This window comes from Roseibium aggregatum IAM 12614 (assembly GCF_000168975.1).
GTDB classification, from domain to species: Bacteria; Pseudomonadota; Alphaproteobacteria; order Rhizobiales; family Stappiaceae; genus Roseibium; species Roseibium aggregatum.
In genome coordinates, this window is the sequence record NZ_AAUW01000017.1 from 56,869 (window position 1) to 112,793 (window position 55,925).

The window sequence follows — 55,925 nt, forward strand, 5'->3', positions numbered from 1 at the left end:
CGACGACCTTCCGGTTCTGATGGCCCTGTTCTTCATCGGCAACACCTGCCTCGGCCAGGTCATCGCCCCGGTGATGGTCATGGCCCTGGAAGAACATGGCGAACACGCCGGCATGGCCTCATCCCTCGGCGGAACCTTCCAGATGGTCGCCGGCGGCGTCATGATCCTGGTCTGCAGCCCGTTCTTCGACCGGACCGCTCTGCCTTTGGTCGGCGCTGTTGCCGCCTGCGCGCTCATCGCCCTCGTCATTGCGCTGCTGACCCTGCGCACTTCGCGCGAGGGCCGGGCCGTCGCCTGAGGCGATATTCCTGAAACTGGTTCGCCGGAGCGGCCTTACACAGGCTCTTCGGTGGCCTGTCCGATCTGATCGAGTCTCTTCTGCAGGGACAGCCGGTCGAGTGAAGACATCGGCAGGTTCACGAACACCGAGATCCGGTTGCTGAGCATCCGGAAGGCATCGTTGAATGCGACCGCCCTTTCGATGTCGCTTCCGGCAACGGCTGCCGGATCCGGCAGGCCCCAATGGGCGGACATCGGCTGGCCAGGCCAGACAGGGCAGGTTTCCTTCGCCGCATTGTCGCAAACGGTAAAAACAAAATCCATAACCGGCGCGTCCGGGACCGCAAACTCCGCCCAATCCTTCGAGCGTAGGCCGTCCGTCTTGAAATTGAGCTTGCTCAGCAGCGCCAGTGCCTCCGGGCGCACGGCCCCGGCCGGTTGCGAGCCGGCGGAAAAGGCCCTGAACCGGCCTTGCCCCTCCCGGTTCAAGATGGCTTCCGCCATGATCGACCGGGCGGAATTGCCCGTGCACAGGAACAGCACATTAAAGACATCGCCGGACATCTGGTCCTCCTTACGATGAACAGGTCTCTCCGCAGGCAATCGTCTCGATGACCTGCGCACAAAGCTCCGGATGACCGCCACAGCAGTCGGCCATCAGGAACGTCAACAACTCGCGTATTCCGTCCAGGTCCGCGAAGTACCGGATCGACCGGCCTTCGCGTTCGTTGCGCACCAGCCCGGACTGAAGCAGGACGGCCAGGTTCGCCGACATCGTGTTCTGCCGAACGTCCAGAGCCTCGCTGATCTCGCCGGCGGTCATTCCTTCTTCACCAGCCCGGATCAGCAGCCGGAAGACTTCCAGCCTGGTTTTCTGGCTAAGCGCGCCGAATGCGCTCAATGCATCTTTTATATCCATAATTCATGATATTTCGATTCTTCAGCCACTGGCAAGTCTTTTTCGCGGTCGGGCGCAACATCTCGCAGACGGCCCGGTCTGGTTCGGAACCGTCATTTTCCGCAAGACGCTTGCAACCGGCCGCCAGAGCTGCTGACCTGCTTGCAAAACCGTGCGGGGCAGACAATGAAAACGCTGAAAAACCCTTTTCTCGGCAGAGGCCTTCCCGAGCAGAGCGGACTGGCGGAGGGATCCGTCTCGCAGGATGTTGCCGGGGCCGAAAGCCTCTTTCGCAAATGCCCGTGTGCCGATGAAACCCCGCTTCTGACCTCGCCGGACCTTGCAGGCCACCTTGCCATCGGGAGCCTGACCCTGAAGGACGAACGGCAGCGCATGGGCCTTGGCAGTTTCAAGGCCCTTGGCGCGGCCTATGCGATTGCCAAGCTGGCGGACCAACGCGTCCGGGACGGACAGGCTCCTTCGCACGCCTCGGCGCTCAACGGCATGACCTTTGTCTGCGCGAGCGCCGGAAATCACGGCATGTCCCTTGCCGCAGGCGCTCCGCTCTTTGGGGCCAGGGCCGCCGTCTTCGTGGCCGAAACCGTGCCCGATGCCTTCGAGGCTCGCCTCAGGGCCAGAGGCGCCAACGTTGTCCGGGCCGGGGCCACCTATGAAGACAGCATGGCGGAAGCCCAGAGACGGGCGGAGGCCGAAGGCTGGACCTTGCTACCGGACAGCACCTGGCCGGGCATGGCCGGCCCCGGGCGCGACGTCATGGAAGGCTATCTGGTGATGGCCGCGGAAATCGCTCGCCAGATCGAAATGCCGCCCACGCATGTCTTCCTGCAGGCAGGTGTCGGCGGCCTTGCCGCCGCCTGTGCCATCGGCGCCCGCCTGACCTGGGGCAAGGATGTAACCATCGTCGTGGTGGAACCTGAAAATGCGCCCGCTCTTCTTGCCAGCATGGAAGCCGGAAGGCCCGTCACGGCTCCCGGTCCGGTGTCGAACATGGGCCGGCTCGACTGCAAGGAGCCTTCCCATCTGGCACTGAAATACCTGGCCCGGGAAGCCGATGTCTTCGTCACCATTTCCGACGGCGAGGCAGCGGAAACGGTCGAATGGCTGGGTGAAAACGGCATTGCAACAACGCCATCCGGCGCGGCTGGCATCGCCGCAGTCCGGCACGCGGCCGGTGAAGCCTCGGCCCTCGGCCTCGGACCGGAAGCGCGGGTGCTCTGTTATCTCTCCGAAGGACCGGAGGATGTCTGAACCCGATTTCCCTGAAGACGAATTTGCAGCCCGAACCCATGCCGCCCAGACGGCCATGCGCGTGCAAGATTTCGACGCGCTGTTCTTCACGACGGAAGCCGAAATGCGCTATTTCACCGGCTTCCGGACCCTGTTCTGGCAAAGCCCCACAAGGTCCTGGTTCCTTGTGGTACCGGTGGATGGCAAGCCGATTGCAGTCATTCCGCAAATCGGCGCGCATCTGATGGCCTCCACCTGGATTGACGATATCCGGACGTTCTCCGCCCCGCACCCGGTCGATGATGGCATCAACCTGTTGGCCGATACCCTCAGGGCGTTCGCGAAAATCGCCATGCCGATGGGGCGGGAAAGCGCGTTGCGTATGCCGCTTCGCGACTTTCAGCGCCTTCGAGACCTCACCAGCGGCGCTGAATATCTTGACGGAACCGAGCTGGTCCAGAGCCTCAGGATGGTGAAATCAGACCGTGAAATTGCTCTCCTGCGCGAGATTTGCGGCATTGGCTCGGCAGCATTCGCCAGGGCACCGGAGCTGTTCCACGCGGACCAACCGCTCAGCGAGGTCTTCCGGTCCTTCCGGATCGAGCTTCTAAGGCAAGGTGCGGACGATGTGCCCTATCTGGTCGGCGGCGCCGGGCAGGGCGGCTACGGCGATGTCATTTCACCGCCCTCCACCCGGCCCCTACAGGAAGGCGACGTCCTGATGCTCGATACGGGCGCGACCAGAAACGGCTACTTCTGCGATTTTGACCGCAACTTTGCCATCGGCCGGGCCAGTGAGGTTGTCAGGTCCGCCCACGAAACACTTGTCCGGGCAGTTGAGGCCGCCGCCGCCATCGCCCGTCCGGGCCGGACCTGTGCCGATCTCTTCCGGGCCATGGCCGAGGTTCTGGGCGAGGGCGAAGGCGATGTCGGCCGGCTCGGCCACGGCCTTGGCATGCAGCTCACCGAAGCGCCCAGCCTGACCGGCTTCGACGAGACCTTGCTGCGCGAAAACATGGTGCTGACACTGGAACCGAGCCTGTCGCTCGGCCCCGGCAGGATGATGGTGCACGAGGAAAACATCGTCATCCGGGATGGAGCACCTGAATTTCTGACCGTGCGTGCAGCGCCGGACATTCCTGTCATCACCTCATAAACCACCTGGAACAGCCGCATGAAACTGTCCTTCGACTGCGACAAGGGATCTGCAACCAGGGCGGCTTTCGGCCTGATCTTGCTGTCGGTGGACGAAACCATCGAAAGCGAGTTCCGGCCGCTCTTTCATCAGGAAGGCGTCTCGCTGCTTCACGCCAGGATCGAAAGCGCTACCGAAGTCACTTCCGAAAAACTCATGCAGATGAAGGCCCGGCTGACGGACACGGCCGCTCTTCTTCCAGGCACACGCCCGCTTGATGTCATTGCCTATGCCTGCACCTCCGGCGCAACGGTAATCGGCTCGGATCAAGTTGCTGGCGCGATCCAGGTGGCCCACCCGGACGCAAAGGTGACAGACCCGGCGCGTGCGGTCATCGCAGCGCTGGCACGACTTGGCGTCTCGCGGATCGCCATTGTCTCACCCTATGTGGAGGAAGTCTCCAACGCACTCTGCGGTCTTCTGGAAAACAATGGCGTGACGGCCGCAAGGGTCGGTTCCTTCGGGCAGGCGGAAGAAGCGGTGGTTGCAAGGATCAGCCTTCGGTCCGTTGAAGAGGCGATCTGTGAGGTCGGCAAAGATCAGGAGATAGAAGCCGTCTTTGCCTCCTGCACTAACCTGCGCACGCTGCCCGTCATCGAAACGTGCGAAAGACGTCTGGGCAAACCTGTCATCAGCTCCAATCTGGCGCTCGCCTGGCACATGATGCATCTGGCCGGCTTGCCGACGGCAGGACGTGGACCGGGACGGCTTTTCGCCGCGTGATCTGCACACGACCGGCTGAACCATGCCGGAATGCCCTGTTGCCATAGCGCCTCATTTGGCGGAATTGCGAAGGCGGACGCTGCCCGCCGGGCCCCACAGGACATCAATTCGTTCACTTAGCTGGCAACAGCAGCCTATTCCTTGTTGACTCGCGGGGATTTCCGGGCAAAAACACCGCCGTCTCAAGTTTTGACGATTGCGAGCCCCGATGACCCGGCTGAAAGCCGACATTCTGGATATGATGTCCCAGGCCCTTGCCAGCGCTACCTTCATGCGCGGCGAGCCCCGGACGGCTGCTGCAACCGCTCTTAAACGCACTACCAAGACCACCAAGACCACCGCTTGACGGTGCCGCTCATCCCGCCTCCCCGGGGATGGGAGGCGCCGGGAGCCGGCCACGCCCATCCAGAACCGGGCGGCTGGCGAAGCGGGGAGACGGACAAGGACTAGTCAAAGATGGGTTTCAAGATCGCAATTGCAGGCGCTACCGGCAATGTCGGACGCGAGATGCTGGACATTCTCGCAGAGCGCGGCTTTCCGGCAGACGAAGTCGTCGCCCTCGCCTCCCGCCGGTCTCAGGGCACCGAAGTTTCCTTCGGAGACAAGACGCTGAAGGTTCAGGCCATGGAGAACTATGATTTCTCCGACACCGACATCTGCCTGATGTCCGCCGGCGGCACCGTTTCCAAGGAATGGTCGCCGAAGATCGCCGCCAAGGGCTGCATTGTCATCGACAACTCCTCCGCATGGCGCTACGACGCGGATGTGCCGCTGATCGTGCCGGAAGTGAATGCCGATGCCGTTGCCGGTTTTTCCAAGAAGAACATCATTGCCAATCCGAACTGCTCCACCGCACAGCTGGTCGTGGCGCTGAAGCCGCTGCATGATCACGCCAAGATCAAGCGCGTCGTCGTTTCCACCTACCAGTCGGTTTCCGGTGGCGGCAAGGAAGCGATGGAAGAGCTGTTCAACCAGACCCGTGCGGTCTTCGTGAACGACCCGATCGAGCCGAGCAAGTTCACCAAGCGCATCGCTTTCAACGTGATCCCGCACATCGACAGCTTCATGGAAGACGGCTACACCAAGGAAGAGTGGAAGGTGCTGGCGGAAACCAAGAAGATGCTCGATCCGGCCATCAAGGTGACCTGCACCGCCGTGCGTGTTCCGGTGTTCATCGGCCACTCGGAAAGCGTCAACATCGAGTTCGAAAACGAGATCACCGCTGAAGAAGCCCGCAACATCCTGCGCGAAGCCCCGGGCTGCCTCGTCATCGACAAGCAGGAAGACGGCGGCTACATCACGCCTTACGAAAGCGCTGGCGAAGATGCGACCTATATCTCCCGCATCCGCGAAGATGCGACGGTCGAAAACGGCCTCAACATCTGGGTTGTTTCCGACAACCTGCGCAAGGGCGCGGCACTCAACGCCGTCCAGATCGCCGAGGTTCTCGTCAACCGCGGCCTGATCACCCCGAAAAAGGCAGCAGCCTGATCGAAGGTTCAAACGGGCGCCTCAGGCGCCCGTTTTCTTGTGACCGGCCTGCAACCAGCCGGACACAGCAAGACGATGATCCGGAACAGGGATGCCGACGTCCTGACAGTATCCTGAGCGCCACCCGATCCGCTGATACAAATCCCAGACGTCCCATTCCCGAGGCCGCGTAAAACGCGGTTTCGAGGGAAGCGTCAGCAACACCCAACTCAAGACGATGGCCTGGAACACATTGCCGGCCGCCAACCGGTTTTGGTGTTGACAGGCTTCGAAAACAGCATCACCTCTGTCATCTTCTATTCCCCCGGCGTTCGTAAAGGCCGCCAACGAGTTACACTCCCATGCCATCAGACTTCGACGGGTCGTTTGCCGACTTCCTTGATCGCTCACCCAGTGGGCGTTTCACCGACTGGCTGGCAGCCCGCGCCGAGCCCTATTGGAGCGAGGCGACCGGCCATCCCTTCACCGTTGCCATCGGCAACGGCGCCATGCCCGAGGCTGCCTATGCGCGTTATCTGATCGAGGATTACACCTTCGTCACCGATCTCGCCTCCACCCTGGGCTATCTCGTCGCAAAAGCCCCTGGCATGCCCGCCAAGTCCCGGCTTGCCGGTTTCCTGGCGCTGCTGACGTCGGAGGAAAACGACTACTTCCTGCGCTCCTTCGAGGCGCTGGGCGTGGAACCGCAGGTTTATGAAAGCGCGGCGCAAGGACCAGTAACCCGCGCCTTTTCTCAGCTCATGCTGGAATCGTCCGGACAAGGCAGTTACGCCCAAGGGCTTGCCTGCCTGCTCTGCGCCGAATGGTGTTACCTGACCTGGGGCGTGCGCGAAGCCAGGAAACCACGCCCGGATGCGTTTTATCTGGCCGAATGGATTGACCTTCATGCCGTGCCAGACTTCGAGGCCTTCGTGAACTGGATCCGCGCGGAAATGGACCGGATCGGCCCCGCCCTTACCGAACTCGAACAGGCCAACGTTGCGGATCTCTTCCGCCGGATGAGCAAACTGGAAGCCGCTTTCTTCGAAACCGCCTGGACCGGCAAGTTGCCTGGCTCTGAGGAAGACCTGCAACGGATCTGACCCGATGTTTCTCTATGAAGCCGCAGCCCTCGGCGCGGCAGCCCTGTGGGCACTGACCGGACTGCTGTCCACCGGCCCCGCCCAGCATCTTGGCGCCATTACCTTCAACTGTACCCGCATGGTGCTGGTGGCATTGATGCTGAGCATCTGGGTGTTCCTGACCACGGGTTGGGGTTCCATCGATGAAACGCAGATGCTGCCTCTGATCCTGTCCGGTTTCGTCGGCATCTTTTTGGGCGATACCGCCCTTTTCCTGACACTGAACCGCATGGGCCCCCGCCGGACTGCGATGCTGTTCTCGCTGAACGCGCCGATGTCGGCGATCCTCGGCTGGCTGCTCTTGAACGAGGACCTGAACGCCTCGCAGATGGTCGGCATCGGCCTGACCTTTCTGGGCGTGCTGCTGGCCATTCGCTTCGGCAAGCGCAAGTCCCAGCTTCACAAATGGGAAAACATCAAGGGCCCGGTGTGGATTGGCGTGCTTCTCGGCCTCGCCGCGGCGCTGTCCCAGTCGATCGGTTCCCTGATTGCCCGTCCGATCATGGAAACCGGCGCTGACCCGGTTGCCGCCTCCAGCATTCGTGTTGGCGTTGCAGCACTGGGGCTGCTGCTCCTGACACGCCTGCCGGTCCGCTGGGTAAAGCCGGCGGGAGACTTCACGCTGCCGGTCGTCGGCCTGATCGCCATTTCAGGCCTGCTCGGCATGGGTCTCGGCATGACGCTGATCCTGTTCGCGCTTTCCGGCGGAGAAGTCGGCATCGTTGCAACCCTGTCGGCGACGACACCGGTCCTCTTGCTACCGATGATGTGGTGGAGAACGAAGGAAGCACCGGCTCTTGGCGCCTGGGTGGGCGCTGCCGGTGTCGTTGCGGGCAGTGCGCTCCTCTTTGCCAGTTAGGCACGGAGAACAAGGCCTGTCACTATCAGGACACCATCAAGGATGGGGAATATGGGAGCCGGCTTAGAACCAGTACGTTGCAGCAAGCTGCAAGCGGGTTGTGCCGATCTCGACCGGCTCCCTAACGCCAGTATCAATGTATCATAAAAACACCCGAAACTAAGTTCGAGGACCGTCCACCCCCCGAGAAGGCAACCGGCAAAAATACTTGACTGACACCCGAGCGCTACGTTTCAGCCTAAAAAGCTTCACCACTCGGAGCAGCCAAGGTCATCTTATGCCCCTGCGTAATATCTACTATTCCCCAAATGGGGAATGCCCAGTCACTTTCTTGCAAAAAGTGCCTAGGGAGGTCTTTACAGCGGATGGGAAATGGTTCTGGGCGGATCTCGTTTCTGCAAGGCAAGGAGTACGCCGATAAAGGCAAAGCCGCCCTACGTGCTCTGTTTTTTTCAAGGTCCCCTCCCGCCGAATGAACCTTCCCGCGTGCATCAACCCTGCGTCAGGAACGCGACCTCGCAGACGTGTCGCTGCCCAGATCCAGCCGCCCAGGAAGAACGCACAAAAAGAAGAAAAAAACACATCCGCAAGAGCCGCGAGATTACAGTAAAGCCCTGAAGATGACTGCGGCAATTAGATGAAATGGCCTTCATTGTTAATTTACGAAAATCATTAAAAATAAAAGCAATGTTGACGCTGGGGGAAGCTATGAAGGATTTCTTGTCTAAGTTGAGCGTGACTTCGACGCTTGCAATTATTTCTGCGGGCGTTCTTGGAGTTTCGATGATCGTTGTGGGCTTTATCCTCTACGAGGTAGCCCTGGGCCAGGCGCAGGATCGCGCACAGGTCAAGCAGGATATCAACCTTCGTGTTGCTGCTACCCTTTTTGAGGACCGTATCGACGGAGCGAAGGTCACCTGGGACGCAAATAGCAACGTCCAGCGGATAGAACTGTCCGAAATGCCGGTGTTCGAAAGCCATGACATGATCGACGCTGTCGGGCGCATGACAGGTGAAACCGCGACTGTTTTTGCATGGGACCCTGAAACCAAGGATTTCTGGCGCAAGACCACCAACATCATCAAGGGTGATGGCAAACGGGCGGTCGGAACCCAGCTTGGCCAGAACGGCGCGGTTTATCCCGTCGTAACACAGGGCAAGACCTTCCACGGCCAGGCCACCATTCTCGGCAAGGACTATTTCACGGTCTATCAGCCGATCTTCTCCACCACAGGCGATATTCTCGGCATTCTTTATGCCGGCGTTGAAAAGGCCGCGGTCGAAGCGAACGCCTGGGAGCTGACCAGCCGCTACGCGATGCTGGTGCTGCCGGTCGTTGCCGTTTCGGTGATCCTCCTCATCCTTGCCATCCGCCGCCAGCTCCGCCCGATTACGAGACTTGCCGAAATCACCGATCAGATTGCGCAGGATAACCTTGCTGATGAAGTCCCCTTCAAGGAGCGCTCCGACCAGATCGGCACGCTGGCCCAGGCCGTCAGCACGCTGCGGGACCGGGCTGTCGAGCGGATTGAACTGACCGAGCAGCAGCGCACGTCCGAAGCCGAGGCCATTGACCGGCAAAACCGGGTTCAGCAGTTGATTGAATCCTTCCGGACCAACGTGTCCAACGTGCTCAACTCGGTCAATGAAACCGTGCAGGGCCTGGAAGGCACCGCAGGTCACCTGTCCGACCTGTCCGGCCAGAGCGCTTCAAGTGCGACCGAAACCCTGAACTCTGCCGATGAAGCGACCTCGAGCGTTCAGACCGTGGCCAGTGCCGCGGAAGAACTCTCCGCCTCCATCAGCGAAATCTCCCGTCAGGTGGCACAGACAACGGAAGTTGTTGGCCGTGCAACCGAGGGCACCCGCATGACCAACGAAAAGGTGGAAGGCCTTGCGGCTTCCGCTTCCAAGATCGGCGAAGTGGTGACCCTCATTCAGGCGATTGCGGAACAGACCAACCTGCTGGCGCTGAACGCCACCATTGAGGCGGCACGCGCTGGCGAAGCCGGCAAGGGCTTCGCGGTCGTTGCGGCCGAGGTGAAGGAACTGGCGACCCAGACCTCCAAGGCAACCGAGGAGATCAGCGCGCAGATCACCGCCATTCAGGACGCGACCAAGGACTCGGTCGGTGCGATTGCGGAAATCACCAAGATCATGGAAGAGGTGAATTCCTACACCAGCACCATCGCCGCAGCCGTAAGCCAGCAAGGCTCGGCCACCGGCGAGATTTCGCAGAACGCCCAGAACGCTGCCGAAGGCACAACGTTCGTGTCCTCCTGCATGTCGGACCTCTCCAGCGCGGTCAATCAGACGTCGCAGGCTTCCCAGTCGGTTCTGGACGCCTCGGAACTTCTGTCTTCACGCACGGAAGAACTGAAACAGGAAGTGGAAACCTTCCTGAGCGGTGTCGCGGCCGCCTGAGGCTTTCAGCAAAAGACATTTCCCCTTCAGAAGGCGCGGTTCCCCCACCGCGCCTTTTTGTGTCTGGCAGCATGTCCACCAATCCAGGCACACAAGGGAGTGGAACCATAAATGAAAGCGAATTTGGGCTTTTGCGGGAACTGAAGCAGGCTGCAGCTTCCTCCGCCGCTAACCGCTTGTGCATCGCACAAAGAAATAACCGGAGCGTCCGAAGTTTCTCAGAAAAAATGCCGCAAAGAGCGCTTAAGAAAATATTCCTTCACTCAAGTCACAACAATGCCTGCGTATTTTCACCTGCAACTTATACTCAGTTTTTTTTAGGTTTTTTTAGGTTTTTTCTACAATTCTTGACTCGACCCAAAATTGTTTCAGATGCCGACTAATCATGGTTCAAATTTTAATTGCGGCAGTAGATTTCGGAAATTTTCCATCGCGATTTGCGAAGATAGCGACTCTTTATCCAACGAAACGAATTATCTTTTCCGAAGCCAACTTTCGAAAGATCAAGCCGCGCACGCTTCTACTGGTCGATTTTCTTGATCTTGGACCTGCCCAGATCGATATTCTGCGGGCATTTTCCAGAAGCGGCCATACCGTCCCGACACTCGGCATTGTCGAGACAAAAAGCCGGCACAATGTGCTGCAGGCGCGCGAACTGGGCTTCTATAATCTTATCGACCGCGAGGAAAAATTCTCGATCCTGTTCGAAAAGATACGGGAAGTCCTCGGCGACTATTCGAAGCCAACGCTCCCCAGCCGGTTTTCCGAAAAGATCGTCAAATCGGTCGAAACCACCAGCATGGGTTTGAACCTGATGTCGGCGGCAGCTCTCACCGGAGCGCCATTGCCGATGCGGTTTCTGGCGACCAACGCTCAGGACATAACCGCCGCGATCATGACGGAAGGTCTCGACAACTGGCTGAGCGCGGTCCAGTGCCACCACAGTCACACCTTTTGCCACACGATGATGGTTGCCGGGCACACGGTGTCTTTTTCACAATCGCTCGGTCATTCCGAAACGGAGCAGACGTTGCTTGGTCTTGGTGCGCTCGCGCATGACCTCGGCAAGGTCAAGATTCCGCTTTCAATCCTGGACAAGCCAGGCAGGCTGACTCGGGAAGAACGTGAACTGGTCAACAAACACCCGCAATACAGCGAGGAAATTCTCGCATCGCGGCAGGAAGTCCCCAAACAGGTTGTCGAAATGGCCCTGTGGCATCACGAGTTTCTGGATGGAAGCGGCTATCCGAACGGCCTGAAGGGAAATCAGATCCCGGAGACGGTCAGACTTCTGACGATCAGCGACATCTACTCTGCCCTCACCGAAAAACGCGCCTACAAGGAAAGCCTGAGCCCACGACAGGCCTTTGCGGTCATGTTCGAGATGAATGGCAAACTCGATATGGATCTTCTGCGTAAATTCCGCGCCCTCGTGCTGAGCTCCGAATTCGGCCATGTCCGCCGCAGGGCCACGGCCTGAGACTGGCAAATATCAGTCAGGCGAATTCAAGCGCATTGGCAAAAACGGCCGCGAAGTCTGGATCCAGGCGACCTACAATCCGATTTTGGATTCCACCGGCCGTCCCTTCAAGGTCAAGAAATTCGCGACGGACCGCACGGCGCAGGTTGTCGAGCGGCGCCGCCGGGCTTCGGTTCAGGAGAGGATCGACCAGGACCTGTCGGAGATCGCCACTGCCATCTCCAGCACGACGGAACAGGCCAACACCTCCGCGTCTGCGTCGGAGCAGACCTATTCAAGCGTGCAGGCGGTTGCGGCCGCAGCCGAAGAGCTCGTTGCCTCGATCCGGGAAATCAGCCGTCAGGTTCAGAACGCGCTTGAGGTGTCTCAAAGCGCAGCAACCGAAGCCGAGCGGTCCAGCGGCATCATGAGCGGCCTGTCGGAAGACGCCAAAACCATCGGCTCGGTGATCGAACTGATCAACGGCATTGCAGACCAGACCAATCTTCTGGCCCTCAACGCAACCATCGAGGCCGCGAGGGCAGGCGAGGCCGGCAAGGGCTTTGCGGTGGTTGCCTCCGAAGTGAAGAGCCTCGCCGCGCAGACCAGCAGGGCGACTGAGGAAATTTCCAACCAGATCGGGTCCATGCAGGAGACCACCGGCCAGGCGGTTTCGGCAATCGAGTCCATCCTGGAGGTCATCAGAAACGTTGGCGAAATCGCTGCCAGCATCGCGTCCTCGGTCGAGGAGCAGTCGGCGGTGACGAACGACATTTCCTCCAACATACATTCGGCGGCGCAGGATGTGGAACGCATCAACACCAACATGAAGTTCATTTCCACGGCAACCGCCCAGATCGACGTGGCCACCAAGAATGTGAAACAGGCCTCTCAATCCCTGATGTAAGTCGCAGGAGCACGGCGGCTGACCGCCGGCAGATCTGAACAACAAAAAACCCGGTGCCTTGGCACCGGGTTTTCTTATGTTTTATGAACGCGGCTCTCAGCGGGCCGGAAGCGGGATCCACTCGGCAACGGACACGTCTGCATGCTGGAACTGCGGCATCTTCTGGCCCAGTTCTTCCATGTTCTTGACGTCCTGCTCATTGAGGAACTCCTGGGTGATCAGGGTCGGCGGAACGACAACCTGCTTGCCCGGGTCTTCACCGGCCAGCATCAGGGCCAGCGTACGCACGCTGACTTCACCAACCACCGCCGGGTTGGTTGCTACCGTTGCGGCCCAGGCCGAATCCGGTTCGCGCATGGCGGAGATATCGGCCGTGGAAACATCCGCGGAATAGATGTCGATATCCTGGTTGAGACCGGCCTCATCGACCGCGATCTTCACGCCCTTGGCAAATTCATCGTAAGGGGCGAAGACGACGCTGATGTTCGGGTTGGCCTGCAGCACCGAACGGGCCTGGTTGGCGACGGAGTTGGCAATCGGGTTGTCGAGCGTGCCGAACATGGCCGCTTCCTTGATGCCCGGATTGGCTTCCTTGACTTCCTTCCAGGCGACGTCGCGGCGGTCCAGCGGCGCAATGCCCGGCACATAGACATAGCCGGCGGTAAAGCTGTCGCCATTGTCCTTGATCGCCTGTTCCAGTGCCAGCTTGCCGAGCAGGTAGTCGGACTGCTCGATCTGCGGGATGGCATCGTTTTCAACGTTGACGTCGAAAGCGACGACCTTGATGCCCGCATCGACGGCGCGCTGTGCGGCAGCCTTCATGGATTCGGTCAGGCCGTGCTGGATGATGATGCCGTCGACACCAAGCGCTATGGCCTGGTCGACCATGTCGGCCTGAAGGGCGGCATCCTGACGGCTGTCGAGAACGCGCAGGTCAACGCCAAGGGCAGCGGCCTGCTTTTCAACACCCGACAGATAGGACTGGAAGAAGTCGCCGGTGGACAGATAGCGCACCAGGGCGATCTTGACGTCTTCCGGCTTGTCGAAGGGGGCCGGCATGTCGGCTGCGAAAGCCGCTCCGCCGGAAAGCCCGATCCCGGCGGCAACCGCCAGCTTCATGAATTCACGTCTCAGCATTTGTTTTCCTCCCAATGGAAACGGCGCCATTCAGGGCGTCACGCTGTTCTCCTGCCACCGCGGCGCGACGACAGGTAGAATGTGAAGACAAGGGCGGCGACGAGTACGGCGCCCTTGACGAAATCCTGCATGTAGTAAGGGGCATTCATCATGGTGAGCCCCTGAAGAAGAATGCCGACGAACAGCGCGCCTGCGGCCGTGCCGAAGGCATTCGGACGGGCAGCGCCCAGCACCGCGAAGCCGATGAGCGCAGCTGCAACGCTGTCGAGCAGAAGGTTGTTGCCGGAGGCAATGTCGCCGCGGCCAAGGCGGGCAGCCAGAAGAATACCGCCGACCGATGCCAGCATGCCGGAAATCATGTAGGCCACGATCTTGTAGCGCTGCACGTTGGTGCCGACCAGTTCGGCGGCCCGTTCGTTGGAGCCGATGGCATACATCAGGCGGCCATGCCGGGTGTAGCCCAGGAACAGCCAGATCAGCAGCGCGATCAAAAGGAAGACCACCACCGGCACCGGCAGCAGCCGGTCCAGGAACAGGTCGAACCGATGCCGGCCAAGCCACAGGAACGCCTCGGAGAACGTACCTTCCGCGACAACGCCTTCGCCCAGGCTCATCCCGGTCGCGATCGAGTTGCCCTGGGTCGGTATGCGCTGCAAGCCGATCAAGAGGAACATCATGCCGAGCGTTGCCAGGAGATCAGGCACGCGCATCTTCACGATCAGGAAGCCGTTGATCAGCCCGACAACCGCCCCCATCACCAGACAGAGCGCAACGGCCACAAAGGCGGATTGCTCCAGCACCACCATGGAATAGGCCGACAGCATCAGCGCAGATGTGGCGACCGAGCCGATGGACAGGTCGAACCCGCCCACCACAAGCGTGCAGGTGACCCCGAGAGCCAGAATGCCGGTGATGGCCACCGATTGCAGGATGAAGACCGCCGAACGCGGGCTGGCAAAGCCGCTGGCATAGAGACTGAAGAAAAGCGCCAGTCCGCCGAGGAGGACAAGGAAGCCGTAGCGGATGGCAAGTTCGAGCGGGTTCTTGTGCATTGTTCCGGTATTCATCCTGCCATTGCCTGCGTTGCCGCCTCGCGCTTCCCCTGCCCGCTTGCCGGGCCGGAGACATCCGCGACCAGACGGTTCAGGTCGACGTTCTTGTTGATGTATTCGCCGACAATCGCGGCTTCATGCATGACGACGATGCGGTCGGCGATTTCCAGGGCTTCGTCGATTTCCGCCACAAAGACCAGCGTCGTGCGCCCTTTCGCGGTCTGCCGGATATAGTGACCAATGTCCCGCCGGGCGCCGATATCGACCCCCTGGAAAGGTTCGTCCAGCAGCAGCACGCGGCTTGCTTGCAACAGCCAGCGGCCGATCATGACCTTCTGCTGATTGCCACCCGACAAGGTGTTGATGCCGTCACTGTTGCCCTGGCAGACGATGCCGATCTTGTCGATCATGTCATCGGCCGCCCGGCGCTGCCCGCGTTCGCTCAGGAAAGAGAACCGGCTGAACGCGCCGAGGAACGGCAACGTCATGTTGTTGGCGATGTCGAAGTCCGGAACCACGGCATTCACGCTGCGGTCCTTGGGCGACATGAAGACACCCTTGGAGACAGCGTCTTCAGCGCTTTTCGGCGTGTAGGCCTTGCCGTCCAGCCGCAAGCTGCCGCCCGCCGGTTTCGCAAGGCCAAAAAGCACTTCTGCCAGTTCCGTGGTACCGCTGCCGAGCAGGCCCGTCAGGGCAACCACTTCGCCTTCGCGGGCGGTCAGATCAATCTGCGGCCCATTCTCGAAAAGACGAATACCATCGACTTCCAGAATCGGATCGCCGCCGGCCACCTGATCGATATCCACCTCGGTCATCTGGTGCCCAAGCATTGCGTTGACCGCGCCGACATAGTCCAGCGGCTCCGTCTCGAACAGGCCGGAGATGGCCCCGTCGCGCATGGAAACGATCCGATCGGCCACCCGGCGGATGTCCGACATGCGGTGGGAAATATAGAGAATGGCGACCCCTTCCGCGCGCAGCCGATCGATCAGCGCAAACAGGCGATCGGCTTCGGATGCGGACAGGGAAGAAGTCGGCTCGTCCAGAATGAGCAGTTTCGGCGCCCGGGCCATGGCGCGGGCGATGGCGATCATCTGGCGGTCGGCAACCTCCAGATCCGCAACGCGGGTACGCACGTCCATCGTCAGGCCCATGCTTTCGGCAACCTTGCGGGCCTGCCGGCGCAGTTTCCTGTCGTTGACGAAAAAATCCGCGCCCGGTTCGGTCAGGAGATCAAGCGTCAGATTGGTGGCGACGTCGAGATCCGGAATGACACCGTCGTCGATGGACTGGTGCACGGTCACGACGCCCTTGGAGATGGCATCGGCCGCATCGAGCGGCTTGAAGGGGGCGCCGGCCAGTTCGATCTCGCCGGCATCGGCGAAATGATAGCCGCACAGGACCTTCACCAGCGTCGATTTGCCGGCGCCGTTGGCTCCCATCAGCGCCGTGACTTCGCCGGCGCGCAGCTCCAGATCGATCCCCCGAAGCACATGGTTGCGCCCGAAGGACTTTTCCAAGCCGCTCAATTTACAGGTGACGTCTGGCACCTTTCCTCCCGATTTTGTGCGAGTTCCTCCCCCGCTTGTCATCGTTACAACACGCTAAATAGGCATTTGTCAACTGTGTTGACTTTTGAATAATCTTGACCATTATCGGGGCAAAATAGGGAGGAACAAGACCCAAGATGAACACGCCAGACCTCTATCGGCCCCTGACACCGGAAACGCTCGGCGAGAGACTTTCCGGGATTTCCGCGGTCGCGGACAGGATCGGAGCAGACCCGTCTGACTGGACCGTTCGCGAAGTGGGCGACGGCAACCTGAACCTCGTCTTCATCGTCGAAGGCTCCAAAGGCACGGTCATCGTCAAGCAGGCACTGCCCTATGTTCGCCTGGTCGGCGATAGCTGGCCGCTGCCGCTTTACCGCGCGCTTTACGAGAACCATGCGTTGGTGCGCCAGGCTGCGCGCGATCCGGGCGCGGTGCCGGAGGTCTATCACTTCGATGAAGACCAGGCGCTGATCGTCATGGAATACCTCTCGCCCCACAAGATCCTGCGGCGCAAGCTGATCGACGGTGAAAAGGTCGCCGGGCTCGGCGCTTTCCTCGGCACCTTCTGCGCCCGCACGGCGTTTCGCGGCTCGGAACTGTCCATGAAGAGCGGCGACAAGAAGGCCGATGTCAGCCTGTTCGCCGGCAATGTTGAAATCCCTGCGATCACCGAGGCGCTGGTTTTCACCGACCCCTACTACGCTGCAAAGATGAACCACCACACGGAAGGTCTCGACCCCGTTGTGGCGGACCTGCGCGCCAACACCGCCCTGAAGGCAAAGGTGCAGCGCTTCCTGATGAAGTTTGCCTCCAACACCGAAACCATGGTGCATGGCGACCTGCACAGCGGCTCCATCATGTCCACGGACAGCGACAGCTGCGTCATCGATCCGGAATTCGTGCAATACGGCCCGCTCGGGTTCGACATCGGCATGCTGACAGCCAACTTCCTGATGGCCTATTTCAGCCAGCCCGCTCACCGCAGCGCGGAAGACGTTGACGATTTCCAGGAATGGATCCTGTCGGTCATCACCGAAACCTTCTCCGCCTTCGAGGCCGAGTTCACACACCTTTGGAACACCGAACGCACCGGCATGCTTTATCCGGCTTCCCTGTTCGAGGATCAGGGGCAGGCGTCCGATTTCGCCTGTGCCGGTCTTCTTGAGGAAATCCGCACCGAGGCCATGGGCTATTGCGGCATCGAGATGCACCGCCGCACCCTGTCGCTTGCCCATAATGCCGATTTCGAGGAAATCGAGGACCAGCAACTGAAGCGCCGTCTGGAAACACGCAACCTGCTCATGGGCGCCGACCTCATCCTGTCGCCTGAAAGTTACGGCTCGGCCGATGCGCTTGTGAAGCTTGCGCGCCAATTCAACAAGAAGGACATCCCATGAAGGTCAACGGCACTCATTACCGCTCGCTCTGGTGGGATGACGACAAGGCCGCCCTGCAGATCATCGATCAACGCTGGCTGCCGCATGAATTCCGTATCCAGCAGGTCGACACGCTCCAGGATTTTGCCGATGCCATCGTCGAAATGCGCGTGCGCGGCGCACCGCTGATCGGCGCGACCGCCGCCTACGGCATGGCACTTGCCGCAAAGATCGATCCGTCCAACGCTCACCTGGACAAGGCCTGGGAGTTTCTCGACAAGACCCGGCCGACTGCCATCAACCTGCGTTGGGCGCTCAACCGTTGCCGCGCGCATCTGCTGCCCCTGCCGGAGGCAGACCGGGCGGAAGCCGCGCTGAAGCTGGCACATGAAATTTCCGACGAAGACGTCGGCATCAACCACAACATCGGTCAGAACGGTCTTGAGATCATCCGCAAGATCGCAGCGGGCAAGAAGGACGGCGAACCTGTTCGCATCCTGACCCATTGCAACGCCGGCTGGATCGCAACCGTCGACTGGGGCACGGCGACAAGCCCGATGTACCAGGCGCATGACGCCGGCATTCCGATCCATGTCTGGGTGGACGAAACCCGCCCGCGCAACCAGGGCGCCCTCACTACCTGGGAGCTGGGCAGCCACGGCATTCCGCACACCTACATCACCGACAATGCCGGCGGCCATCTGATGCAGCACGGCCTTGTCGACATGGTCATCGTCGGCACGGACCGCACCACCCGCCGCGGCGACGTCTGCAACAAGATCGGCACCTACCTGAAGGCGCTGGCCGCAAAGGCCAACAATGTGCCCTTCTACGTCGCGCTGCCCTCACCGACCATCGACTGGACGGTGGATGACGGCGTTGCCGAAATTCCGATCGAGGAACGCCAGGAGCGCGAAGTCACGCACATTCAGGGGCTGACGGACGAGGGCAAGATCGGCGTCGTGCAGGTGACACCGGCCGGCACGCCGGGCGGCAATCCCGCCTTCGACGTTACCCCGAACCACCTGGTCACCGGCCTGATCACCGAACGCGGTGTCTGCGAGGCCAGCGCCGAAGGCCTGGCCGCTCTCTTTCCGGACCTCAGCGGGATTGCCAAAAGCGCATGAGCCCGGGCCCGACCAGCTCCCGGCCTTCCGGCACCAGGGCCGCGGCACCCGCCGCGGCCACAAGGGCACGCAGCCAGGACGATGCCATCATCGAGGTCACCTGGTGCTATTACCAGGAAGGCATGAACCAGAACGAGATCGCCGAACGCCTCGGCATCTCGCGGGCGACGGTCGTCAACTATCTGTCAGAAGCGCGAAAGCGCGACTATGTCCGCATCACGCTGGATACGGACATCTTCCGGGAACATGATCTGGCCCGCCGCCTGGTCGACCGCTTCGGCCTGCAGGACGCCATTGTCGTTCCCTCGTCGCCGGCCGGGGCAGACCAGTCGCTCGACCGGGTGACCCGGGTGGTCGCCGACTGGCTGCCGGGCCTTCTGGAACCGGGCGATCGGCTCGGCGTTGCCTGGGGCGAGACGGTGTATCGGGTTGCGGAAGCCGCCCCCCGGGTGACCGTGCCGGATCTAACCGTAGTTCAGCTCGTCGGCTCGCGCCCTGCGGCACTCGGCTTTGCCGCGGAGACCTGTTCGGCAACGCTTGCCCGCCGCTATGGCGCGCACTGCGTCAACCTTCATGTGCCGCTGCTCTTGTCCAACCGGGCTCTGGTGGAAGAGCTGAAGCAGGAACCGGTGATCCGCATGCAGCTTGACGCGGTGGCCGACTGCAACAAGACCATCTTCGCCTGCGGCACCTGCACGGCGGACAGCCACGTCGTCCATACCGGCCTGCTCGACCCCTCCGACATCGACCCTTGCGCGGAACGCGGTGCCATCGGCGTGATCTGCGGCCGCCTGATCGACCATGACGGCAACGGCCTCAACCGGGAAATCGAAGACCGGATGATCGCGGTTACCCTGGACCAGATGCGCGGCAAGGACATGGGATTGCTGGTCGGCTCCGGACCGGACCGCGCGAAACCCATGCTGGCGGCCCTGCGCGGCGGTTATGCCACCCACATCGCCACCTGCTCGGAAACGGCGACAGAAATGCTCAATCTGACGGAAGACAATGCTTAAGACGCCTTATCAGGACACACCCGACCTTCGCCAGGCCATCATCGATGCCTGCAAGGAAATGAACAGCCGCGGCATCAACCAGGGCACATCGGGCAATATTTCCGCACGCGCGGGCGACCGGATGATCATCACGCCCTCCGGCGTCCCCTATGACCGTATGACCCCGGAGATGCTGGCTTCCATTCCGCTGGATGGCGATGGCGGCTTCGATGGCCCGCTGCCGCCGTCAACCGAATGGCAGTTCCACCTTGCCTTGCTCAGAGCAAAACCGGACATGCATGCGGTCGTCCATGCGCATCCGGTCCACTGCACGGCGCTGGCGATCAACCGGATGGAAATTCCCTCCTGCCATTACATGATCGCGCTTTTTGGCGGCGACACGGTTCCCCTGGCAGGTTACGCGCTGTTCGGCAGCGACGAACTTGCGCAGGAAGTGACCGGCGCCATGAAAGACCGGCACGGCTGCCTGATGGCCAACCACGGCGCTGTGGTTGTCGGGGAAACTCTCGAGAAGGGGCTCTGGCGTCTGGAGGAACTGGAAATCCTCGCCAAGGCCTACATCCTCAGCCGCACGATCGGGTCGCCGCACATTCTTTCCAGCGCCGAAATCGATGCGGTGCTGGGCGCGGTGAAGAACTACGGCATGAAGACGGAAGTCTGAACCGGCTTGCCGATCACACAAGATCGGGCATGAACGGCAGGTCGGTGACGCCGATGTCGTGCCCGGCCTGCGTCAGCAGCGTCGACACCTGGCCGCGATGATGGGTCTGGTGGTTGAACATGTGGGTGACGAGCAACCAGCGCGGCCGGGATCGGGTGATACGATCCTGGCCGCTGGTCCATTCCTGATCCTCGGCCAGCCAGTCCATGGTCAGCCACTCGGCAAAATCGGAAATCTGCAGGCACATGTCGAAATGTGCGGCTTTCAGCTCGTCGAAACTCTCGTAGAGATCGACGCCCATGCCCTTGATGTCGTATTTGCGACCGGTGAACCGGCCCATCCAGGCTCTGTCGGCAAACAGGATGTGATTGAGTGTCGAATGCACGGACCGGAAAAAGGCTCCCCGGTCCGCCTTGCGGTCTTCATCGCTCATCTGGTCCGCGGCAGCATAGACTTTTTCGGTCATCCAGCTGTTGTATTTGGCCATTCGGCGATAGAGCGTCGGATCGATGAGCATGAATTTTCTTTCCTGGCTGCGCTTATCCCGCCGCTTCGAGAACACTCGGGGCAGTGGTGGAGAACCTCTGCGTATCGGGATCCATCACCCGCAGCTCACCGGACCCGATGTCGAACCAGGAGCCATGCAGGCTGAGCGTGCCTTCCTGCACCGCTGCCTCGATGAACGGGAAGGTCATCAGATTTTTCAGGGACTGCCGGATACCGGCATATTCCATGGCAAGCTGCGGATCGTCCGCCTTGTCCACCGGCATGCAGGCCATCGCGATGGCCGCCGGTTCCAGAAGCTTGATCCAGCGCCCGATAAACTTGCCGGTCGCCATGGGCGCGTTGGCGTTTTCCCGGAAGGCTTTCACACCGCCACACTGGCCATGCCCCATGATGACGATGTGCTTGACCCTGAGGCTGTTCACCGCGAATTCAATCGCCGCGCTGGTGCCGTGCTGCCCTTCGGTGTCCTCGTAAGGAGGCACCAGGTTGGCAACATTGCGCACCACGAACAGCTCCCCCGGCCCCACGTTGAAGATGCCTTCGGGTGTCACGCGGCTATCGCAGCAGGAAATCACCATCACGTCCGGCGTCTGGCCATAGACCGCCAACCGTTCATGGGTTTCCTTGTACCTGACGAACCCCTTGTTGAGGTAACGGCCGTAGCCTTCGAGAAGATGTGCGGGGAAAGTCAAACTCAAGTCTCCAGCTCTTGTGACCCGGACCCGGCTGCCTGCGCCGCAAACGGGCAGGCCGGCCACCCGGAACGGCGGCACCTGGTGCAGCATCTGTACCAACGCGCACCGGCAGGCAAACGATAGGGTATCTCCGTTGCCGGCCATAGATACGGGTTAATACGTAACAAGCCAAGAAACTTCAACCGATTGGGCGTGGTGTCCCTCAGGTCGCGACATTCACCTCATGCGGAGGGTCACCGGCCTCGTGATCCTCATAGGCATGACGGACATTGTCTGCCGGTATCCTGTCGACCGGTCCCTGCAAGGGATGCACGGGCCCGTGGTCGATGCCCGGCTCCATGACCTGCAGCGCGGTGGCCTTGTAGGCGGCAACGCCATCCAGCACATGATTTACGGTGTGATGATCATCAATGAGAACGGCCGGATTGTCTTCGGACAGTCCGGTTTCATTTTCGTGGCGCTCTGCGGTGTCACGCTTTTTTCTGCGGTCGTAACCGGTGCCATCACCGTCACGGTCCGCTGGATACTCTGTCGCATGCGCCACGACCTGGGCCGCTTGCGGCCTTTCGATCGTCGCCATTCCGGCCTCCTGGCCCTCAGAGAATTACCGCCTTCTGGCGGAACCCTGCGATTGTTTCAACAAAGAGTTAACAAAACTTTACGCAAGGTTAACCCCCTCCACAACCAAAGGCAACGGTATCAGGCCGGCGCGAACCGGCGTCGGGAGCCTGTCCCGGCCGGCACCTCGACGAGCCGATAGAACTCGCCCACGCCCCTGCACTGACGCCTCCCAAGCGATCTCAGCTCAGGCTGCCTTTTCCGCCCGGCTGCCGACAATCCGCACAACGTCGGCCATGATGTCGGTGAGCTGGAAGTCCTTGGGTGTATAGACCGCAGCAACCCCTTGCGCCTTGAGCTGCGCTGCGTCTTCGTCCGGGATAATGCCACCGACCACCACCGGGATATCGTCCGCCCCGGCGGCCCGCAGCCTGTCCATCACATCGCGCACCAGCGCCAGATGCGAGCCGGAGAGGATCGACAGTCCGATCACGTGAACGTCTTCTTCCACCGCCGCGTTGACGATCTGCGCCGGGGTCAGGCGGATGCCTTCATAGACCACTTCCATGCCGCAATCCCGCGCCCTGACGGCAATCTGTTCCGCTCCGTTGGAATGGCCGTCGAGGCCCGGTTTGCCGACCAGAAACTTCAGCCTGCGGCCGAGTTTCTTTGAAACCGCCTCCACGTCCGAGCGAATGTCGGCCAAGGTGCCGGCATTGTCCCTAACGGCCTGACCGACACCGGTTGGCGCGCGGTATTCGCCAAAGACCTCGCGCAGGGTCCGGCCCCACTCGCCCGTCGTCGCCCCGGCCCTGGCCGCGGCAATGGAGGGTTCCATGATGTTCCGGCCTTCCTGGGCTGCTGATTTCAAGTCCGCCAGCGCAGCTTCGACAGCAGCTTGATCGCGCGCCTCGCGCCAGGCCTTGACCTTCTCGACAGCCTCTTCCTCGACATGCTCGGAAACGGTCAGGATGCCGCCGTCTTCTCCGGCAGCCAGCGGCGAAGGCTCGCTGTCCGTCCAGCGGTTCACGCCGACCACCACCTGTTCGCCGCCCTCGATGGCAGCAAGACGTGCGGAGTTGGATTCCACAAGCTGGCGCTTCATGTAGCTGCTATCGACCGCAGCAACTGCGCCGCCCATGGCATCGATCCGGGCAAGCTCTTCTCGGGCCTGCGCCTTCAGTTCCTCCACCTTCCGGGTGATTTCAGCCGACCCGTCGAAGATATCCGCATATTCCAGAAGGTCCGTCTCATAGGCGACGATCTGCTGCATCCGCAGCGACCATTGCTGATCGAACGGCCGCGGCAGGCCCAGCGCCTCGTTCCAGGCGGGAAGCTGCACGGCACGTGCACGCGCGTTCTTGGACAAGACCACCGCCAGCATCTCGATCAGGATACGGTAGACGTTGTTTTCCGGCTGCGGCTCGGTCAGGCCAAGGCTGTTGACCTGAACCCCGTAGCGGAAGCGGCGATAGCGCTCGTCCTCGACGCCGTAACGCTCCAGGCAGATCTCGTCCCACAGTTCGGTGAAGGCGCGCATCTTGCACATCTCGGTGATGAACCGCATGCCCGCGTTGACAAAAAAGGAAATACGCCCGACCGCCTTCGGGAAATCCTCCTCGGGAATCGCGCCGCTCGCCTTGATGGAATCCAGAATGGCCACAGCCGTCGCCAGCGCGAAGGAAAGTTCCTGGACCGGCGTCGCGCCTGCTTCCTGCAAATGATAGGAGCAGACGTTCATCGGGTTCCATTTGGGCATGTTGGAATAGGTCCAGGCGATCACATCGGTCGTCAGCCTGAGCGACGGTGCCGGCGGGAACACGTAGGTGCCCCGGGACAGATATTCCTTGATGATGTCGTTCTGGGTCGTGCCGGACAGAAGGCTGCGATCAGCGCCCTGTTCGTCGGCAGCGGCAATATAGAGCGACAGCAGCCAGGGCGCGGTCGCATTGATCGTCATGGAGGTGTTCATCCGCTCCAGCGGAATGTCCTGAAACAGGGTGCGCATGTCGCCCAGATGAGCCACCGGCACTCCGACCTTGCCCACTTCGCCGCGCGCCAGGGCATCGTCCGGGTCATATCCGGTCTGAGTCGGCAGGTCGAACGCGACGGACAGGCCGGTCTGACCCTTGGCAAGATTGCCACGGTACAGCTTGTTCGATTCGGCCGCTGTGGAGTGGCCCGCATAGGTCCGGAATATCCACGGACGATCCTTCTCCGGCCGGCTCTCACCCGATGCACTCATGCCACTCATCCTCCTAAGGCGTTCTGCTGCCTGTTTTTTCTTGATTTCGCAGCACCGCGTCAGCCTGTTTCTCCCGAACAGTCGGCAGTGTGCCGGAGTTTACGCGACTGCGAAACCCCAATGTGCAATGCAAAATATGCTTGGCATCAAAACGCAAGTTAAGCAATAGTCGTATAGAACGGTGATTGTTTTTGAACAATAGTTGCGCAAAATCGGGTATTTGCCCGATTACGCCTTGTGCAAATGCGAAATTCTGAGGCCCAAAAGAAGCCCTGGGAGGGGAGAATGACAGCGACCGCGGAAGCCAATGACAACCAAACGCGAGAGGGCGCGCCGGTGAAAGATCTTTATGAAATCGGAGAGATCCCGCCGCTCGGACACGTTCCCAAAAACATGTATGCCTGGACGATCCGCCGCGAGCGACACGGCCCGCCGGAAGACGCCATGAAGCTGGAAGTCGTGCCGACCTGGGAACTGGACAGCCAAGAGGTTCTGGTCCTGGTGATGGCCGCCGGCGTCAACTACAACGGCATCTGGGCAGGCCTCGGCCAGCCGATCAGCCCGTTCGACGGGCACGGCGCCGCCTACCACATTGCCGGTTCCGATGCGTCCGGCATCGTCTGGGCTGTTGGTGACAAGGTCAAGCGCTGGAAAGTCGGCGACGAAGTCGTGGTTCATTGTAACCAGGACGACGGCGACGACGAGGAATGCAACGGCGGCGACCCGATGTTCTCGACCTCCCAGAGAATCTGGGGCTACGAGACGCCGGACGGATCTTTCTCGCAGTTCACCCGCGTTCAGGCCCAGCAGCTCATGCCCCGGCCGAAGCATCTGACCTGGGAAGAAAGCGCCTGCTACACGCTGACGCTCGCAACCGCCTACCGCATGCTGTTCGGCCACCATCCGCATGAGCTGAAGCCGGGCCAGAACGTGCTCGTCTGGGGCGCTTCCGGCGGTCTCGGTTCCTATGCCATCCAGTTGATCACCGCAGCGGGCGCCAATGCCATCGGCGTCATTTCCGACGAAGACAAGCGCCAGTTTGTCATGGACCTCGGCGCCAAGGGCGTGATCAACCGCAAGGACTTCAAGTGCTGGGGCCAGTTGCCCAAGGTCGGATCGCCCGAATATGCGGACTGGTTCGCCGAAGCGCGCAAATTCGGCAAGGCGATCTGGGACATCACCGGCAAGGGCAACAACGTCGACATCGTCTTCGAACACCCTGGCGAGGCAACCTTCCCGGTCTCGGCTCTCGTGTGCAAGAAGGGCGGCATGGTCGTCATTTGCGCCGGCACCTCCGGCTTCAACTGCACCTTCGACGTCCGTTACATGTGGATGCATCAGAAGCGTCTTCAGGGGTCGCACTTCGCCCATCTGAAGCAGGCCTCGGCCGCCAACAAGCTGATGATCGAACGGCGCATCGACCCCTATATGTCCGAGGTCTTCCCCTGGGATCAGATCCCGAAGGCCCATACCAAGATGTGGAAGAACCAGCACGCGCCGGGCAACATGTCCGTCCTGGTCTGCGCGCCGACCACCGGTCTGCGCACCTATGAGGACGTTCTGGAAGCATCCACCCGCTGAACCGGTACCGCCGCCTTCGGGTCATGCCCTCAAGGCGGCGGGCTGAACGAGCTCCCTGAAAGGCTGGGGGTTTCAAGCCTCGTAAGCCTGATACAGCCTGACCAGTCCGTGTTTCATGGACTGGTCTTTTCTTTTTTGTCACCCGGCTGTGGCAACCCAGCCCCTGAAGGTGAAGGCCGCATAGAAGGTTTCGACGTCGGCAAATCCGGCCTGCCTCAGCAAATCCGCGTCCTGCTCGGGCGTCAGCACCGGCAATCGCTCCTTCATTGCGGTCAAGCCGTTTTCCGTGAGGGAGCGGGAACCACCGGATTCGGCGGAAAATGCCGCATATCTTGCCAGCCACCTGTCCTTGCCCTCTGGGTCGGTCGGGAAGCTGTGATGAACCGCGACGAAGGCCGCGCCCGGCCTCAAGCGGCGCCGGATCCCGGAAAGCGTCTTCAACCGCTCCTCCCGTGACAGAAAATGAAGCGTCAGCAGACAGGTTGCCCCGTCGAAGAACGTGTCGGGCGCATCATCAATGTACCCCTCCAGAAAGCTCACCCGCGCCCCAAGAGGGCCAAGATGATCCCGCGCCTTTTCCAGCATGTCTGCCGACGGGTCGACGCCAAGGAAACGCCAGTCCGGCTGCATCCGGGCGAAAGTCTTCAGTTCCACGCCGCCACCGGCACCAAGCACGAGGATTGTCCCGTCCGAAGGCGCCCGCTCCGCCAGCAGCAACCCCGCCATCGTGTGCATGTCGGCAAGCCCTGGCACGAGCCTTGCCGTTCTTTCCGCATATCCGGCGGTGGATGCGGCTCCGGAAAACAGGGACATGGGCACCTTTCTCAAGCAATACACAGCCAGGCGGCCCCATCCATATCAAGAGGCCGTCAACATCATGTTACTTTATATGTAACTTGAAAATCTGCATTCAAGAAACCTGTCCGAGATTTTCCTGTCCCTCCTGCATCGCCCCTGGTTGAAGGGCTTGTGCACCGGTTTCAGAAGACCCGCGCCGCAATTCTGCTCAACTGTCGTCCCATCACCTTCCCAAGTGGGGCGAATCATGTGCCTCACTGAATTTCCTTGATCCTGAGCGGGAGCTTCAACAGCGTGGCTGACAAACCGATGGTCCATCGATCCCTCAAACTCGCCCTTGCCGGCGCGCTGCTGCTCTCGGTCGCGGCCTGCATGGGAGATCGCATGCAGACGCCGCCCTTCTACGAGGACATGGCGCGTGTCGACGGTGTGGTGGATGCGGCAACGGCCGTGCAGATGATCTCGCAGTACCGGACCAACAACGGGCTGTCGCCTGTGATTGCAGATCCGCAGCTGAACTCGATTGCCAAGTCACAGGCCGACGCCATGGCAGCAGCCGGAAACGTGCAAGCCTCGCTTGCCCCGAACCAGCAACTGGCAACCCGCATGGCATCCATCGGCGAGCCTAAGACGGCCGCCGCCGAAAACGTCAGCGCCGGATACAGAACCTTCGCCGAAGCCTTTTCCGGCTGGCGGGAAAGCCCCAAGCACAATCAGGTTCTGCTGACAAAGGACGCCACCCGGCTCGGCATCGCGACGGCTTATGCGCCCAATGCCAAGCACAAGGTGTTCTGGTCACTGGTCATGGCCGCGCCGAAACCGGCGCAATAACACCTGACCTCAATAAACGCGGTGTTCGAAATACCGCTGCGGATAGCCCGGGTAGGAATCCCAGTACGGCCGGATGATGATTGGCTGCGGCGGCGCGACCACCACAGGCGGCGCGTCATAAACCGGCCCCGGAGCATAGACGGGGCCCGGCTCCACCGGCGGCGCGTACGGAGGATCGTAGGGCGGATCACCCTTGTAGACCGGCCCGCCCCGATAGGCAGGCCCTTCCGCATAGATCGGGTAATCCCGGTAGTAGCGCTGCACACCCAGGTTGATCCCCGCGCTCGGGATCGGCCGGCCGTAATAGATGCCTTCGCCGCCATAGCTGAGATATTTGCCCGAAACCCACCCCTTGACGTTGGTAAAGGCGGCATCGCACCAGCCGAAGTCGGCCGTACACCCGAAAATGGTGACGCCGCCTCCGCGCGGCACGGTGGCAATGACCGGATAATTGGTTCCAGGTCCGGCACGCATGTTGAGATTGGCCGTCGTATAGGCAATCGCCGGCCGTGATTGCGCGCCCGCCGGCAGCGCCATCATCACGATCGCGGCAAGCGCCAGCGAAAAGCGGATCAACATGTTCGAAACTCCAAAGTTCTGCGCCCCGACGCTTTCAAGAAGCGGCTAGCATCATGGCAAAAGTATAGCGCGGCAGGCATCTCGCATCCTTCTCACGCCAAATCGTGCCCGCGCCAGCTTGTGTCCAGCTTGCGTCCGATTTGCCTTGGGCCGGCATTTCAGGCTTGATAGGCGCACAAACAGCCGGGGGGCTTTGTGAAATGAAACGAATTCGACCTGTTGGGCCTGCCGTGGTGCTGGCAGCGCTATGGCTTGGCGTAACCACGCCTCAGGCTGCGGCCTTCGACGCACATGCCGGCTATTACTACCCGCAAGTCCAGACCGAGGAGGTCTATGTCTCGGCGCTGGAGCTTGCCCCGGACACCAGCAAACGGTCGCGTGCAGCCTTCGTCAGCGGCCTCGCCTCCCAAAACGCCAAGCTGGGATATCCGCCCGGATATCATTTGTTCGCCAAGGGCACCGACCTGGAAAAGCTGATTATCGTGGCAACGGGAGACGAGCGCTACGACACGCTCTTCAGGCTGCGGGCCCTGCTTGCCTCGCTCACCTCCATGGCCCGAACGACCGAGCTGTTCGCACAGTCGAAGCAGCCGCAGGAGCTGAACTTCCTCGATCTGTGCAAGCTGATCGGTTTTACCCTGGTCACGGTCAGCAACGGCAAGGACGTGACGCACCAGATCAAGGTGCGCTGACGCAAACCCGTCCGGACGGCCGTCAGCGTTTCAGCGTGCCGTTCAGCCAGTCGCGGTATTGCGATTTCGTCCCGAAAAACGCGTTCCGGTCGACATCGCCCTTGACGCCCGGCACCCGACCCTCGGCCGTATACTGCCAGAACACCCAATCGTCGCGCTGCTCATAGATGTTGTTCGGGAAACTGGCGACCGAGCGCAGCCAGAACTGCTCGTTCTTGAGCGCGCCAACCAGCCTGTCGCGGTGGAAGTCGACGGAGGAATAGATCACCGGGCGCTTGCCGTAGTGCCTTTCCATTTCGTCGAGGAAAATCTTCATGTCCCGCAGGATTTGCGGACGTTCCGGCCGTTCCCGGCAGGTCTTGGAATGGGCGTTCCATTCCATGTCGAGCACGAGCGGCAGGGCTTGCGGATCAACGGGAACGATTTCCTTCACCCAGGAAATCTGTTCTTCGACCGGACGGCAGAAATAATAGAAGTGGTAGGCCCCGCGCGGCATGCCCGCCTGGCGCGCGGCCACCCAGTTGTCGACAAAGCGCGGGTCGACGTGGTCGCCCCCTTCCGTCGCCTTGATCCAGGCAAAGGCGACACCGCCCTGCTTGGCCGCTGCCCAGTCGATATCGCCCTGCCAGCGCGACACGTCAATGCCGTGCACGGCGTAGTCTTCTGGCGTTGGATCCGGAAAGTCGTAAGCTGCGCAGGAGCTTAAAAAGATGAACCCGAAAATGGAACAAAACGATTTCACGATTGCCAGCACAGCGTCCTCGGCAGGGTTAAGAAAGGCTTTAAGTCACCGCACAAAATGCCCGGGATTTCCTAACGGAGCGTAGACGAATTCACGATTTCTCCGCATAAACACGTATCTGTTACCGTGCAGGCAATCCGAATAGGGCGGGATTGCGGCGGATCAAAGACATCCGGCCCGCTTACCCCAATCTATGAGCATGGAAATTGCGACCACACTGATCGCCATTGGCGTCCTTCTGCTGCTCGGCATGCTGGCCGACGAAATCGGCCACAGGACGCAGATGCCCCGTGTCACCCTGCTGATTCTGTGCGGACTGGCCGCCGGCCCGGCCTTTCTGGATCTCCTTCCCGAAAACCTGACGCAGCTTTACGAGATCCTGACCGTTCTGGCCCTGTCGATGGTTGCCTTCGTACTTGGCGGCAAACTGTCCAGGGTTCATCTGCAGGACAGCGGCAGAGCCGTCACGGTCGTCTCGGCCTCCGCTGTCGTTTCCACGGCGGTCATTGTCTTGGCAGGCCTCGCCCTGCTCGGCTTTCCGCTGGAACTGGCACTGATTCTGGCTGCACTGGCCACAGCAACAGATCCCGCTGCCACCAGTGACGTCATCCGCCAGTACCGCGCCAGGGGGCCCTTCACCACCATTCTGTCCGGCATCGTCGCCCTGGATGATATCTGGGGCATTCTGGTGTTCGCGTTCTGCCTCATGGGCGCCCAGGCGCTCTTGGGCGGCGACGGCTCGGGCGCTTTGCTGCATGCCGTTTGGGAAATCGCCGGATCGCTCCTGCTTGGGGCCGTTGTCGGGCTTCCCGCAGGCTATCTGTCTGGCCGTCTGCAGCCGGGCGATCCAACCCTTGCCGAGGCGCTCGGCATCGTGTTCCTGACCGCAGGTCTGGCGCTCTGGCTCGACCTGTCGTTCCTGCTCGCGGGCATTGCCTGCGGTGCCATGGTGGTCAACACGGGGCGTCACCATACAAGGCCGTTCTATGAAATCGAACACATCGAATGGCCCTTCATGATCTTCTTTTTCGTGCTCGCCGGTGCGGCGCTTCAACCGGAACTCCTGTTGAAGCTCGGCCTTCTCGGGGCCGCCTACGTTCTGCTGCGGCTTGCCGGACGCCTTGCCGGAGGCTGGCTGGGCGGCAAGCTCACCGGCGGCGCCGGAACCGACCGAAGTTATCTCTTCGGCCTGTCCCTGCTGCCCCAGGCGGGTGTCGCGCTCGGCATGGCCCTGGTCGCCGCCGAGGTGCTGCCTCAGTTTCGGGATGAAATCCTGACCGTCGCCATCGGATCGACAATCGTGTTCGAGCTGCTCGGTCCCGCCGCGACCCAGCTCGCGCTGAAACGGGCCGGCGAAACCGGCAAGGCAGCGACGGACGATCCGGAGACCTGAAATCGTTTGCACTCGGCGGCCAAATCCGTATGACTTGGCAAATCCCGCAACAAGCCTTGGCAAATTTCCCATGACAGACCGGATCAAACTCGTCACCTGGAACATCAATTCCGTGCGCTTGCGCATGCCGATTGTGGAACAGTTGATCGATGAAGTCGCACCGGATGTAATCTGCCTGCAGGAAACCAAGTGCCCAGACGCAAATTTCCCGGAAAACGCCTTCCGCAAGGCGGGATACGAGCACATGGCCATCCACGGCCAGAAGGGCTACCACGGCGTGGCGACGCTCTCCAGGCTGCCGCTCAGCAACATCGAGAAGCGTGATTTCTGCCAGGTTGGGGACAGCCGCCATGTGGCGGTGGACGTGCCCTTCAACGGCTCCAGCATCCGGTTGCATAATTTCTATGTGCCGGCAGGCGGCGACGAGCCGGACCGCACGATCAACCCGAAATTCGGCCACAAGCTCGACTTCATGAACGAGATGCTGGGATGGCTGAAAGGCGAAGAAACCGCGAAACCCGCCATTCTGGTCGGCGACCTCAACGTCGCCCCTTACGAGCACGACGTCTGGTCGCACAAGAAGCTGCTGAAGGTCGTCTCGCACACGCCGGTCGAAACGGAGCTGTTCGAACAGGTCCGCGAGGCAGGCGGCTGGCTGGACGCTATGCGCCAGTTCACGCCTCTGGACGAAAAGCTCTACACCTGGTGGAGCTACCGGGCCAAGGACTGGTCCGCCGCCGACAAGGGCCGCCGCCTCGACCATGTCTGGGTATCCCAGCCGCTCGCCCCGCACGTCAAGGGCACCACGGTCCTGCGCGACGCACGCGGCTGGGAAAAGCCGTCCGACCACGCGCCCGTGATCGCGGAATTTGCGGTCTGAGTTCGGTTTGAGCAAGCAGCCCATCCTTCGAGACAGCGCTTCGCGCTTCCTCAGGATGAGGTCATCCTTGTTGCATATCCCCTGATTTGCCAAAACCAAAGCCTCATCCTGAGGAGGACCGCAAGGTCCGTCTCGAAGGCTGGGCCGCGTACACGAAAAACCGCACCCGGACTGCCTAAACCTGGAAAAGCCTGCGCCATCGATCAGGCGCAGTGCTCGCCTCAAGGCGTCAAAATCACCTTGCCCTGCACCCGGCGCGCAGCGATTTCCTCCAGCGCCTGGGCGGTTTCTTCCAGCTTGTAGACGCCGTGGATGTGCGGCTTCAGCTTGCCCTCGCCAACCCAGGTCAGAAGCTCCTTCATGTTGCGGCGGTGACCTTCCGGGTCTCTCTCGAGCGCCGCCCCCCAGAAGACGCCGCGAATGTCGCAACCCTTCAGCATGACGATATTGAGCGGGATCTTCGGGATATCGCCCGCGGCAAAACCGATCACCAGAAATCGCCCCTCCCAGGCTGTTGCCCGGATCGCCTGTTCCGACAGATCCCCGCCGACCGGGTCGTAAACCACGTCGACGCCCTTGCCGCCAGTCAGCTCCTTCAGGGTTTCCTTGAGCGGCTGAACCGAATAGTCGACCGTCATATGCGCGCCAAGCGAGCGGGCGAAGGCGAGTTTTTCTTTAGATGAGGCGCAGGCAATCACCTTTGCCCCCATGATCGCGGCAATTTCCACCGCCGCCTGGCCGACACCACCCGATGCGCCCAGAACGGCGACCGTTTCGCCCGGTTTCAATCCGGCGCGGTCGCGGTAGGCATGCAGCGTGGTGCCATAGGTCACCGTCAGACCCGCTGCGACTTCGAAGGAAATATCATCGGGCAGCGCGACAAGATCACTCGCGGCAACCACCACTTTTTCCCGTGCAGCGCCCCAGCGCATGTAACCCACGACCCTGTCACCAGCAGAAACCCCGGTAACGCCTTCGCCCACCGTCTCGACCACACCGGCAAATTCGGCACTTGGCGAAAACGGCATCTCCGGCTTGTACTGGTACTTGCCCCTGATGATCAGCGTATCGAAGAAATTGAGCGCGCAGGCCTTTACCCGCACCACGACTTCACCCGGTCCGGCGACCGGATCGGCAATCTCTTCGACAACCAGACTGGAGGGCGGACCGAAGGTTTTGCAAAGACAGGCTTTCACGGCATCCTCATGCGTTTGAATGGGTCAAAGCGCCGGTCGCGCTGCGTTGATCAAGACGTTAGCAAGCCATGCAAGAAGCGGGAATTGGCTTTCCGGATAAGCTCAAAACTTTCAGCTCTGGCGAAAGTCGGCTATGAGGCAGCCAAATCGAAAACGGACGAACTGATGCGCGGATATTTTGCAATCGGGGCCGAGGGCCTCTCGAAACGGATGAACCTGGGCACCTTGATGCGCTCCGCCCATGCGTTCGGCGCCAATTTCTTCTTCACGGTGGATGCCGACCAAAAGCTGCGCAAGGCACCGCCCTCCGACACCTCGAAAAGCCCCGGTCACCTGCCGGTCTTCACCTGGGACAGCGTCGACACCATGGATCTGCCAAGGGGTTGCCAGCTTGTCGGCATCGAGTTGACGGACGAATCGATCGAATTGCCGAGCTTCGGTCACCCGCTTCAGGCCGCCTACGTGCTGGGCCCCGAGCGCGGGTCGCTGTCACCGCAGATGCTGGAGCGCTGCGATCATGTGGTGAAGATCCCGACCAAATTCTGCATCAACGTTGCCATGGCCGGCGCAATCGTGATGTACGACCGTCACAGGGCCCTCGGCCGCTACGCGGATCGCTCCATCACGGCAGGCGGCCCGAAAATCGAACGGCCGAAGCATGTCAGCGGCGGTCCGGTGATGCGCACGGGCCGCAAGGTTCCGGGAACCTGAGCCGGCAGCACCCAACTATCGGGTCTTCAAAATCCCGGAAAAGCAGCCGTCCCGAACCGGATCAGTCCACATCCACGGAGGAATCGGTTTCCAGAAGCTGGCGCAACCGGCCGAAGGCAAGCCTGATGCGCGATTTGACCGTCCCGAGCGGCAAACCGGTGTATTCGGCAATTTCGCTGTGGGACTGTCCTGCAAAAAAAGCCAGACGAACGACATTCCGCTGCTCTTCGGGCAACTGCGACAAAGCGGCACGCACCCGGTTTTCCCGCAGCCTTGCATCCATCTCTTCGGCGATGTCCGGCAAGGGCGTCGGCTGCAGGGAGGGATCCTCCGGATCGAGCGCCGCGGACTTCTGGCGGCGAATCCTGTCGATCCGCCGGTTACGGGCGACACGGAACAACCAGGTGCTGGCATTTGATTTTTTCGGATCGAACAAATCCGCCTTGCGCCACAACGTCATCATGACGTCCTGGGCAACTTCCTCAGCCAGAGCCTCGTCGGCTCCCTGCTTCATGAGATAACCCTTCAGGCGCGGCGCAAAGTGATCGAACAGCTCGATAAAAGCCGCCCTGTCCCGGTCTTTCGCCACTTTGACAATGAGATCGGAAAAATACTGCACCTGCGTCAAAGACAATCAATCCCCCTGCCGATCCATCTTCTTTATCAGGTTCGACATAATTCGAAAGGGGGGTCAAGCAGGTCTGCCACACTGTTGCCGCGTTTAAACGCAAAGCGATAAGATTGGTGCACGCACCGAAAACAGAAAAACAATTGCCCGGCTTCAACCCTTTCGTAACCCGCTTTAAGTTATCATTAAAGCAAGGTTTATATGTCAGACGGCAATTGAACTAAATTTGACGGAAACTCAAATCCAACGGTGTGGAGATGATGAAAGCAAAATCGCTGGTTCTGGCCATCGCAGGTCTTGCCGTTTCGAGTGCAGCGGCTTTCGCACAAACCCCGACACTTCTGAAGCAGCACAAGGACTGGGCAGCCTATGCGCTGACCAGCGGCGGCGGCAAGGTGTGCTACGCGCTCACCAAACCGACCACGTTGCTTCCCGGAGATCGTAATCACGGGGATGTATTCTTTTTCGTGACCACCCGCCCGGCGGAAGGCGTTTCGTCCGAGCCGAGCTTGCTGGTTGGTTATCCTTTCAAGGACAAATCCTCGGTCAGCGTCGATATTGACGGTAAGGGCTTCACGCTCTTCACCAACAATGACGGGGCCTGGGTCGAAAACGCTGCAACCGAAGCGCAACTGGTCGCTGCCATGAGGGCAGGCCGGGAAATGACGGTGTCCGGCGAATCCAGCCGTGGGACCCGTACCACCTACAAGTTCTCTCTGTCCGGCGTCACTGCCGCGATCGACGATTCCACCGCTGCCTGCCGCTAACGCGTTCAGGCGTTGGCTTCTCCGGCTTTCCCCTGCAATTGCAGGGCGAAAGGCCGAAGCCGGCAGGTGGTTTCCTCTCAAATTCGACTTTACCCCGGACGGGCTCCTTGGCCTTTCCGGGCCGTTGCTGTTTGGCGTAAACACGTCTGCATAGCTCCCCTGCACGTCAGCAAACTTGATTTTCAGCGCTTTTTGTGGTGTTAGGTGCGCTTGAAATCAGACCTGCGAGACAGGCACCCGGCGACCGCGCCGTCTTGTAACAAGACGCTCAACGACCTTGCCGGACGAGATTACGGATCACGACATGGCAATTACGCTCGACATCGCTCGGGACAATCCGAACGCGCAAACCGTTTCAGCCGCAGCCGCCGCCGTTCTGCCCGGCGAAGACAAGCCGACGCTGATCGGCCTGTCGCGCGAGGAACTGGGCGAGGCACTCGGCACCATCGGCGTGCCGCAGAAACAGTGGCGCATGCGCGCCTCGCAGCTCTGGCACTGGCTTTATGTGCGCGGCGTTTCCGACTTTGCGCAGATGACGAACATCGCCAAGGATCTGCGCCAGAAACTGGACGAGGCTTTCACGATTGCCCGCCCGGAAATCGTTTCCGAGCAGATCTCCGTTGACGGCACCCGCAAATGGCTGTTCCGCTTTCCGGCGCGTGGTGCCGGCCGCCCGGTCGAGGTCGAAACCGTCTATATTCCCGAAGAAGGCCGCGGCACGCTCTGCGTTTCTTCCCAGGTCGGCTGCACGCTGACCTGCACCTTCTGCCACACGGGCACCCAGAAGATGGTTCGCAATCTGACGGCTGAAGAAATTCTGTCACAGATCCTGATTGCCCGCGACCGGCTGGGTGATTTCCCGCATGCGGACACGCCTCAGGGTGCCATCGTGCCGTCCGAAGGCAGGCTGGTGACCAACATCGTCATGATGGGCATGGGTGAGCCGCTCTACAATTTCGACAACGTCAAGAAGGCGCTGCTGATCGCGTCCGATGGCGACGGCCTGTCGCTTTCCAAGCGCCGCATCACCCTGTCGACCTCCGGTGTCGTGCCGGAAATCTTCCGCACCGGTGAAGAAATCGGCTGCATGCTGGCCATCTCCCTGCATGCGGTCCGCGACGAACTGCGCGATGTGCTGGTGCCGATCAACAAGAAATGGAACATCAAGGAACTGCTGGACGCCTGCCGGCAGTATCCGGGCCTGTCCAACGCCAAGCGCATTACGTTCGAATATGTGATGCTGAAGGGCGTCAACGACAGCAACAAGGACGCGCTTGAGCTTGTGCGCCTGCTCAAGGGCATTCCGGCCAAGATCAACCTGATCCCCTTCAACCCGTGGCCAGGCACCGACTACGAATGCTCCGACTGGGAGCGGATCGAGGAATTCGCCGACATCGTCAACCGGGCCGGCTATGCCTCTCCCATCCGTACACCGCGCGGCCGCGATATATTTGCCGCCTGCGGCCAGCTCAAATCGGCGTCCGAGCGCATGCGCAAGAAGGACCGCGAGGCCCTGGCGGCCTCCTGAGGCAACCTTCCCTCCTGAACGAAAAACGGCGGCCTTTGGAGCCGCCGTTTTTGTTTGATCAGAAATCCTCAAGGCAATCTGAAAAAAAGACCGCCCGCAGGCGGCCTTTCTCTTTTCTTTTCGCAAGGCTCAGACCAGACCGGCCTTAGCCAGCGGCAGGCTGGTTGCCCATTCGCCCTTGGCAGCGGCGATCGCGTTGGCGACGGCCGGACCGATTGGCGGCGTGCCGGGCTCGCCGATACCGGTCGGCGCTTCGTTCGAGGGAACAATATGCACCTCGATCTCCGGCATGTCGGACATCCGGATCGGCTCGTAGGTGTCGAAGTTGGTTTCTTCGACAACGCCGTCAACCAGCGTCACCTGGTTGCGCAGGATAGCGCCGAGACCGTAGCCGATGCCGCCCTCGACCTGCGCGCGGATATTGTCCGGGTTGATCGGCGTGCCGCAGTCGACTGCGGCCGTCACCTTTTCCACCTTCACCGTGCCATCTTCGCGGAAGGAGATTTCCGCCACTTCCGCCACATAGGAGCCGAAGGACTTGTGCACGGCGACGCCGCGGTGACGTCCTTCAGGCAAGGGTGTGTCCCACCCGGCCTTTTCGGCAGCCAGCTTCAACACGCCCACCTTGCGCGGATCGTCCTTGATCATCTCGAGACGATAGGCAACCGGATCCTTGCTTGCTTCCTTGGCCAGACGGTCGATCATGGTTTCCATGACATAGGCCGTATGGGTGTGCCCCACCGAGCGCCACCACAGCACCGGCACCTTCGTGTCCTGGAAGGACTGGTCCATGTTCATGAGCGGGAACGCATAGGTCGTATCATGCGCGCCTTCGGTCATGTTGTGGTCGACACCGTCCTTCATCAGCATGGCTTCGAAGGGCGTGCCCTTGACGATGGACTTGGCCGCGATGTTGTACTTGAACGCCGTCACGTTGCCTTGCTCGTCAAGACCGACCCGTAGCCGGTGAGCCGACATCGGACGGTAGTATCCGCCGGCCATGTCGTCCTCACGCGTCCAGACGATCTTCACCGGAGCCGGCGCCATGCCGGCGGCCTGCATCGCCTTGGCCAGCGTGGTGATTTCCACGACCGGATGCGCATCGGCCTGAGCCCGGCGCCCGAAGGATCCACCGGCCCACAGGGTGTTGATCTTCACCTTCTCGAACGGAATGCCGAGCACGGTGGCTGCCACGTTGTGGTCGATGGTTGGGATCTGGGAAGCAAACCAGAATTCCGCTGTTTCGCCGTCGAACATCATCGCGATATCCAGCGGCTCCATCGCACCATGGGCCAGGAACGGGAAATCGTATTCCGCTTCGATGACCCTGGCCGAAGCCTCCAGTGCCGCGTCGACGTCTCCGTCCTCGCGAACCTTCACACCCGGCCTGGTGGTCATATCCTTGAGTTCCGCGATCATCGCATCGCTGGACCGGGTTTCTGCTTCGGCATCGTCCCACTCGATCTCAAGCAGGGAACGCCCCTTGATCGCCGGCCAGGTGGAGGTTGCAATCACCGCGACCCCGTTCGGGATCTGCAGCACATTGACGACACCCGGCACCTTCTTTGATTCGGCGGCGTCGAACGACTTCACCTTGCCACCAAAACGGGGCGAGCGGGCAACAACGGCAACCAGCAGATCGTCGCGCTGGAAGTCCATTGTGTAGGTCCTCGGCGCACCGACGGTCTTGTTCTTGACGTCGAGACGCGGGAAGGACTTGCCGATGTAGACCCACTGGTCCGGTGTCTTCAGCGTCGGTTCTGCCGGAACGGCCTCGTTGGCAGCAAGACCCGCCAGCTCGCCCAGGGTCGCGGACTTGTCCGCACCATGGGAAACGACACCACCAGACACGGTTATTTCACGAGCCGGAACGCTCCATTTTTTTGCGGCAGCGGCAACAATCATTGCCTTTGCCGCGGCACCGGCCTGACGATACTGCAGGAACGAGTTTGCCATGGCCGTGGAACCGCCCGTGCCCTGCACGCCGAACAGCGAATTGGCATAGACCTGCGGATTGGACGGCGCGAATTCGACAGTGACCTGCTCCCAGGAAGCGTCGAGTTCGTCGGCGACCAGACTGCACAGACCACTGGCCGTGCCCTGTCCCATGTCGAAGTGCTTGGACAGGACCACGACCGTATTGTCCGGACGGATGTGAACGAACGGCTGGATGAACTCGCCTTCAGCGGCCGAGGCGGTGGCGCGCGGCAGGTTCATGGCAAGGACGAGGCCGCCGACGGTGCCGGCGGAAATCTTCAGGAAGCTGCGCCGGGTCGGCATTGCGGCTTTCAGCGGTTGTTGCAGGAGATGCAGCATGGCTCAGGCCTCCATCTTGTCTGAAGCAAGGTGGATGGCCTTGCGGATCCGGGCATAGGTGGCGCAGCGGCATACGTTGCCGTCCATGGCGGCGTCGATGTCCTCGTCCGTCGGCTTGGGCGTTTCTGCCAGCAAGGCCGTCGCAGCCATGATCTGGCCGGACTGGCAGTAACCGCATTGCGGCACGTCCAGCTCGTTCCAGGCGGCCTGGACAGCGGCAGCCGCCTTGCCGTCGATACCTTCGATGGTGGTGATTTCGGCGCCTTCAAGGTCACCGACGAATGTCTGGCAGGAACGGATCGGGACCCCGTCCAAGTGAACCGTGCAGGCACCGCAAGAGGCGATACCGCAACCGAACTTCGTCCCCGTCATTCCCAGCTCGTCGCGTAAAGCCCACAACAGAGGGCTTTCGGGATCCGCGTCGAGCGTGCGCGTTTCCCCGTTGATTTTTAATGTCACTGACATGAGGAGGCGTCTCCTTTGGCTGGCCAATTCTGGCTAAAGGATGTAAACTACACCGTGCAGTTTAGTTCGGAACTGCACGTCTGTAAACGCCAGAGTTTACATAGGGCGCGAATTTTGGGATTAAAGAGGCGGGGGTCCTGTCGTCTGACAGATAATGCAACGGGGTAGATATGAGTAGGTAATGTCCGTATCGGATCAGAAAAAGAAGCAGATCGTTCAGGCTGCAATCGCGGAGTTTCAGGAAAAGGGCTATGCCGGAGCCAGCATGGACCGGATTTCCGAGCGAGCCCAGGTTTCCAAGCGCACGGTCTACAATCACTTTGAAAGCAAGGACGTGCTTTTCAAGGAGATCAACCAGTGCCTTGCCGACCAGATCAACTCGGCGCTTGAAGTCGCCTACGACCCGGCGGCGCCCATTCGCGACGCCCTGGTGCGTCTCGGCTGGGCCGAAGGCGAGCTGATGATCAACCCGTGTTTCATGAGCCTGGCCCGCATGGTCATGAGCGAAACGATCCGCGATCCGGCCCTGGCAGCCGATATGGACAGCCGCATGACCAAGATCTCCGTCTTTACCGAGTTCATGGAACGCGCCACCCGCGAAGGCAAGCTCACCGCCGACGACTCCTCCCTCGCAGCAAGCCAGTTTCTCGGCCTGATCAAGGCCCGCTCATTCTATCCGAACATCCACAGCGGCCGGGTGACCACCCGCCCCGAGATGGAACGGATCATCGAGGAAAGTGTCGATATGTTCCTGGCCCGATACGGCGCCAAGGCAACCGCGCAAACGGCGGCGGCACAGTAACAGGCACCCTCCGCAAATCTCCGATATGGCAGTTCGGCCCGCGTAGAACGAAACGCGACGAAATGAGTGCATCGCAGGGCTTGCGCCGTCCAGAGAACCGGCTAAATTGCCGCAAATTTTCATCGGCGGGCAACCGCCAGGAACAGCGAACTGGATTTTTCCCAAAATGGCGCATGGTGACATCAAAAAAGTCGTGCTGGCCTATTCCGGCGGCCTCGACACCTCCATCATCCTGAAATGGCTGCAGACCGAACTGGGCTGCGAAGTGGTGACCTTCACTGCCGACCTCGGCCAGGGCGAGGAACTGGAGCCGGCGCGCAAGAAAGCCGAAATGCTCGGCATCAAGGAAATCTACATCGACGACCTGCGCGAGGAATTCATCCGCGACTTCGTCTTCCCGATGTTCCGCGCCAATGCCGTCTATGAAGGCGTTTACCTGCTCGGCACCTCCATCGCCCGGCCGCTGATTTCAAAGCGGCTGATCGAGATCGCCAAGGAAACCGGCGCCGATGCGATTGCCCATGGTGCCACAGGCAAGGGCAACGACCAGGTTCGTTTCGAACTGTCCGCCTACGCCCTGAACCCGGATATCAAGGTGATCGCCCCGTGGCGCGACTGGACCTTCAAGTCCCGGACCGATCTTCTGGAATTCGCCGAACAGCACCAGATCCCGGTTCCGAAGGACAAGCGCGGCGAAGCTCCGTTCTCCGTCGACGCCAACATGCTGCACTCCTCTTCGGAAGGCAAAGTGCTGGAAGATCCGGCCGAGGAAGCACCAAATTACGTGTTCCAGCGCACGGTTGACCCGACCGAAGCTCCGGACGAAGTCACCTATATCGAGATCGGCTTCGAAAAGGGCGACGCTGTCTCCCTCAACGGCGAGAAGATGTCTCCGGCAACGCTCTTCGCAAAGCTCAACGACTATGGCCGCGACAACGGCATCGGCCGTCTCGACATGGTCGAGAACCGTTTCGTCGGCATGAAGAGCCGCGGTATCTACGAAACGCCGGGTGGCACCATCCTCCTGACGGCGCACCGCGCCATGGAATCCATCACGCTCGACCGCGGTGCCTCGCACCTGAAGGACGAACTGATGCCGCGTTACGCCGAGCTGATCTACAACGGCTTCTGGTTCTCGCCGGAGCGCGAAATGCTGCAGGCCCTGATCGACAAGAGCCAGGAGCACGTCACCGGCTCCGTCAGGCTGAAGCTCTACAAGGGCAACGTCATCCTCGTCGGCCGGTCCTCGCCCTATTCGCTCTATTCCGAAGAGCTGGTCACCTTCGAGGACGACCAGGGTGCTTACGACCAGAAGGACGCCGCCGGCTTCATCAAGCTGAATGCCCTGCGCCTGCGTACCCTCGCCAAGCGCGACCGGATCGGCTGAGATCTCTGACATGACAAGACCGGCGGCAGCAAAGCTCGAACAGGACCTTGCTGCCGCCGGTTTTTTGTTGCTCGGCGGCTTTGCGCCGGACGACAGTGTTGCGGTTCCACCTCTTGCCAGCGGCAAGCAGGCCCGAAGCCTTCTGTTGATCGGCAGCACCGGCCCCTCGATCTGGCCGCACATGACGGCAAGTCCGGAATACAGGAGCGGCCAACCCGACCCGCTCGACCGCTACACGCGGCGCAGCCTTTTGGAACTTGCCGAGGCATCCGGCTACGAACCGGTGTTTCCCTTCGAAGGCCCGCCCTATTACCCGTTCCAGCAATGGGCGATGAAGTGCGGCGGCTTCTCCCAAAGCCCCCTCGGCGTCCTCGCCCACCGCACTTACGGCCCCTGGGCCGGTTTCCGTGCGGCTTTTCTCACCGCTGAAGCCTATGCCGGGCCGGAACCGGCCGTGATGGATGGCCCCTGCCCGACCTGCACCGACGCCCCTTGCCTCACGGTTTGCCCGGTCGGTGCCGTTACGGTGCACGAAGGCTACAAGGTCACTGACTGCCGAAACCATCTGGCGACCAGCCGCGACCTGGATTGCTGGTCGGGCTGCCTGGCAAGACAGGCCTGTCCCTTTGGCCAGGAACACCGGCAAAGCCAGGCAACGGCCGGGTTTCATATGGAGAGTTTCCTGGGGCTTTAATTGCTAGTTTTGAAGTAGCGACGTTAAATGGTGGCTTCCTCAATGCCTACATTGCTCAGTGCCAAAGAGGCCCCGATAACAGGGACGCCGGGCATTCAGCACCGAGACGGCCACGGCCAAAGCACCGCCAGCAAAGAGGTCGACAAAGTAATGACCGCCGAACACCGGGGTTGCGGCTATCATGGTCACCGCGAACAATGTCACCAACCAGAACCAGCGTGTCTTGTAGAAGCCCGCGATTAGCAAGATGCCCCCAGCAGTATGGAACGATGGAAAGGCAGCAAGCCCTTCTGCGTCGAGAAGATTGACCGTAGCGCCGGATGGTTCTCGCAAGGCAAGAAGTTGTTCCACATGAGCAATACCAGGAACGCTGCTGAAACCGTCGATATGGGCTACATCGCCAAAATAGTAGGCGACGGTGGCGACCGCAGGGAAAAACATCGCTATTGAAACCGACACCGTTGCGGTGATCAAAAATATTTCGCAAAAATAGCGCGCTCGAGCAGGCCTTCCCATCAGAATCAGTGCGAGAAAACCAAACAGACTGGCACCGTCGAACCCGATATAGGCAATATGCAAAATCTTGTTCAGCAGAAAGTTATGCTGGACGAACGTGAAATAGGCCATCCAGTCGAACCCGAGCACCTTGTCCCAGTTATCAAGGAGAGGATCCGCAAGAGGAAACACTACGCTCATGGTCAAGTGGTTGAAGATACGCAACGTTGCCAGGGCGACGAATATGAAAACAATGCCTTTGAGTAACAGCTGCATCCGTTCCCGGAAAACGTCTGGAAATGTCCCCCGGAGTTTGATGTAGCAACTCAGCAGCGCGCAGACCGTGATGATCCCCCCGAACAAAATTAGTGACTTGGGATCGACGCGCGCCGTAACAAGCGTTTGAAGAACGAGCGTTGTGCCGATGACAACACTCATGAGAACAACATTGAGAACACCTGGAAAAGGCAGACTTTGTGTTTGAAAGGGCGCAGCCTCCTCGAGAGAGGCTGTCTGCGCTTGAGCAGGCGGGTCAAAATCGCCTTCATTTTTCAATCCCAGAGCGGAAGACATGTCCGCAGCACCCCGCGCAACGCATTTACAGGTTGGCGTTTTTCTATAGCTGATAGGCTTAAGATCAGGTTTCTTTCAGTTGTTCTGTCAACCGTCCAGCCTCACCACCCCATCCTGATCCGGGCAGGTTTCCAGTGCCTCCATCGCGGTGCGGCCGTCGCCCAGCGGGGCGTCGGGCCAGATTTCGGCGAGCGGGATGAGAACGAAGGCGCGGTCGCCCATGCGCGGGTGCGGGATTTCCAGGTCGTTTTCCGCAACCCTTTGCAGGCCGTAGATCAGAACATCGATATCCAGCGTCCGCGGCCCCCAGCGCACATCGCGCACGCGCCCGAGTTCGGTCTCGATATCCAGACACCGGTTCAATAGCGCCTGCGGGCTCAAGGTGGTGTCGATCACCACGCAGCAATTGCGGAAATCATCCTGCGGCACCGGCCCCCACGGCGGCGTGCGGTAGTCGGAAGAACGCGAGACCAGCATGATGCCGGGGGTTGCCTCCAGGCGGCGGATGGCTTCGTCCAGGTTGGCCTTCGGATCTCCAAGGTTGGATCCGAGCCCCAGCGCACAGCGGGTCGGGGCATCAGCCATCGCAGTATCGGCATTCATTCGACAGGGTTCCGTTCCAGGCGGGTTGCCTCGATCATACGCACGCAATCGGCATGTGGACTTACGTCATGCGCCCGCACAATCGCGGCCCCCTTCAACATGGCTGTCATGTGAACGGCAACGGACCCGAACAGCCGGTCTTCCGTCTCCGCTTCCAGCACCGCGCCGATCATGCGCTTGCGCGACGCACCGGCCAAAAGCGGCAGGCCGTGTTTCTGCAGTGTTTCGAAACGGTTCAGGACGATGAAATTCTGGTTGATGGTCTTGCCGAAGCCGAAGCCTGGATCCAGGATCTGCTTGTCCCTTGCGATTCCGGCCTTTTCCGCCAGGTTCATCGAAGTTTCGAAGAACCGGTCGATGTCCGACAGAATGTCCAGTCCAGCGTCAGCCGCAAGACGATTATGCATCATAACCACATGGACGCCGGCCTCGGCAACGACGTCCGCCATGGCCGGGTCCTTTTGCAGGCCCCACACATCATTGACGATGAGCGCCCCTGCCGCGCAGGCCCGGCGCGCGATCTCCGCCTTGTAGGTGTCGATGGAAACCGGCGTCCCCATCGCGATCACCTGATCCAGGATCGGATCGAGCCGCGACCATTCCAGATCCAGCGGTACTGGTTCCGAACCCGGCCGCGTGCTTTCGCCGCCGACATCCAGAATGTCGGCCCCTTCCAGAATCATTTCCTGCGCGCGCCGCAAGGCGGCATCCGCATTCGCGTGGCGCCCGCCATCGGAAAAGGAATCCGGGGTCACGTTCAGGATCCCCATCACGTGGGGGCGTTGGCTTCCGGCGTCGAAACGCGGCGGCTCATAGGCTGTCGGGGTCGGCATCATGGCGTCCTTTTGACGGTCAGGCACGTGTTTGGCGCGTCTGGCACCGACGGTCAAGCGGCACTAAAACGACCTCGCCCTGCTTGACCCCACCCCAAGGCTGTGGACGATCACGATTTGGAAGCAATTTGGAGGTTCAATCGTTCCGTAGCGGTTTTCTGCAATCCGAACACACCGTCATCAAAAATTCGGGAAACGGTCTTGGAACGGACATCCGTCTGTCACGGAGCTTCAGCACCTGATGTTTCGCCAAGGGACGCGCCCCAGCGGTCCCCAGCCACGGAGCTTTAAAATGTCTTCAACTGTTTCTCGACGCAATTTCCTCAAATCATCGGTCGCCACCGGTCTCGTGCTGGCTTCGCCGCTGGCCATGCCGGGCCTGTCGCGCGCCGCCTCGCGCCCGCAGATCACCCACGGTCTGCAATCCGGCGATGTTGACGCCAATTCCGGCATGATCTGGGCCCGCTCGGACCGCCCGGCGCAAATGCTGGTGGAAGTCGACACCACCGGCACTTTCGAAACGCCGCGCCGGCTCGCCCCGATCAATGCGCTTCCCGATTCGGATTTCGCCGTCAAACGGCTGCTTGAAAACCTCCCGTCCGATCAGGACATCTTCTACCGCGTCGCCTTTGCCGACCTGAATGACGTCAATGCGGTGTCAGAGCCGATGACCGGCCGCTTCCGCACGGCTCCCGCCTCCCGCCGCAACATCCGTTTCGCCTGGTCGGGCGACACTGCCGGCCAGGGCTGGGGGATCGATACCGACCGCGGCGGCATGAAAACCTATGCCACCATGGCAAAGCATCAGCCGGACTTCTTCATCCACTCCGGCGACACGATTTATGCCGATGGCCCGGTGAAGGAGACCGTCGAGCTGAAGGACGGCACCATCTGGAAGAACATCGTCACGGAAGAAAAATCCAAAGTTGCCGAAACGCTGGAAGAATATCGCGGCCAGTGGAAATACAATCTCCTGGACGAGAACCTCAAGGCGTTCAACGCACAAGTCCCGACCTTCTTCCAGTGGGACGACCACGAGGTCGTCAACAACTGGTCGTCCTCCAAGGATCTGCTGTCCGACGACCGTTACAGCGAAAAGAACATCCACCTGCTGGCCGCCCGTGCCGGCCGGGCTTTCCACGAACTGACCCCGATCCGCTACACACCGGCCGAACCGGGCCGCGTCTACCGCAAGATCGCCTATGGTCCGCTGCTGGATGTGTTCTTCCTGGACCTGCGCTCCTATCGCGGCCCGAACGGCGCCTCGATGGAAGACAGCATGACGCCGGATTCCCGCATCCTTGGCGCCGAGCAGCTTGCCTGGCTGAAGCGTGAACTGCTGAATTCCAACGCCACCTGGAAGGTCATCGCCTGCGACATGCCGATCGGCCTGATCGTCTGGGACAACTGGAAAGACCAGGCAGGTGCCGAAGCCGTCGCCAACGGCGATCATGGCGCTCCGAAAGGCCGCGAACTGGAATTTGCCGATCTGCTGCGCTTCATCAAGACAGCCGACATCGACAACATCGTCTGGCTGACCGCCGACGTGCACTACACCGCCGCGCACTACTACAATCCGGACAAGGCCCAGTTCCAGGACTTCAAACCCTTCTGGGAATTCGTCTCCGGCCCGATCCATGCAGGCACCTTCGGCCCGAATGATCTCGACATGACCTTCGGTCCGGAACTGAAATACATCAAGGCACCGACCGCCGAACAGGGCGCCAACCTGCCGCCGTCCATGGGGCTTCAGTTCTTCGGCCTGGTCGACATCGACGGCCAGAGCGAACAGCTCACCGTTCGCCTGATGGACCGCGACGACGTCGAACTGCACACCGTCACGCTGGATCCGGTTCGCAAGGCCTGATCAAGTTTTTCAAACAAAGAGCGGGCCGGGAAACCGGCCCGTTTGTTTTTCCATTCTCCCGCCCGCGCCGCGTCTCCATTCTCCCGAAAGGTCTCGGGCGAGGCAGCGTCAGGGAATTGATTGCCGGATCAAGTCCGGCAATGACGGAGAAGTTGGCAATTTGCCGGGAAAGCAGTCTTTGCCTGCCCGGCATATGACAGCGAATTTCCCGCAATGTCGCAATCATCCATCTACCCCTCACCCGCCCGCGTCATGCCATGGCTCGACCATGGCTTCCATGCCGTTTCGCCAGCCGCAGGAAAGACCCGTCCTGAGGCAATATCACGACATCGTTTGCCGGATCAGATCCGGCAGTGACAGAAAGGGGACCGGAAGAAAGAGCGAGCGGAAGCGTTCCGAGCGCCTACTCCGCCGCCGCCGGTTGCGGGATCTGGCTGCGCAGGATCAGGTAGACAATGATGCCGACGATAGGCATGCCCGGCAGAATGTAGGCAAGGCCGAGGATCGGTTCGCCAAGCGCTGCAATCAAGAGGCTGGCGACGATACCGCCGCCGAACTGAAGGAAGCCGAGCATGGACGACGCCGAGCCTGCAATGTGCGGGAAGGGCGCCATGGATTCGGTAAAGCTTGCCGGCAAAACCAGCGCCAGCGCGAATGTGAACAGCGCCACTGGCCCCATCACAGTCAGGATCGTCGGCTCATGGGTCAGCGTCACGTAGCACATCAGCGACGAAGCCACGACCCACATGCCAAGCCCATAGGGCACCAGCTTGCGGGCTTCGATGAAGCGCAGCAGACGGCCGGTCAAGATGGTGCCTGAGATGAATGAACCCGACTGGATGATCATTGTCAGACCGAAGGCTGACGGTGTCAGGCCCACTTCATAGATCAGGATGAAGGGCAGAACGGTCGCGAGCGCATAAAGGTTGCCGAGGCCGAAACCGATGAGAAGGCTTGGCGCCAGGAACCTCGGGTCCTTCAGCAAGGTGGTGTAATTGATCGCCAGTTGCCGCGGATTGAGGTGATGCTTGCCGGGCCTGGGATTGGTTTCGACCTGAAAGACGAGCACGGCAACCATGAGCAAGGCGCCGTAGATCACCATGCACCAGAACACTTCCTGCCAGCCGAACAGTTCCAGCACGATGCCGCCGATGGTGGGCGAGATCGCCGGGCCGAGAGCCAGCATCATCGCAATCGTGTTCATGATCTTGGCGGAGGCCTGTCCGGTGAACTGATCGCGGACAATGGCACGCGAGACCGCGATGCCTACCGCTGCTCCGACACCCTGAAGCGCACGGGCAAATACCATGAATTCGACAGTCGGAGAGAAGGTCGCCAGCACGCTGGAGACCAGGTAAAGGATCAGGAAACCGATCGTGACCGGCTTGCGTCCGAAAGCGTCCGTCAGCGGCCCGCAAACGAGCTGCGTGACGGCAAAACCGGCGAAATAGGCTGTCAGCGTGAGTTTGACCGCCGAGTCGGTTGTGCCAAAGGCTTCAACGAGGGCCGGCATGGCCGGTGTGTAAAGCGCCATCGAAATGGGGCCGATGGCAACGAGCCCGGCCCCAAGCAGTGAAGTGCGTCTTGCGCTCATGATAGAGCTGTCGGCAGTCATTTCTGTTTCCCTTTGGAAACCTCCTGCAGCAGGCTGTCCTTCATCGTCTGCAGCAGCGCTTCCAGTATCTGCCGTTGATCGGCGGGGATGTCCTCGAGCGCCTTGGAGCGCACCTCTTGCAGGGCAGTCCCAATTCTTTCAAGCAAAGGATCGGCCAACGGTGTCAGCTCGATCATCTTGGCCCGGCGGTCATTCGGATCCTGGCAGCGTTTTATCAATCCGGCTTTTTCGAGTGTGTCGAGATAACCGACCAGGGTCATCGGTTCGACATACATTGCATCCGCCAAAACAGCCTGCCGTTGACCAGGAAGACGCCAGACATAAAACAACGTACGCGCCTCGCCGGCGGTCAGACCAGTATCGACCTTGGATAACTCCGCTTCGAAGTTCCGCCGCAGCAACCGTGCCAGATCAACGACCAGCATGGTGATGCCGACATTCGGAGTAGGAAGTCCCATCGCCGCCTCATTTTAGTAAGGTTACCTTACGAATATGGCGCTTCTGGAACCGCTGTCAATGCGCAGAAGTGACATTGCATTGCACAATCCCCTCGCGCCACGTATAAAGGCGCCAAATTCGGCGCAGATGCCGTTCCATAGCAAATCAACTTCCAGACAAGCTGCGGGTCCCCAAGGGCCCGTTCTGTCTTTTGGAGCCACTCATGAAACTTCGCAATATTGCCATCATAGCGCACGTTGACCATGGCAAAACAACCCTTATCGACGTTCTTCTGAAGCAATCCGGCGCCTTCCGCGACAACCAGCGCACCGAAGAACGGATGATGGACTCCAACGACATCGAACGTGAACGCGGCATCACCATTCTGGCCAAGGTCACCTCGCTGGTCTGGAAAGACACACGCATCAACATCGTCGACACCCCGGGCCACGCCGACTTCGGCGGCGAGGTCGAGCGCATCCTGCACATGGTCGACGGCGTGATCCTTCTGGTGGATGCTGCCGAAGGCCCGATGCCGCAGACCAAATTCGTGCTTGGCAAGGCTCTGAAGCTGGGCCTGAAGCCGATTGTCGCCATCAACAAGATCGACAAGCCGGAACAGCGCGCCGATGAAGTGCTGGACGAAGTGTTTGACCTGTTTGCGGCACTCGACGCCAACGAAGAACAGCTCGACTTCCCGGTCCTCTACGGTTCCGCCAAGCAGGAATGGATGGCGCTCGAACCGAACGGGCCGCAGGACAGCATGGACCCGCTCTTCGACATGGTTCTGGACAAGGTGTCCCCGCCGGAAGCCGAGCCGGGCGATTTCCGCATCCTGGCAACCACCATTGAATCCGACCCGTTCCTGGGCCGCATCCTGACCGGCCGGATCGTATCCGGCACGGCTCTGCCGAACATGCCGATCAAGGCGCTAGACCGTGACGGCAACCTGGTCGAGACCGGCCGTATCTCCAAGATCCTCGCTTTCCGCGGTCTGGAACGTCAGCCGATCGAAAAGGGTGAAGCGGGCGACATCGTCGCCATCGCGGGCCTGACCAAGGCAACCGTTGCCGACACGCTGTGTGCACCGTCGGTCACTGAATCCCTGCAGGCCCAGCCGATCGATCCGCCGACGCTTTCCATGACGTTTCGCGTCAACGACAGCCCGCTGGCCGGCACCGAAGGCTCCAAGGTTCAGTCCCGCGTTATCCGCGACCGTCTGAAGAAGGAAGCCGAGGGCAACGTTGCTCTGAAAGTGGAAGACACCGACGAGCCGGACGCATTCGTCGTCTCCGGCCGCGGCGAACTTCTGCTGGCGATCCTGATCGAGAACATGCGCCGTGAAGGCTTCGAGCTTGGCGTCGGCCGTCCGCGCGTCGTCTATCAGTATGACGATGCCGGCAACCGCCTGGAGCCGATCGAGGAAGTCATCATCGACGTTGATGAAGAACATTCCGGCGTCGTGGTTCAGAAGCTGCAGGAACGCAAGGCCGACCTTCTGGAAATGAAGCCGTCCGGCGGTGGCCGCACCCGTCTGGTGTTCCACGCCCCGACGCGCGGCCTCATCGGCTATCAGTCCGAGCTTCTGTCGGACACCCGTGGTACCGCGATCTTCAACCGCCTGTTCCATGGCTACGAGCCTCACAAGGGTCCGATCCAGGGCCGTCACACTGGCGTGCTTCTGTCCAACGGCACGGGCGAAGCTGTTGCCTATGCGCTCTTCAACCTGGAAGACCGCGGCCCGATGATGATCGATCCGGGCACCAAGGTGTATCCGGGCATGATCATCGGCGAGCACACCCGCGGCAACGACCTGGAAGTCAACGTCCTGAAGGGCAAGCAGCTCACCAACATCCGGTCTGCCGGCAAGGACGACGCGGTCAAGCTGACCACGCCGAAGAAGCTGACCCTGGAAGCAGCGCTCTCCTACATCGCAGACGACGAGCTGGTGGAAGTCACGCCGGAATCCATCCGTCTGCGCAAAGCCATCCTCGACCCGCATGAGCGCAAGCGCGCCGATCGCGCGGCGAACAAGGAATCGGCATAAGCTCGATTTGAAGAACCAGAAAAGCCCGGGCACTGTCCCGGGCTTTTTTTAGCCCGTTCGATTTTCCCCTCATGCTGAGGAGGACCGCAGGTCCGTCTCGAAGCATGGGCGGCATTTTCGGAGCAAGTGGCCCATCCTTCGAGACAGCGCTTCGCGCTTCCTCAGGATGAGGTTTGCCTATGCGCGCCCTCTTTCACTCGTCCGGATCTTTCGCCGGCAAAGCACAGGACGGGTCAACTGTCCACACGCCTCACCGCAACAAGTTGCCACGCCAAATGTCCGCTTTGGTTTAAAATGTCAGTCGCGAGACTGAATTTGAAACGCCATCCCACGCCCCGGAAACGGGAACTTCCTACAATTCGGCAAATGAATTGAAGCGCCTGGCCGCAAAGCCATCGCGCACAAGGAAGGCCGAAATCATGAAACATGTCGCTCTTGCACTGGCGATGACCGCAAGCCTCGCCACATCCGCCGCTGCCGCAACCTTCGGCCCGCTGGTGGAGGCCTCCGAGCTGTCCGCGTCGCTGGACACCGTGGAGCCGGTGCTTCTGGACATCCGCAATGCCGGATACGAGAAAGGCCATGCCGACGGCGCTCTGTTTGCTCCTTATCGCATGTTCCGCGGACCGGCGGAAAATCCGGGCGGCCTCGTGGATGTCGAAAAGCTGGAAGCCGAACTGGAAGAACTCGGCCTGGAACAGGATACGCCCATCGTGATCCTGTCCGAAGGCAAGACCGATACCGACTTCGGTTCCGCCGCCCGGGTTTACTGGACGTTGAAATCCACCGGCTTCACCGATCTGTCGATCCTGAACGGCGGCCTGGAGTCCTGGAAAGCTGCTGGCCTTCCGGTCAACGCCACGGCCGAATCCGCCTTTCCGAGCGAGCTGGATCTGACGTTTGACGACACCTGGCTCGCCACCACCGCAGACGTTGCCGCCGTGGCTGCGGGCGAGTCGAACGCGCTTCTGGTCGATGCCCGCCCGGCGGATTTCTTCAACGGCAGGAAGGCGCATGACGCGGCAGCCCGCCCGGGAACCCTGCCGACCGCCATCAACCACACCTACACGGCCTTCTTCAAGGAAGGTTCGCCGGCGATGTCGACCGCTATCGACCCGTCTGCTCTGAAAGCCTCGCTTGGTGTTGAAGACGGCAAGGATACGGTTTCCTTCTGCAACACCGGCCACTGGGCCGCCGCCCACTGGTTTGCCGTGTCGGAAGTGGCCGGAGTGGAAAACGCGAAGCTTTACGCGGGCTCCATGGTCGAATATTCCCAGTCCGGAAACGAGATGGCCAATACCCCGGGTCTCGTACAGAACCTGATCAACCAGATACTGAACTGACGTGACCACTGCCGTAGATATTCACACCACCGCTGCGACGCCAATCTGGCGCCGCGGCGGTCTTGTTTTGGCCGCCCTCGCAGCCATGCTGGCCACCGCGCTGCTCGTCGGTGGCCGCTTTGGGCTGCTGCTCGCCGTCGGCCTTGGCTTCGGCATCGTGCTGGAAGGTCTGCGCTTCGGCTTTGCCGGCCCGTGGCGTGCAATGATCCTGCGCCGCGACCCCGGCGGCCTGTGGGCGCAGCTTCTGTCGATCGCCCTTGTCTCGCTGGTGGCCTTTCCGCTGCTTGCCGCCAACCAGGGCGAATTGAGCGGCGCTCAGGGGCCGATCGGCTTTGCCATGATTGCCGGGGCGTTCGTGTTCGGTGCCGCCATGCAGGTTGTGCTCGGCTGCGGGTCCGGAACTCTGGTCAATGCCGGGTCTGGCAACGCGGTCTCTCTCGTCGCTCTGCCCTTCTTTGCCATCGGCAGCTTCGCCGGGGCCTATCACCTCATCTGGTGGACAGATCTCGGCGCACTGCCGGTTCTGACCCTGTCCGGCTGGCAGGGTGCGGCGATCACACTGTTGGGTCTTTCGGCAATTGCTGCTGTGCTGTGGAAACTGGCCGCGCCCGAACACCGCCGCCTGCCTCGCCGGTTGATTGTTGCAGCCGTCCTGCTGGCAGCCCTTGCCGTCCTCAACCTGATCGTGGCCGGTCAGCCGTGGGGCGTCGTCTACGGCCTCGGCCTGTGGGCAGCAAAAGCAGCCTCTGCCGCGGGCGCGGATTTGTCCGGCTCCACCTTCTGGAGTGCGCCCGCATCCGTCGAGCGCCTGACCCATAGCCTGCTGACGGATTACACTTCTCTGACCAATATCGGCATCATTCTGGGCGCGTTTCTCGTTGCCGGCTGGCGGACAGGTGGTTTGTCCCAGAACATCCAGTCTCTTCCGGCACAGGCCTGGCTCGCGGCAATGGTTGCGGGCTTTCTGCTGGGCTATTCCTCCCGCCTTGCTTTCGGCTGCAATGTTGGCGCGTTCTTCTCCGGCATCTCGACCGGCAGCCTGCACGGCTGGGTGTGGTTCGCGGCTGCGTTTGCCGGATCGGTCTACGGTGTGAAGCTGCGCCCCCTCCTGAAGCTGGAGGCAAGATCATGACCCGTTTGGTGACTGCATCCATAGCACTCGCAGGGCTTACCGCCATGATCGCACTCGACGCGTCCGCGACACCGCCCAATCCCTACAAGGCCCCGAAGCTTCTGGCCCTGGGGTCAGGTACCGCTCCCAGCGGCGGCTTCTGCGGTGCGCTACCCGATCCTGCAGGCAAATGACGGCTGTTTTCCCTGTCCTTTTTCGGGCCGGGAAGACAGCCTCAAGCGCCGCGAACTGTTACAAAAAGTCATCGGCAAAACGTCTGACTTGCTTGTGTGCAGCGCAGCGGGCTTAATCCTCTCCGACAAATCGGAATCGGGAGGCACAGGTGAGCAAGACCAATCGCGGCAATTTTTTCGAGGACTTCGAGGTCGGTCAGGTGATCCGCCACGCAACGCCGCGCACCATCACCAGTGGTGACCAGGCGCTCTACACAGCGCTTTACGGCTCCCGCTTTGCGGTTCAGTCGTCGGACGCTTTCGCAAAATCCCTGGGCTACTCTCAAGCCCCCGTCGATGACCTGCTGACCTTTCACATCGTTTTCGGCAAGACCGTGCCGGACATCTCGCTGAATGCCGTCGCCAACCTCGGCTATGCGGGTGGCCGTTTTCTGGCACCGGTTTTCCCCGGTGACACGATCTCCACCGTTTCCGAGGTGATCGGCAAGAAGGAAAATTCCAACGGCAAGACCGGCGTCGTCTATGTGCGCTCAACCGGATACACAGCCAATGGCACCGAGGTACTGGACTATGTCCGCTGGGTGATGGTCAACAAACGTGTTGCCGCCAACCCCGCCCCGGAACCGGTGGTGCCGGAACTTCCCGCGGCACTCGACCCGCAGTCTCTCGGCACCGCTGTACCGCTGCTCGACACCGCAAACTGGGACAACGATCTGGCGGGTTCCGAATACCGTGTCGCCGATTACGAAGTTGGCGAGAAGATTGACCATGTTGACGGCATGACGGTGGAGGAAGCCGAGCACCAGCTCGCGACCCGGCTCTACCAGAACACGGCCAAGGTGCATTTCAACCAGCATACGGAAGCTCATAGCCGCTTCGGCCACCGGCTGGTCTACGGGGGGCATGTGATCTCCATTGCCCGCGCGCTGTCGTTCAACGGGCTGGCCAACGCCTTTCACATTGCCGGTATCAACGGCGGCCGCCACGTCGGCCCGCTGGGGGCAGGCGACACGGTGTATGCCTGGTCGGAAGTGCTGGACAAGGCGGACATCGACGGCCGCTCGGACGTTGGCGCACTGCGCCTTCGCCTGGTCGCGACCAAGAACCGGACCTGCCATGATTTTCCGGGCAAGGACCATGAGGGCAACTACCTGCCCGAAGTGGTGCTCGACTTCGATTACTGGGCCCTGATGCCGAAATAGGCTACCGGATCAGCCTGATTCTTCTGGATGACGGATCTCCTCTTCCCGGCTACCATGCTGCCGGAGGAGGTCTGTCATGCTGACAACGCTTTCGGGCCGGGAAACGAAGCTGATATTCGCGATCATGCAGGACATGACCGCCATTCAGGACGCGCGGCAACTCAGGCTGCAGCTTGGGGCACACCTGCTCGACCTTCTGGAGGCCGATTATTTCGCTTCCTTCGTCTGGACAAGGACGGAAGGCGACACGGACGCTGTGTTCCTGAACATGGACGAGCGCAATCTCGCCGCCTATCAGCATCATTTCCAGCACTGCGACCCGATCACGCCGCGGTTCCGCATGTGCCGGCGCGCCACCCATCTGGACCAGATCATTTCCCGGGAAGACTTCCTGCGCACCGAGTTCTACAACGACTTCCTTGCGCGGGACGGCTTGCATCAGGGAATGAACTTCCACGCCTATGCGGCGACCGGCCATCTGGGCGACCTGCGCATCTGGCGCGGCGCCGGCAAGGACACCTTCCAGCAGCGCGATCTGGACATTCTGAACGCAATCGGCACCGCCTTCGGCCAGGCTCTGGCCAACATGCGAACCAACGAGCAGAAACAGCGGGAAGCCGACCCCCGATTGCGGTTGGCGGCCTGGGCGGCGCGCCACCAACTGACGGGCCGTGAACAGGACGTGCTTTGCCTGGTGAGCGAAGGCAAGCGCGACCGCGAGATTGCCTTGGACCTCAACATCTCCGTCACCACTGTTCGCTCGCACCTGAAGGCCGTGTTTCAAAAGTCCGGGGTCACCAGCAGGGCCGAATTGCTCGCCAGCATCAACGCGCGGCTTTCCCTTCAATAATTCCCCTTGCCTCCTCATTTTGGAGGATGCGCAGCACAAGGCGCAGGCGTTTGCTGTTTCTCTCATGCACAAGAAGGGGAACCAGATGAAAGTGCATCTCACAGCCGGACTGGCCGCTCTTGCGGCCACCCTGTCCTGCCCGGCCCAGGCCGCAGAAGACATCACCACCATGAGTGCGGCGGAAATGGCGGACGCCATTGCCGGACAAACGCTGAGCGCCACGGATCTCGTCA

Annotated in this window: 56 protein-coding genes (2 of these 56 only partly in view); 34 read left to right on the forward strand and 22 right to left on the reverse strand. The window is 60.8% G+C overall.

What is annotated here, in order from left to right; translation table 11 throughout:
• Positions 1-298: the 3' portion of a multidrug effflux MFS transporter gene (locus SIAM614_RS21270; RefSeq protein WP_006937768.1), read on the forward strand. 902 nt of this gene lie to the left of the window's left edge; the window shows 298 of its 1,200 coding nt (coding positions 903-1,200); its start codon lies off the left edge, out of view; the stop codon is at positions 296-298.
• 35 nt (positions 299-333) lie between these two features.
• Here SIAM614_RS21270 and SIAM614_RS21275 read toward each other — a convergent pair whose 3' ends face one another.
• Both SIAM614_RS21275 and SIAM614_RS21280 read right to left on the reverse strand, forming a co-directional pair.
• Entirely contained in the window at positions 334-843 is a 510-nt protein-coding gene (locus SIAM614_RS21275) for an arsenate reductase ArsC (RefSeq protein WP_006937769.1), read from the reverse strand.
• Positions 844-853: 10 nt separating this feature from the next.
• Positions 854-1,198 (reverse strand): ArsR/SmtB family transcription factor, encoded by a 345-nt coding sequence (locus tag SIAM614_RS21280; RefSeq protein WP_006937773.1) that lies wholly within the window; start codon positions 1,196-1,198, stop codon positions 854-856.
• A gap of 165 nt (positions 1,199-1,363) precedes the next feature.
• Here SIAM614_RS21280 and SIAM614_RS21285 point away from each other — a divergent pair, with 165 nt between their 5' ends.
• The 5 genes from SIAM614_RS21285 (at position 1,364) to SIAM614_RS21300 (ending at position 5,834) form a co-directional block, all read left to right on the forward strand.
• Positions 1,364-2,446, forward strand: a complete 1,083-nt coding sequence (locus SIAM614_RS21285; RefSeq protein WP_040440761.1) for a pyridoxal-phosphate dependent enzyme — start codon at positions 1,364-1,366, stop codon at positions 2,444-2,446.
• Positions 2,439-3,581 carry a M24 family metallopeptidase gene (locus SIAM614_RS21290; RefSeq protein WP_006937780.1) on the forward strand — a complete coding sequence of 381 codons (1,143 nt, stop codon included), beginning with the start codon at positions 2,439-2,441 and terminating at the stop codon, positions 3,579-3,581. The genes SIAM614_RS21285 and SIAM614_RS21290 overlap by 8 nt, the downstream gene beginning before the upstream one ends.
• Before the next feature lie 18 nt (positions 3,582-3,599).
• Complete coding sequence (locus SIAM614_RS21295) at positions 3,600-4,343, forward strand: maleate cis-trans isomerase family protein (protein WP_006937782.1); 744 nt, start codon at positions 3,600-3,602, stop codon at positions 4,341-4,343.
• A 208-nt stretch (positions 4,344-4,551) separates the two neighbouring features.
• Positions 4,552-4,689: a hypothetical protein gene (locus SIAM614_RS32110; RefSeq protein ID WP_006937785.1), complete on the forward strand. Its 138-nt coding sequence runs from the start codon at positions 4,552-4,554 to the stop codon at positions 4,687-4,689.
• Between the two features lie 110 nt (positions 4,690-4,799).
• The gene (locus tag SIAM614_RS21300; RefSeq protein ID WP_006937787.1) at positions 4,800-5,834 is read left to right on the forward strand and encodes an aspartate-semialdehyde dehydrogenase; all 1,035 of its coding nucleotides are present in this window, start codon (positions 4,800-4,802) and stop codon (positions 5,832-5,834) included.
• 21 nt (positions 5,835-5,855) lie between these two features.
• Here SIAM614_RS21300 and SIAM614_RS21305 read toward each other — a convergent pair whose 3' ends face one another.
• Positions 5,856-6,161, reverse strand: coding sequence for a hypothetical protein (locus tag SIAM614_RS21305; RefSeq protein WP_157140002.1), 306 nt, complete (start codon positions 6,159-6,161; stop codon positions 5,856-5,858).
• 14 nt (positions 6,162-6,175) lie between these two features.
• Here SIAM614_RS21305 and SIAM614_RS21310 point away from each other — a divergent pair, with 14 nt between their 5' ends.
• From SIAM614_RS21310 to SIAM614_RS33335, 5 genes are all read left to right on the forward strand, one after another.
• On the forward strand, positions 6,176-6,916 hold the full coding sequence (locus tag SIAM614_RS21310; protein ID WP_006937791.1) for a TenA family protein: 741 nt from the start codon (positions 6,176-6,178) through the stop codon (positions 6,914-6,916).
• A 4-nt stretch (positions 6,917-6,920) separates the two neighbouring features.
• A complete protein-coding gene (locus SIAM614_RS21315) occupies positions 6,921-7,814 on the forward strand; it encodes a DMT family transporter (RefSeq protein ID WP_006937793.1) in 894 nt (297 codons plus the stop codon).
• Positions 7,815-8,597: 783 nt separating this feature from the next.
• Positions 8,598-10,238 carry a methyl-accepting chemotaxis protein gene (locus tag SIAM614_RS21320; RefSeq protein WP_208984064.1) on the forward strand — a complete coding sequence of 547 codons (1,641 nt, stop codon included), beginning with the start codon at positions 8,598-8,600 and terminating at the stop codon, positions 10,236-10,238.
• Between the two features lie 385 nt (positions 10,239-10,623).
• Entirely contained in the window at positions 10,624-11,718 is a 1,095-nt protein-coding gene (locus SIAM614_RS30755; protein WP_006937796.1) for an HD-GYP domain-containing protein, read from the forward strand.
• Positions 11,693-12,604 (forward strand): methyl-accepting chemotaxis protein, encoded by a 912-nt coding sequence (locus tag SIAM614_RS33335; RefSeq protein WP_006937798.1) that lies wholly within the window; start codon positions 11,693-11,695, stop codon positions 12,602-12,604. Before SIAM614_RS30755 ends, SIAM614_RS33335 begins: the two co-directional genes overlap by 26 nt.
• A gap of 96 nt (positions 12,605-12,700) precedes the next feature.
• On the opposite strand, the gene SIAM614_RS21335 is transcribed toward SIAM614_RS33335, so the two are convergent.
• The 3 genes from SIAM614_RS21335 to SIAM614_RS21345 are packed head-to-tail and all read right to left on the reverse strand — an operon-like array spanning position 12,701 to position 16,343.
• Entirely contained in the window at positions 12,701-13,723 is a 1,023-nt protein-coding gene (locus SIAM614_RS21335) for a substrate-binding domain-containing protein (protein ID WP_229597990.1), read from the reverse strand.
• A gap of 56 nt (positions 13,724-13,779) precedes the next feature.
• Positions 13,780-14,808, reverse strand: a complete 1,029-nt coding sequence (locus SIAM614_RS21340) for an ABC transporter permease (protein ID WP_006937802.1) — start codon at positions 14,806-14,808, stop codon at positions 13,780-13,782.
• Positions 14,805-16,343 (reverse strand): sugar ABC transporter ATP-binding protein, encoded by a 1,539-nt coding sequence (locus SIAM614_RS21345; RefSeq protein WP_040440765.1) that lies wholly within the window; start codon positions 16,341-16,343, stop codon positions 14,805-14,807. Before SIAM614_RS21345 ends, SIAM614_RS21340 begins: the two co-directional genes overlap by 4 nt.
• Positions 16,344-16,480: 137 nt before the next feature.
• Here SIAM614_RS21345 and mtnK point away from each other — a divergent pair, with 137 nt between their 5' ends.
• The 4 genes from mtnK to SIAM614_RS21365 are packed head-to-tail and all read left to right on the forward strand — an operon-like array spanning position 16,481 to position 20,526.
• Positions 16,481-17,743, forward strand: a complete 1,263-nt coding sequence (mtnK, locus tag SIAM614_RS21350) for an S-methyl-5-thioribose kinase (RefSeq protein WP_006937817.1) — start codon at positions 16,481-16,483, stop codon at positions 17,741-17,743.
• Positions 17,740-18,849 (forward strand): S-methyl-5-thioribose-1-phosphate isomerase, encoded by a 1,110-nt coding sequence (mtnA, locus tag SIAM614_RS21355; protein ID WP_006937818.1) that lies wholly within the window; start codon positions 17,740-17,742, stop codon positions 18,847-18,849. The genes mtnK and mtnA overlap by 4 nt, the downstream gene beginning before the upstream one ends.
• Positions 18,846-19,865, forward strand: coding sequence for a sugar-binding transcriptional regulator (locus tag SIAM614_RS21360; protein ID WP_006937819.1), 1,020 nt, complete (start codon positions 18,846-18,848; stop codon positions 19,863-19,865). Before mtnA ends, SIAM614_RS21360 begins: the two co-directional genes overlap by 4 nt.
• Positions 19,858-20,526, forward strand: a complete 669-nt coding sequence (locus SIAM614_RS21365; RefSeq protein WP_006937820.1) for a class II aldolase/adducin family protein — start codon at positions 19,858-19,860, stop codon at positions 20,524-20,526. Before SIAM614_RS21360 ends, SIAM614_RS21365 begins: the two co-directional genes overlap by 8 nt.
• 13 nt (positions 20,527-20,539) lie before the next feature.
• On the opposite strand, the gene SIAM614_RS21370 is transcribed toward SIAM614_RS21365, so the two are convergent.
• The 4 genes from SIAM614_RS21370 to SIAM614_RS21385 form a co-directional block, all read right to left on the reverse strand.
• Positions 20,540-21,043, reverse strand: coding sequence for a DinB family protein (locus SIAM614_RS21370; protein WP_040440766.1), 504 nt, complete (start codon positions 21,041-21,043; stop codon positions 20,540-20,542).
• A gap of 22 nt (positions 21,044-21,065) precedes the next feature.
• Positions 21,066-21,725 carry a carbonic anhydrase gene (locus SIAM614_RS21375; RefSeq protein ID WP_040440793.1) on the reverse strand — a complete coding sequence of 220 codons (660 nt, stop codon included), beginning with the start codon at positions 21,723-21,725 and terminating at the stop codon, positions 21,066-21,068.
• Positions 21,726-21,930: 205 nt separating this feature from the next.
• Positions 21,931-22,308, reverse strand: coding sequence for a hypothetical protein (locus SIAM614_RS21380; RefSeq protein ID WP_006937827.1), 378 nt, complete (start codon positions 22,306-22,308; stop codon positions 21,931-21,933).
• A gap of 225 nt (positions 22,309-22,533) precedes the next feature.
• Entirely contained in the window at positions 22,534-24,540 is a 2,007-nt protein-coding gene (locus SIAM614_RS21385) for a methylmalonyl-CoA mutase family protein (protein ID WP_407636311.1), read from the reverse strand.
• A gap of 276 nt (positions 24,541-24,816) precedes the next feature.
• On the opposite strand from SIAM614_RS21385, the gene ccrA reads away from it, so the two are divergent.
• Complete coding sequence (gene ccrA / locus SIAM614_RS21390) at positions 24,817-26,112, forward strand: crotonyl-CoA carboxylase/reductase (protein WP_006937831.1); 1,296 nt, start codon at positions 24,817-24,819, stop codon at positions 26,110-26,112.
• Between the two features lie 138 nt (positions 26,113-26,250).
• Here the strand turns inward: ccrA and SIAM614_RS21395 are convergent, their stop codons facing one another.
• The gene (locus SIAM614_RS21395; protein ID WP_006937833.1) at positions 26,251-26,925 is read right to left on the reverse strand and encodes a class I SAM-dependent methyltransferase; all 675 of its coding nucleotides are present in this window, start codon (positions 26,923-26,925) and stop codon (positions 26,251-26,253) included.
• 279 nt (positions 26,926-27,204) lie between these two features.
• Between SIAM614_RS21395 and SIAM614_RS21400 the strand changes: the two genes are divergently transcribed.
• Complete coding sequence (locus SIAM614_RS21400) at positions 27,205-27,741, forward strand: CAP domain-containing protein (RefSeq protein WP_324294003.1); 537 nt, start codon at positions 27,205-27,207, stop codon at positions 27,739-27,741.
• A gap of 9 nt (positions 27,742-27,750) precedes the next feature.
• On the opposite strand, the gene SIAM614_RS21405 is transcribed toward SIAM614_RS21400, so the two are convergent.
• Positions 27,751-28,320: an SH3 domain-containing protein gene (locus tag SIAM614_RS21405; protein ID WP_006937837.1), complete on the reverse strand. Its 570-nt coding sequence runs from the start codon at positions 28,318-28,320 to the stop codon at positions 27,751-27,753.
• A 200-nt stretch (positions 28,321-28,520) separates the two neighbouring features.
• Between SIAM614_RS21405 and SIAM614_RS21410 the strand changes: the two genes are divergently transcribed.
• Positions 28,521-29,012: a hypothetical protein gene (locus SIAM614_RS21410; RefSeq protein ID WP_050789448.1), complete on the forward strand. Its 492-nt coding sequence runs from the start codon at positions 28,521-28,523 to the stop codon at positions 29,010-29,012.
• A 22-nt stretch (positions 29,013-29,034) separates the two neighbouring features.
• On the opposite strand, the gene SIAM614_RS21415 is transcribed toward SIAM614_RS21410, so the two are convergent.
• Positions 29,035-29,766, reverse strand: coding sequence for a glycoside hydrolase family 25 protein (locus SIAM614_RS21415; protein ID WP_006937842.1), 732 nt, complete (start codon positions 29,764-29,766; stop codon positions 29,035-29,037).
• Positions 29,767-29,953: 187 nt separating this feature from the next.
• Between SIAM614_RS21415 and SIAM614_RS21420 the strand changes: the two genes are divergently transcribed.
• Both SIAM614_RS21420 and xth read left to right on the forward strand, forming a co-directional pair.
• Positions 29,954-31,147, forward strand: a complete 1,194-nt coding sequence (locus SIAM614_RS21420) for a cation:proton antiporter (RefSeq protein WP_040440799.1) — start codon at positions 29,954-29,956, stop codon at positions 31,145-31,147.
• A gap of 70 nt (positions 31,148-31,217) precedes the next feature.
• Positions 31,218-32,027: an exodeoxyribonuclease III gene (gene xth, locus SIAM614_RS21425; protein ID WP_006937845.1), complete on the forward strand. Its 810-nt coding sequence runs from the start codon at positions 31,218-31,220 to the stop codon at positions 32,025-32,027.
• A 221-nt stretch (positions 32,028-32,248) separates the two neighbouring features.
• Here the strand turns inward: xth and SIAM614_RS21430 are convergent, their stop codons facing one another.
• Positions 32,249-33,223, reverse strand: coding sequence for an NADPH:quinone oxidoreductase family protein (locus tag SIAM614_RS21430; protein ID WP_006937847.1), 975 nt, complete (start codon positions 33,221-33,223; stop codon positions 32,249-32,251).
• 165 nt (positions 33,224-33,388) lie between these two features.
• Here SIAM614_RS21430 and SIAM614_RS21435 point away from each other — a divergent pair, with 165 nt between their 5' ends.
• Positions 33,389-33,934: an RNA methyltransferase gene (locus SIAM614_RS21435; RefSeq protein WP_040440800.1), complete on the forward strand. Its 546-nt coding sequence runs from the start codon at positions 33,389-33,391 to the stop codon at positions 33,932-33,934.
• Between the two features lie 61 nt (positions 33,935-33,995).
• Here SIAM614_RS21435 and SIAM614_RS21440 read toward each other — a convergent pair whose 3' ends face one another.
• On the reverse strand, positions 33,996-34,568 hold the full coding sequence (locus SIAM614_RS21440) for a sigma-70 family RNA polymerase sigma factor (protein WP_006937852.1): 573 nt from the start codon (positions 34,566-34,568) through the stop codon (positions 33,996-33,998).
• A 251-nt stretch (positions 34,569-34,819) separates the two neighbouring features.
• Between SIAM614_RS21440 and SIAM614_RS21445 the strand changes: the two genes are divergently transcribed.
• Positions 34,820-35,329, forward strand: a complete 510-nt coding sequence (locus SIAM614_RS21445) for an invasion associated locus B family protein (protein ID WP_006937854.1) — start codon at positions 34,820-34,822, stop codon at positions 35,327-35,329.
• Between the two features lie 304 nt (positions 35,330-35,633).
• Positions 35,634-36,857: a 23S rRNA (adenine(2503)-C(2))-methyltransferase RlmN gene (gene rlmN, locus SIAM614_RS21450; RefSeq protein WP_006937855.1), complete on the forward strand. Its 1,224-nt coding sequence runs from the start codon at positions 35,634-35,636 to the stop codon at positions 36,855-36,857.
• Between the two features lie 129 nt (positions 36,858-36,986).
• On the opposite strand, the gene SIAM614_RS21455 is transcribed toward rlmN, so the two are convergent.
• Both SIAM614_RS21455 and SIAM614_RS21460 read right to left on the reverse strand, forming a co-directional pair.
• Positions 36,987-39,173 carry a xanthine dehydrogenase family protein molybdopterin-binding subunit gene (locus SIAM614_RS21455; protein ID WP_006937856.1) on the reverse strand — a complete coding sequence of 729 codons (2,187 nt, stop codon included), beginning with the start codon at positions 39,171-39,173 and terminating at the stop codon, positions 36,987-36,989.
• 3 nt (positions 39,174-39,176) lie between these two features.
• Complete coding sequence (locus tag SIAM614_RS21460; protein WP_006937858.1) at positions 39,177-39,638, reverse strand: (2Fe-2S)-binding protein; 462 nt, start codon at positions 39,636-39,638, stop codon at positions 39,177-39,179.
• A gap of 181 nt (positions 39,639-39,819) precedes the next feature.
• Between SIAM614_RS21460 and SIAM614_RS21465 the strand changes: the two genes are divergently transcribed.
• The 3 genes from SIAM614_RS21465 to SIAM614_RS21475 all read left to right on the forward strand — a co-directional run bounded on the left by SIAM614_RS21465 (position 39,820) and on the right by SIAM614_RS21475 (position 42,521).
• Entirely contained in the window at positions 39,820-40,440 is a 621-nt protein-coding gene (locus SIAM614_RS21465; protein ID WP_006937859.1) for a TetR/AcrR family transcriptional regulator, read from the forward strand.
• Between the two features lie 166 nt (positions 40,441-40,606).
• Positions 40,607-41,827, forward strand: a complete 1,221-nt coding sequence (locus SIAM614_RS21470) for an argininosuccinate synthase (protein WP_006937860.1) — start codon at positions 40,607-40,609, stop codon at positions 41,825-41,827.
• Between the two features lie 10 nt (positions 41,828-41,837).
• A complete protein-coding gene (locus SIAM614_RS21475) occupies positions 41,838-42,521 on the forward strand; it encodes a hypothetical protein (RefSeq protein WP_006937861.1) in 684 nt (227 codons plus the stop codon).
• A 39-nt stretch (positions 42,522-42,560) separates the two neighbouring features.
• On the opposite strand, the gene SIAM614_RS21480 is transcribed toward SIAM614_RS21475, so the two are convergent.
• The 3 genes from SIAM614_RS21480 to folP form a co-directional block, all read right to left on the reverse strand.
• Positions 42,561-43,589: a phosphatase PAP2 family protein gene (locus tag SIAM614_RS21480; RefSeq protein ID WP_040440769.1), complete on the reverse strand. Its 1,029-nt coding sequence runs from the start codon at positions 43,587-43,589 to the stop codon at positions 42,561-42,563.
• An 87-nt stretch (positions 43,590-43,676) separates the two neighbouring features.
• Positions 43,677-44,192 (reverse strand): 2-amino-4-hydroxy-6-hydroxymethyldihydropteridine diphosphokinase, encoded by a 516-nt coding sequence (folK, locus tag SIAM614_RS21485; RefSeq protein WP_006937865.1) that lies wholly within the window; start codon positions 44,190-44,192, stop codon positions 43,677-43,679.
• Complete coding sequence (folP, locus tag SIAM614_RS21490) at positions 44,189-45,025, reverse strand: dihydropteroate synthase (RefSeq protein WP_208984065.1); 837 nt, start codon at positions 45,023-45,025, stop codon at positions 44,189-44,191. The genes folK and folP overlap by 4 nt, the downstream gene beginning before the upstream one ends.
• Positions 45,026-45,317: 292 nt before the next feature.
• Here folP and SIAM614_RS21495 point away from each other — a divergent pair, with 292 nt between their 5' ends.
• Positions 45,318-46,892: an alkaline phosphatase D family protein gene (locus tag SIAM614_RS21495; protein WP_040440770.1), complete on the forward strand. Its 1,575-nt coding sequence runs from the start codon at positions 45,318-45,320 to the stop codon at positions 46,890-46,892.
• Positions 46,893-47,295: 403 nt separating this feature from the next.
• Here the strand turns inward: SIAM614_RS21495 and SIAM614_RS21500 are convergent, their stop codons facing one another.
• On the reverse strand, positions 47,296-48,507 hold the full coding sequence (locus tag SIAM614_RS21500) for a multidrug effflux MFS transporter (RefSeq protein ID WP_006937870.1): 1,212 nt from the start codon (positions 48,505-48,507) through the stop codon (positions 47,296-47,298).
• Entirely contained in the window at positions 48,504-48,932 is a 429-nt protein-coding gene (locus SIAM614_RS21505; protein ID WP_208984066.1) for a MarR family winged helix-turn-helix transcriptional regulator, read from the reverse strand. Before SIAM614_RS21505 ends, SIAM614_RS21500 begins: the two co-directional genes overlap by 4 nt.
• A gap of 236 nt (positions 48,933-49,168) precedes the next feature.
• Here SIAM614_RS21505 and typA point away from each other — a divergent pair, with 236 nt between their 5' ends.
• From typA to iaaH, 7 genes are all read left to right on the forward strand, one after another.
• A complete protein-coding gene (typA, locus tag SIAM614_RS21510) occupies positions 49,169-50,992 on the forward strand; it encodes a translational GTPase TypA (RefSeq protein WP_006937874.1) in 1,824 nt (607 codons plus the stop codon).
• Positions 50,993-51,411: 419 nt separating this feature from the next.
• Positions 51,412-52,335, forward strand: coding sequence for a sulfurtransferase (locus tag SIAM614_RS21515; protein WP_040440805.1), 924 nt, complete (start codon positions 51,412-51,414; stop codon positions 52,333-52,335).
• Position 52,336: 1 nt separating this feature from the next.
• The gene (locus SIAM614_RS21520; protein ID WP_040440773.1) at positions 52,337-53,467 is read left to right on the forward strand and encodes a YeeE/YedE family protein; all 1,131 of its coding nucleotides are present in this window, start codon (positions 52,337-52,339) and stop codon (positions 53,465-53,467) included.
• Positions 53,464-53,640: a hypothetical protein gene (locus SIAM614_RS32540; RefSeq protein WP_198137368.1), complete on the forward strand. Its 177-nt coding sequence runs from the start codon at positions 53,464-53,466 to the stop codon at positions 53,638-53,640. The genes SIAM614_RS21520 and SIAM614_RS32540 overlap by 4 nt, the downstream gene beginning before the upstream one ends.
• A gap of 149 nt (positions 53,641-53,789) precedes the next feature.
• Positions 53,790-54,842, forward strand: coding sequence for a MaoC family dehydratase (locus SIAM614_RS21525; RefSeq protein WP_006937882.1), 1,053 nt, complete (start codon positions 53,790-53,792; stop codon positions 54,840-54,842).
• A 76-nt stretch (positions 54,843-54,918) separates the two neighbouring features.
• Positions 54,919-55,692, forward strand: coding sequence for a helix-turn-helix transcriptional regulator (locus SIAM614_RS21530; RefSeq protein WP_006937884.1), 774 nt, complete (start codon positions 54,919-54,921; stop codon positions 55,690-55,692).
• A gap of 85 nt (positions 55,693-55,777) precedes the next feature.
• Positions 55,778-55,925, forward strand: the beginning of a protein-coding gene (gene iaaH, locus SIAM614_RS21535) for an indoleacetamide hydrolase (protein ID WP_040440807.1). It continues 1,334 nt past the right edge of the window; 148 of the gene's 1,482 nt are visible here — the first part of the coding sequence; its start codon is at positions 55,778-55,780; its stop codon lies off the right edge, out of view.

What these genes read in the sequence shown, in the direction of transcription:
- SIAM614_RS21275 (WP_006937769.1), bottom strand. Translation starts at nt 843, where the DNA reads ATGTCCGGCGATGTCTTTAATGTGCTGTTCCTGTGCACGGGCAATTCC.
- SIAM614_RS21280 (WP_006937773.1), bottom strand. Translation starts at nt 1,198, where the DNA reads ATGGATATAAAAGATGCATTGAGCGCATTCGGCGCGCTTAGCCAGAAA.
- SIAM614_RS21285 (WP_040440761.1), top strand. Translation starts at nt 1,364, where the DNA reads ATGAAAACGCTGAAAAACCCTTTTCTCGGCAGAGGCCTTCCCGAGCAG.
- SIAM614_RS21290 (WP_006937780.1), top strand. Translation starts at nt 2,439, where the DNA reads ATGTCTGAACCCGATTTCCCTGAAGACGAATTTGCAGCCCGAACCCAT.
- SIAM614_RS21295 (WP_006937782.1), top strand. Translation starts at nt 3,600, where the DNA reads ATGAAACTGTCCTTCGACTGCGACAAGGGATCTGCAACCAGGGCGGCT.
- SIAM614_RS32110 (WP_006937785.1), top strand. Translation starts at nt 4,552, where the DNA reads ATGACCCGGCTGAAAGCCGACATTCTGGATATGATGTCCCAGGCCCTT.
- SIAM614_RS21300 (WP_006937787.1), top strand. Translation starts at nt 4,800, where the DNA reads ATGGGTTTCAAGATCGCAATTGCAGGCGCTACCGGCAATGTCGGACGC.
- SIAM614_RS21310 (WP_006937791.1), top strand. Translation starts at nt 6,176, where the DNA reads ATGCCATCAGACTTCGACGGGTCGTTTGCCGACTTCCTTGATCGCTCA.
- SIAM614_RS21315 (WP_006937793.1), top strand. Translation starts at nt 6,921, where the DNA reads ATGTTTCTCTATGAAGCCGCAGCCCTCGGCGCGGCAGCCCTGTGGGCA.
- SIAM614_RS21320 (WP_208984064.1), top strand. Translation starts at nt 8,598, where the DNA reads ATGATCGTTGTGGGCTTTATCCTCTACGAGGTAGCCCTGGGCCAGGCG.
- SIAM614_RS30755 (WP_006937796.1), top strand. Translation starts at nt 10,624, where the DNA reads ATGGTTCAAATTTTAATTGCGGCAGTAGATTTCGGAAATTTTCCATCG.
- SIAM614_RS33335 (WP_006937798.1), top strand. Translation starts at nt 11,693, where the DNA reads ATGTCCGCCGCAGGGCCACGGCCTGAGACTGGCAAATATCAGTCAGGC.
- SIAM614_RS21335 (WP_229597990.1), bottom strand. Translation starts at nt 13,723, where the DNA reads ATGAAGCTGGCGGTTGCCGCCGGGATCGGGCTTTCCGGCGGAGCGGCT.
- SIAM614_RS21340 (WP_006937802.1), bottom strand. Translation starts at nt 14,808, where the DNA reads ATGAATACCGGAACAATGCACAAGAACCCGCTCGAACTTGCCATCCGC.
- mtnK (WP_006937817.1), top strand. Translation starts at nt 16,481, where the DNA reads ATGAACACGCCAGACCTCTATCGGCCCCTGACACCGGAAACGCTCGGC.
- mtnA (WP_006937818.1), top strand. Translation starts at nt 17,740, where the DNA reads ATGAAGGTCAACGGCACTCATTACCGCTCGCTCTGGTGGGATGACGAC.
- SIAM614_RS21360 (WP_006937819.1), top strand. Translation starts at nt 18,846, where the DNA reads ATGAGCCCGGGCCCGACCAGCTCCCGGCCTTCCGGCACCAGGGCCGCG.
- SIAM614_RS21365 (WP_006937820.1), top strand. Translation starts at nt 19,858, where the DNA reads ATGCTTAAGACGCCTTATCAGGACACACCCGACCTTCGCCAGGCCATC.
- SIAM614_RS21370 (WP_040440766.1), bottom strand. Translation starts at nt 21,043, where the DNA reads ATGCTCATCGATCCGACGCTCTATCGCCGAATGGCCAAATACAACAGC.
- SIAM614_RS21380 (WP_006937827.1), bottom strand. Translation starts at nt 22,308, where the DNA reads ATGGCGACGATCGAAAGGCCGCAAGCGGCCCAGGTCGTGGCGCATGCG.
- SIAM614_RS21385 (WP_407636311.1), bottom strand. Translation starts at nt 24,540, where the DNA reads ATGAGTGGCATGAGTGCATCGGGTGAGAGCCGGCCGGAGAAGGATCGT.
- ccrA (WP_006937831.1), top strand. Translation starts at nt 24,817, where the DNA reads ATGACAGCGACCGCGGAAGCCAATGACAACCAAACGCGAGAGGGCGCG.
- SIAM614_RS21395 (WP_006937833.1), bottom strand. Translation starts at nt 26,925, where the DNA reads ATGTCCCTGTTTTCCGGAGCCGCATCCACCGCCGGATATGCGGAAAGA.
- SIAM614_RS21405 (WP_006937837.1), bottom strand. Translation starts at nt 28,320, where the DNA reads ATGTTGATCCGCTTTTCGCTGGCGCTTGCCGCGATCGTGATGATGGCG.
- SIAM614_RS21410 (WP_050789448.1), top strand. Translation starts at nt 28,521, where the DNA reads ATGAAACGAATTCGACCTGTTGGGCCTGCCGTGGTGCTGGCAGCGCTA.
- SIAM614_RS21420 (WP_040440799.1), top strand. Translation starts at nt 29,954, where the DNA reads ATGGAAATTGCGACCACACTGATCGCCATTGGCGTCCTTCTGCTGCTC.
- xth (WP_006937845.1), top strand. Translation starts at nt 31,218, where the DNA reads ATGACAGACCGGATCAAACTCGTCACCTGGAACATCAATTCCGTGCGC.
- SIAM614_RS21435 (WP_040440800.1), top strand. Translation starts at nt 33,389, where the DNA reads ATGCGCGGATATTTTGCAATCGGGGCCGAGGGCCTCTCGAAACGGATG.
- SIAM614_RS21445 (WP_006937854.1), top strand. Translation starts at nt 34,820, where the DNA reads ATGATGAAAGCAAAATCGCTGGTTCTGGCCATCGCAGGTCTTGCCGTT.
- rlmN (WP_006937855.1), top strand. Translation starts at nt 35,634, where the DNA reads ATGGCAATTACGCTCGACATCGCTCGGGACAATCCGAACGCGCAAACC.
- SIAM614_RS21455 (WP_006937856.1), bottom strand. Translation starts at nt 39,173, where the DNA reads ATGCTGCATCTCCTGCAACAACCGCTGAAAGCCGCAATGCCGACCCGG.
- SIAM614_RS21460 (WP_006937858.1), bottom strand. Translation starts at nt 39,638, where the DNA reads ATGTCAGTGACATTAAAAATCAACGGGGAAACGCGCACGCTCGACGCG.
- SIAM614_RS21465 (WP_006937859.1), top strand. Translation starts at nt 39,820, where the DNA reads ATGTCCGTATCGGATCAGAAAAAGAAGCAGATCGTTCAGGCTGCAATC.
- SIAM614_RS21470 (WP_006937860.1), top strand. Translation starts at nt 40,607, where the DNA reads ATGGCGCATGGTGACATCAAAAAAGTCGTGCTGGCCTATTCCGGCGGC.
- SIAM614_RS21475 (WP_006937861.1), top strand. Translation starts at nt 41,838, where the DNA reads ATGACAAGACCGGCGGCAGCAAAGCTCGAACAGGACCTTGCTGCCGCC.
- SIAM614_RS21480 (WP_040440769.1), bottom strand. Translation starts at nt 43,589, where the DNA reads ATGTCTTCCGCTCTGGGATTGAAAAATGAAGGCGATTTTGACCCGCCT.
- folK (WP_006937865.1), bottom strand. Translation starts at nt 44,192, where the DNA reads ATGAATGCCGATACTGCGATGGCTGATGCCCCGACCCGCTGTGCGCTG.
- folP (WP_208984065.1), bottom strand. Translation starts at nt 45,025, where the DNA reads ATGCCGACCCCGACAGCCTATGAGCCGCCGCGTTTCGACGCCGGAAGC.
- SIAM614_RS21495 (WP_040440770.1), top strand. Translation starts at nt 45,318, where the DNA reads ATGTCTTCAACTGTTTCTCGACGCAATTTCCTCAAATCATCGGTCGCC.
- SIAM614_RS21500 (WP_006937870.1), bottom strand. Translation starts at nt 48,507, where the DNA reads ATGACTGCCGACAGCTCTATCATGAGCGCAAGACGCACTTCACTGCTT.
- SIAM614_RS21505 (WP_208984066.1), bottom strand. Translation starts at nt 48,932, where the DNA reads ATGCTGGTCGTTGATCTGGCACGGTTGCTGCGGCGGAACTTCGAAGCG.
- typA (WP_006937874.1), top strand. Translation starts at nt 49,169, where the DNA reads ATGAAACTTCGCAATATTGCCATCATAGCGCACGTTGACCATGGCAAA.
- SIAM614_RS21515 (WP_040440805.1), top strand. Translation starts at nt 51,412, where the DNA reads ATGAAACATGTCGCTCTTGCACTGGCGATGACCGCAAGCCTCGCCACA.
- SIAM614_RS32540 (WP_198137368.1), top strand. Translation starts at nt 53,464, where the DNA reads ATGACCCGTTTGGTGACTGCATCCATAGCACTCGCAGGGCTTACCGCC.
- SIAM614_RS21530 (WP_006937884.1), top strand. Translation starts at nt 54,919, where the DNA reads ATGCTGACAACGCTTTCGGGCCGGGAAACGAAGCTGATATTCGCGATC.